We start from the raw sequence: 46,755 nt of genomic DNA, 5'->3' as shown, positions 1-46,755 counted from the left end.
GCCTGGTCACGCTGGCGGCGACGCCGCCAGCACCAAGCCCGGTTATCGCACTACCGTCGCCGCGGCCACCCACTCACCTGAGTGCAGTTGCAGTATTAAGCCGTCTGGTGTGTCAGTGTGCTGTTCTACAGTGCGTTCTCATGGGAGAAGTTGCCCCGACACCCAATGTGGTTGCACAACAGATCCGTTTCGCGTTGGCGGAGCTGAGGACTATGAACGGGCACCATCAGTTCGAGGATCTATGCAGGCATTGGGCGCGGGCGCGGGTTAGCCGCAACGTTCGCCCCGCGACTGGGCCGGTCTCGGCTGGCGGTGATCAGGGGCGGGACTTTGAGACGTTCCGGTCGTTCACGACGGTGGATGGCGATCTGGTGATTGCGTTCGCTTGTACGTTGCAGTACAAGCGAATTCCGGACAAGATCCGGTCTGATGTCGAGCGAATCGTGGCTGGAAGGCCCGTCGACAAGGTCTATGTTCTGTTGGGGGAGAACCTGAACCAGGCCAGTCAGGACGAGCTGCAACGGTGGGCTCTTGAACAGTGTGGCGTCGACTTGTTCATCCTCGATCGAAGCGCGCTAGCCGAGGATCTTGCTGAACAAGATGTGTACTGGATCGCGCAGCAGTTTCTGGATCTGCCCGAGCGGTCTGTGCTGCAACATCTTCAGGTATCTAGTCGACGTACGTCGTTTCCTCGGATCCGGCCGGAGCTGATCGGGCGCGACGACGAGCTGGCCGAGGGGGTGGAATGGCTTTGTAGTACGGGTTCCCAGCGTCCAGTCGTCACGGTAACTGGTCAAGCGGGTGTCGGAAAGACGGTATTCGCGATTGCTCTGGCATGTTCGGTTGAGCAACTCTTTCCAGATGGCTGCTACTTGATCGAAGCGAACGGAGAGGAGTCGGGTGGGGAACCGGATCTTGTCGGCATGCTATGCGACGTTCTCGACAACGGGGCCGAACGATCACTCGAAACTCGTGCACAACAGGTCGCTCGCCTCCGTGCGATGCTTAGCGGCACAAGGGTGCTCGTCGTCGTCGACGATGTGACGTCCGAGGCCGTTCTCGACGATCTTCTAGCCGTTAGCGATGCGATTGCTGTCGTCTGCACCAGCCGATCGCGACTTACCGGGCTGGGAGTCCGCAATGCACGAACGATCGAGCTTCAACCGCTGACGGATGTCGATGCTTCAGCACTAGCGATCCGTACGGCTCCACGGCTTACTGAAACCGATGCTCACGCAATGGCATCCACTTGTGGGGGTTTGCCACTGGCCGTGCTTATTGCTGCAGCCTATGTGCAGAGCCGACCGAAGTTGGACGTCCAGGAATATCTAGGCCGCATGGCCGACCCTGACTCAGGGTTGTCCACGCTTGCGGCTGGCAGCAAGTCGATGGCGGCGATCATCGAGACGAGCTATCGCTCTTTGGACGATGAACATGCTCGCCTGGTCCAGGCGCTTGGCATCCTGCCGAACACGACTGTAACCGTGGATGTCGTGGCGAGCGCGACCGCCGGAGACGTGCAGGTGGTCGGCAGAGAGCACTTTCAACACACACACCGGTTGTTGGACAACCTGTTCGAGCTGAATCTGGTCCAGCAGCCTGATACCGACGGCTACCGGGTTCACAACGTCTTGTATCTGTTTGCCCGAGCGAAGGCATCCGTTGCAGATGATCAGTGGCGGTCTCAGGCAATTCGGAACAGCTGTTTGATGTATGCATCTCGACTGCGCTATGCGGCAGAGCACATCGGTTTCATGGGCGCAGGCGATGCGACACCTGCCGAGACCAACAATCAGGGCTTGGCAATGTGGGAGAAGGACCGGCTCGGTGCTCGAGTGATGGTCGAAACGGCTTGCCGCGCCGAGGAATGGGAGTCGGGGCACACCGTTGCCAATATTCTGCTGGCCGTGCTGCGGCACCTGAGTCACTGGGAGGAACTGGACCGGGTGGCGCGGTGCATAGTTGTAGCGGGTGAAAGCACCGGCAATCATGAGTGGATAACGCATTCCATGTTGAGCCTCGGGCTCTCCGAAGAGCGCCGAGGCCAGACGGAGCAGGCATTCGAGATATACCGGCAGGTCGGTGAGATCGCAGCAGAAAACCAAGATTCCGTCACGGGCATGTATGCCCGCGCGCATCAAGGAGGGTTATTGCTGTCGCGGGGTTACCTCGATGACGGCATCGCGATGCTGCGCAGTACATTGCGGGCATGGCGGCTGCTGGGTGAGGACGGCATGCTCACCCAGATACTACTGGCAATCGCAGGCGGTTACGTCGCAGCGGGTCGATTCCACCGTGCGGAAAGATATGTCCGTAGTAGCATGGCGGTCTCTCATCGAGCCGGATTCGGCGCCCTTCTACCAAAGGCGGGGACGAAGCTCGCGTCGATTCTGCGGTCTTCCGGTAAAGATGCAGAGGCGAACCAGGAATGCTTGATTGCTTTGGAGCGGGCACGCTCGATCGGCAGCCGTGACTCGGAAGCTGATGCGCTGATGGAACTTGCGCTTGCGAATCCTCATCTGGACCGTGAGATCGACCGCGGCGAATGCATTGACGCCGCCCTAAAAATCTATCGAGAGATCGGGGACGTCACTGGGCAGATCACGGCTCTGAGATTTCGCGGTCAATATGCCAAGGAGCACGGGCACCTGGAGATAGCTGTACAGTCTCTGACCGAGTCAGCCGACCTGGCCGTCGACGCCGATGACAATGCGTCGGCGGCGCAGGCACTGAGTCTTCTCGGGAATGTGCATGGCGCTATCGGTCGCCATGACACGGCAGCAAAACTATTTGAAGATGCCAAACAGATTGCTGTTGCCACGAAAAATGACATGCTTGAGGCAGAGGTGAATATTCGCGAGTCATTTCAGATGCGCAGGCTGGGCAATATCGCGAAGTCGATTGCATTGCTTCGGCAGATCGTGAAAACTTTCGCCAAGCGAGGACCATCGAATGATCTCGCAAACGCCAAAACCCTGCTCGGTGAGGCTCTATTGCACAATAATCAATGGGAAGAAGCCGCAACTATTCTGCAGCCTATCTCCGGCGCACCATCAGAGCAAGTAAGCGCACTTGTCAGAGCATCGGCATCACGATACCTTTCGGTGCTCTACTCAAGACGTGAACTATGGAACGAAGCGGAAAATGTCGGACGCCGAGCGCTGGTATTGGCCGTCGAGAGTGGCGCTGAGAGTGAGATGATGGAGTGTCATGTCGCCCTGGGCAACGTTTATGCGCGGATGGATCGAACGGAGGAAGCGGCGGAACAATACAACCTCGCCAAGCCGATCGCAGAGAAGAGGCGCGATCTCAACACCCTTATGATTATCGCCAACAACAGCGCCAAATGCGCGATTGCCAAAGGTGACGCACAGAGCGAAGCCGATCGGCTGCGCAGCTTGATCGAAACTGCTGAGAAGCTCGGCAACCCGGAGATCCAAGCGACCTTGCATTTAAACCTCGGCTCCTTCCTTGCCAGAGCGGGCGATTTGGAGGCGGCGTCGGTGGAGATGGCTCTGGGGCGAGATATTGCCGAAAGAATAAAGAATAGAAACCTGGTTGGTACGGCAGAACTCCAAATCGCTAACATCCATGCTGATCGTGGCGACACGAATTCAGCTATCGATGCAGCGCAGAAGGCGCGGAGGGAATTCGAGTCTGATAGGCATTGGTCCGAAGCTGCCGCCGCTTTGAGGCGCGAGCTGATGCTCAGACTTGAGGGCCTCAACGAATCCGAAGTTATTAAAGAATGGCAATTGACATTGCGTGATGTCCCCGTCGCCGTTCAGGGAGCGCTATTCGCTTCTCTCCGAGATAGTGTCGCAGGAGCTGAGTCTTCCTCCGAGGAAGACGATCCTCCGCGACGCCAGATCAATATTGCTGACAGCGTAAGGGATTTCCTGATCCGGCAGTTTGGGGATATCGACATCAGTGCACTGTGCGCAGCAATGTCGACGGATTTGCGAAGGCAATGCCTCGTATGTCAGTTGCCAATCGCGGCCAATGGAAAAGCCGAGTTGATGGCGGTGGTGTCGCCATCGGGACCAGTTGTAGCGAACCTCGCGCACTCGACATGTACCCCCTCGGCCGTCGTGCGTACAGGGGAACGAGCGTTTAATCCAATGGTCAAGTTCGAGATCGAATGTGTGCAACTTGCATATGAAGATGAGGGATATCTGCCATCTATTGTTGTGGACTGCATAGGTGGGCGTGTTGTCGACTCGGACGGAAAGCCGATCGAGGTTGCGTTAGAGTTATTTAGGCGACGAGGGTTCGCAAACATAGTTGGAGATTCCGGGAAACTCGAAACTCCGACACCAAAGATGCTTGAGTCCGGGCGGACTAAACTTCAAGCCAGGCTAGTCGGCCGTCGACTCAGCCTTCATGATGGCGAAGAAAAGATCTTCGACGTCCGGCTGATGTTCAACGCTGAATGGTATCGAATTGCCCGAACACATAAAGTGCTGGTCGCCGTGTTTGGAACCAACCTCGAAGGTATGTTTGTCGAGAACGTAGAGAAGATCGTACGGGCGGCGGAAACAGGTAACCTCGTCGGCGCAGTTATGGACCTGACAGTCATCACTCCAGCGCGGAACAAACCATGTGTGTGCGAAAACCCCGGTCGAAGAAAATTTCAACACTGCTGTGGACGCCCGGAGTCGGTTTCCAACGTCAGTGCGCCAGGCGTCAGCCCTCGGTCAGTGAGGCAAGCTGGTTCAAAGCGGTCGAAATAGAGGTCGTGGGTGGCAGGATTCTTTCGCAGTATCTTCGGGTCGGGGACCGAAGACCCCATTGCGCCTGTATAGGGATACCCTGAAGCCTGTTGTGGCTCGAACCTCGTCGTGCAGTTAGGGAATGCACCGGGCTCTCCACGGGACCCGTTCAGGCAGATCGGTTTCCTCATCGGTAGCCTCGGGGCAAGGGACGGAATGTTCCACCGCCTGGCTCGCTGCTTACTGTGTGCTTCGCTATGCATGCAGCCTTCGGCGAGCCAGGAGAAGCCGGAGGAGCTGGAAACCCGGAGGAGCCGGAAGAGTTGAAGACGACGACCTGCAGAGCGCCGATCCCGCCCAAAGGGCCCGCACTCTTCCGCTGCGGCGGGTGCACAGCCCGCGGTGCTTTCTCATGTTCGATTTCGACCTCCGAAAGCGGGCCTTAGCGGCTAATCCTTGGCGAGTTCACAAAGTCCGGTCAGGCCGCGGTCGGCGAAAAGCAAGCAGCGCGTTGACTCACTCGGTCATCTCTCCGTCCCCCGGTGGGTGCCATTGTAACGAAAAACCTTGCGGTGGATTGGTTCTCGTAGATTGGAGCGGTTCTGTTATCTGTCGGTGGGTGGCACTGACGGGACCCTGAAGTTCGGTCCACCTGGACCGAAATCATGGGGTCAGGTCAACGCAGTTGTGCCGAAATACAGCGACCAAGCCAGTCTCGTGAGTCAGCGCGGGAGACTTCCCGTCACCCGGTGAGGGGTGGTGACGCCGTCACCACCCCGAAGATCACAGCGGCAAAAGGCGTGGTGACCATGTCACCAGACTGGTGGTACCTTGGTGATCCGTAACGTACTGAAAAGCTCTGAAAGGTCTGTTGAGGCCCAACATTTGGGTTGCCTCAGGCTATCGACCAGGCGAATCGTGAAGCGCTGAGACAAGGTTCGAATCCCGTCACCCACTCTTACTATAACGAGAACCCAGAATCGCACTTCGCCTACACTTTAGCTCGATCTGTTTGCGCCGTAAAGACTTTCTGTCGGACGTGATCGCTGCCTGGGCGCTCGTGGGTGGACGCGGCTTCAATCGTGACCGTGACTTGCTGGTGTCGCTGCATGCATCAACTGACTTCGGCCCGGTGAGAGATCTCACCGCGGCTATTCAGCGAATTCCATTGCCCGGCTTGGGTGCGTATGGCTCATGTAGTTGTTGTCGGCGGCGTTGTGACCGTATTCCAGTTGTGGGGTTTACGCGGGTCGGGGAATCCGAGGGTGAGGTAGCCGGGTGCGCGTTTGTGTAGTGATGATGCGAGCACGGGGGTGCGGACGTCGTGGTAGTCGTGGACGGTGGCGGTGGTCTTGTTGGGATGTGGTCGGGTGATGCGCCCGACGTATTGGACGAGGCGTCCTTTGAATGAGATAGGGGATGCGAGGAAGAGGGTGTCGAGGGCGGGGCAGTCGAAGCCTTCGCCGATGAATGAGCCGGTGCCGACGAGTAGCAGCGGTGATCCATCGGCTTGGCGGGTGCGGATCGTTTCCGTAATTGCTTGGCGGTCGCGGGCTTTCATGCCGCCGCGGAGCACGATGATGTCGTGGCAGCCTGCGTGGGTGAGGCGGTCGGTGATCGCTTCGAGGTGGTTGACCCAGGTGGTGAGTACCAGTATTTGTGCGCCGGCGTAGTGCGCGGTCTGGATGTCGGTGGTGATCTGCTGTAGGCGGGCTTCGTCGGCGACCAGCGCTCGATAGATTTCGGCCATTCCGCCTGGTTGGGACGGATCGGCGTCGCCGTTGTAGGCGAATTGCGTTGGATGAATCTCGAGCACGGGGTGGGGTGCAGGCGTTTCGCCGTTGGTCGGGAGTTGTCCTGCCGCGGGACTGTCGACGGTGTGGGTGCGTGAGCCGAGTTGGTGGTAGATCAGGTCGTCGAGTTGATCGCGCCGGTAGGGGGTGGCCGTGAGTCCGAGCCAGTATCGGGCGGGTATTTGGTTGAGGACTTCGGTGAAGGCGGATGCGGCGATGTGGTGGCATTCGTCGACGATGACGAATCCGTAGCTGTTGGTGAGTTCGGCTACGTTGGTGCGGCGTGCCAGGGTGGGGAGCAGGGCGATGTCGATGACGCCGGTGGTCTTGGATCGGCCGCCGCCGATTTGTCCACACTTGAATCCGAGATGGTCAGCGATCCGGACCCGCCACTGGTCCGCCAGGGCTTTGCGGTCGACGAGGATCAATGTGGTCGTGGCCCGGGAAGCGATTGCGGCGCAGGCGATGACGGTTTTGCCAGTACCGGGCGGTGCGACAATTACACACATGTCGTCGACCTCGATGTCGCCTACTGCGGCTCGCTGTTCGGGCCGCAATTCCGCCGAGCAGTGGAACGAGTGTGGGACGCCTTCGATTCGGTTGTCTTCGATGCGTAGTGTGCTGTCGGCGGATTCGACCAGTGTGGTGAGTAAGGGCAATAGTCCGCGGGGGAGCACGAGGTCGCCGTCGAGGGTTTCGTCGTAGCTGCGCAGGAATCGTGGTTTGTCCCAGGTGCTTCGGCGGGCGCGTTGGCGGGTGTAGAACTCGGGGTTCGGGATGGACGCGGCGTGCTTGACCGCCGAAATCATTGCGGGGCCCAAATCAGCAGCGGTCAATTGGAGCCTGGCTGCGAACGTTGCGCACACCACGGCTGCCGGGCGTGGCATGATCCGCGAAGAGTTCGGCAGCTGCAGGCGCCGAACATCGTGTCCGACTTTTGGTTCGGGCAGCGTGTCGGCAAGTGCGGCAACTTGTTTCGGTGACAGTCGCGGGATGCTCGACAGGTAGGCCCACTGGTCCTCGAAAGGTTCGAGAGTGGCCGGATCCAGGAACAACGTGGTGCCGTGCTGGCGTCGGGTTCCGTTCAGTGGTGCGGCGATGAGATTGCCCATGCCACGGCCGGTGTGCGTGTCCTGCGACGGGAACAGTCGGTCATAGCTGGACAGATTCATGCTGCCGCGCAGCTGGATCGCCTCGGCGAGCAGGCCGGTGGCGATCCGTCGAGCTAGGGCAGCGGCGGTGGCCTGTGCGAAAAAGATCCACACATGCGCACCTCGGCCGGATTGCGATACCTCGAGCGCTGCGGGAATGTCCTTGGTGCGGGCTGCTTTGAGGTATGCCAAGGCGTCGAGCATCGCGGTGTCCTTGTCGAAGTCCGCGGCGACCCACCAGCAGGTGTCGTCATCGCCCAGCGGATACAAGCCGATATGGTGCGCCCCGCGCAGATGGGCGGCGACGACCTCTGTGGTGAGCGGCAGGTACGACGCCTCCGACCGCGACATCCCAGAACGCCACCGGCCCCGGATCGCCGGCATCCAGCCGGATCGACCGTCCTGACGGTTCTCCCAGCGAATCGCGTAAATATCGGGGCGGCAACGGAACAAGTCGAGATAGAACCGCACCTTGGCTTCCGGAGCAGAGCGCATGTCGATCGGGGTCGAGACCGCGATCTGGTCCGGATCAGCTGCGCGGGCTTGGTTTTCGGTGAGATCGAGCAACCGCCGCAGGCGGGTGTTCTCCGCACGGAGGGACTCGAGCTCGCCAGGAAAGCGTTCCACGGCCATCCAGTGTGCCGTGCCATCGTTTCTACCGTGCAGCGATCACCGCGACGCACGCGTTGCTGATGTGTCGAAGGCGAAGGGCGGGTGAGATTCCCGCGAGATCGTGCCAGCGGCTCAGGTCCGCGGCCGTATTGCGGTGGAACAGCGGCGCGCTGGAGAACCTGGTCGGTCGGGCATACGGCGAGAACCGATGGCTCGATAAGCGAAAGTGATCGTAAGCGGGCCGAATCGGCGTTGTTCCCGGCGCCCGCTTCTCGCAGGCTGGGGCAGCACATAAGTCGGGGCCAATCTCGGACAATCGGGAGAACAATTGTCACGCACCAGGTTCGTCGTAAGCGCTCTCGCTTTTCTGGCGATGGCCGGCACCGCGCTGGCCGGAAATACCTTCACGAGTACCCAAGCATCCGCCGATGTGCTCACCGACCAGGGCGCCTCGGTCGCCGACCTCAACCCTGGCCCCGCGGTTCCCGCGGTCGCCGACCTCAACCGCGACGGCTACCCGGACGTCGTGTTCAGTGACTTCCTTCTCGGGAACGGCGTGTCGGTTTTCTTGGGTAAGCCCGGCGGGGGCTTCCAGCCCACGGTCCGCTACACCACCGGTGGTCAGGCGGACTACGTTGCCATTGCGGACTTCAACCATGACGGCAAGCTCGACATGGCCGTCACCAACTTCACCTCGCACGACGTCTCCATCCTGATGGGCAATGGCGACGGCACCTTCGCCAATGCCGTCAACTACCCGACCGACCTCGCACCTGGGGCGGTGGCCGTCGGCGACTTCAACCACGACGGCAACCCCGACCTTGCCACCTCCAACCAGGCCCCATCGATGTCGGTGCTCCTAGGCAACAGCGACGGCACCTTCGCCAAGGCCGTCAACTACTCCAGCAACCTGGGCGTCGGCTCTGGGTCCGCCGACGCCGCAGACTTCGATGGGGACGGCAACCTCGACCTGCTACGCGGCAACTACGTCAACAGCACCATCCAGATCTACCGCGGCCGCGGTGACGGCACCTTCGCCGCCCCGACCACGTCCAGCGAGGGCGCCCTGACCGCCTGGTACGGCATGGCGCGCGACATCAACGGCGATGGCAAGCCCGACATCCTCTTCTCCAACCTCGCTGCCGGCACCGTGTCCACGCTCTTCAACAAGGGGGACGCGACCTTCGGGCCGCCCAAGGCATACTCGACTGGCGGCCTGCTCCCGCAATGCTTCGACCTCGCCGACATCAACGGCGACGGAAAGCTCGACATGCTGGTCGCCAACGGTGGCACCTCCAGTATCAGCGTCCTGCTGGGGACCGGTGACGGCACTTTCGGCGTCCCCCACACATACCCCTCCGGCGGGCTCGTCCCCCTGTCCACCCCGATTCTCGCTGACTTCAACGGCGACGGAAAGATCGACACGGTCATCGGTAACACCGGCTCAGGGAACATCACCCTGCGCTATGGCAAGGGCGACGGTACCTTTGGGCCCCCCATCAACTACGCGGCCTGATCGACTTCGACAGGCCCCGCGGGCGCTGCGACTTCGAGCGCGATGAGCATTCGCGATGAAGTCGTGATGACGGTCAGTATGAGATCGCCAGCGCGGTAGCTGTAGTCCAGGTCCCAGGCTTCCGCCATTCGCGCCACGGAGCTCATCGTGGGAGCACGCGATCGTAACCACCGAACTCACGCGCAGAACTCGAGGCGCGTGTCCTCTAGTTGCTAGTTTTCGTCGGGCGTGTGCTCGGGGCCAGCGTCGAGGGGGTTCGCGGCCATCCTGGTGGTGAGGCCGGACTGCATTGCGCGTGCGGCGGAGCTACCGGTCTTCCGGTCGGCCTGAGCCTGGAAGCAGGCGAGGAACTCGTCGGCGAGCCCGAGCCGGGGGTACTGCTGGAGTACTTCGGCACGGAAGGCGGGGCTGAAGTCGTCGATGTTCTTGCCCGCGATATCCAACGCCGCCGCCCGCCACAGCAAGTGACCTTCAGGATCATCGGCCAAGTCCACGTCAGGCCACATATGCCTGACGATGACTTCACCGATGCGTTCGCGGCGCTCGCTCGGCCAACCGGCGCCGGCGGCGAACACCCGGGCGACATGGCCGCCGGCCTCCTCGAAGGAGAGGGTGTGGTTGTCGAACTCCGGCACCAGGCTGATGTCGTGGAACATCGCGGCCGCGAACAGCAGTTCAGCGTCGTACCGGATGCCCTGCTGCCTGCCGTAGGCAGCCGCCCAGACGTAGACGCGGCGCGAGTGGTTCAGCAAGGCGACGGAATGGTAAGCGGAGGCTACTTCCAAGGCAGCCGATGCGGCGGCCGTGTCAGGAATCACGAGCTCGTCCAAAACGACCATACTTCGACAGTACGGCGTGGAAGGGCCCGTACCAGTACAACGACTACCGGAAGGACCTTCATGCGAGCCGTCACAGTCCGGGACCGCGAAGCTGGCATCGGCGGATTGACCCTGACCGATCTGCCCCACCCCCACGCCGCTGAGAACGACGTCATCGTGCAAGTCCACGCCGCCGGCTTCACCCGCGGCGAGCTGGACTGGCCAGGGACGTGGACCGACCGCGCCGGCCGCGACCGCACCCCAAGCGTGCCCGGCCACGAACTATCAGGTGTCGTCGTCGAGCTCGGCTACGGCACCACTGGTGTCACGGTGGGGCAGCACGTCTTCGGACTGACCGACTGGGCCCGCAACGGTTCGCTCGCGGAGTACACCGCTGTGGAAGCTCGCAACCTGGCCTCGCTCCCCGCCGACGTCGACCACGTCGCCGCAGCCGCTCTACCGATCTCCGGTCTGACAGCTTGGCAGGCCCTGTTCGACCACGCTCACCTGAAAACTGGCCAAACCGTCCTCATTCACGGAGTCGGTGGTGCCGTCGGCTCTGTCGCCGCACAACTGGCCCACGAGGCAGGCGCCCACATCATCGGCACCGGCCGAGCCTCGGACCGGGACGCGGCCCGCGATCTCGGCGTCCACAAGTTCGTCGACCTGGACGGCGAACGCCTGGAGGACGTCGGCGAGGTCGACGTAGTACTCGACGTGATCGGCGGCGACATCCGCGACCGCTCCACCGCGCTACTACGCCCCGGCGGCACCCTCGTCACCATCGCCGATCCACCCACCATCCACCCCCACGACGGCCGAGCCATCTTCTTCGTCGTCGAACCCAACCGCGAGCAACTGGCCCAACTGGCCTCCCGCCTCCGCGATCGCCGGCTCATCCCCCTCGTCAACGCCGTGCGTCCGCTGGCCGACGCGCCCGCGGCCTTCAGCCCCGACGGACGCACCCGCGGCAGAACGATCATCAAGGTGACCACGGACTGACGCTCGGCGGTCCCGCTCGGGCATATGTCCTCCAGTCGGGAATGAGCGAGAGCGAATCACTGCGCCCAGCGCACCGGCATGACAACGGATTTGCGCGCCTCGAGCAAGTCGTACCGACGCCACCGAGATCGAAGGCTTCGAACTCGCGTGCCTCGAGGCTCCGCATGGCCTGTGTTCGAAAGGCTCTCGGGCAGGGCGCAGCAGGATTCGTCGGAGCATGCACTCTGCTGGCAGTGCTCGAGGTTTGACACTGATGCCGCGAGTACATGGCACAACCCGCTGGACCGGGCCGCCGAACCGGCGCTGGAGCTGTGCCGCGACCACGCCATCGCCTGGGTACCTCGGCTCGGCTGCTGGGGTGCCCATGAAAGCTGGGGCGCAACGATTTTCATTCAGGACGCGAAGTGTTCGGTAGTACAGAGGGGAAGGACACTCGATGAAAAGGATCATCGGCATCATCGTGGCGGCCGCGGCGGTGACGCTGGCAACGGCATGTCAGGACGGCGTGACGACGCAGCATTCCGGCGGGTCGTCGGTACCGAATTCCGCTACCGTTGCCGTGACGGGATCCGCTCAGCCTCCCGTCACTCAGCAGTCCCCGGGTGCCACGCAGCCTGCTGGTGACAATGCTCCTGCCACTGCCGGAAACGGCAGATGCGTCGATTTGAAGTCGGCGGTGGTCACAGCCGCGCTCGGCACACTCGGTCCTGGCGTCGGCGGCGACGGGTTCTACGCGGACAGTGGCACCGACGCCTCCGTCGGCGCTTGTCCCGCCATACTTTGGGTGCTCGCTGGGACTCCGCACGGCACCGCTAGCTCACCCTGGCACGTGATGCTGTTCAACCACGCAGGCTATCTGGGCACCGCGACCAAGAAGTCGACTTCTTATACACAGGTGGTCGGCTCGTCCGATCGCAGTGTCCGGGTCCAGTACCGTTGGCTGGCGGGTAATGACGCCAGCTGCTGTCCCTCGGGTGGGCCGGTCATTGTCACACTCACCTTGGGCGCCGACGATCGCACGGTGACTCCGGACCGTGACTTCCCTACGGAGGTGATCGATCCGAGTTCAGCGAGCTTGCCGCCGGTGTGCCCGGTTACCAAGGCCGTTTTGCTCGAAGCGTTGCGAGGCACCGATATCGAGTCGCGGTTGGCGACGCCGATCGAACTCGAGGATCGAATCGACTGTGCGGGTGAGTGGGCGATGGCCCATACGGGAACCCACAACAATACTGTCAACCGAGCCCAAGTCCTGTTCCACTACGTGGCGGCCGACGGAGGCTGGAAGCCTGAGGACCTCGGCAGTGCGCTGCACTGCACCGAGATCGGCGTTCCTGCCGATGTCGCGGACAAGATCTGCCACTGAGCGCCGTGCGATCAGTCGGCAATCTGGCGCGTCGCCCGTTCCGGGAGGATCCCAGCCTGGACGAGTTCCTCGTAGATCCGCTGCTGCTCATCGTCGAGATTCGAGTACAGCATGTCGTATGCCAGTTCTTCCTCGGCGAGCACCGCGACCGGATCCCAGTCGTCACCGAGCGCGGCTACGACGGCGCTGCGCCGTCGTGCCTCGTCCAGCGTGAGGTCGTAAGCAAAATTGTGGTCGGCCATGTGGCATCTCCAACCGGATTCTTTCCGAAAACGATTTGACGACGATGCCCAACCACGCCTTCTCGGGCAATGACCTGAATCACATTCCACGCTGGACTTCGTCACATTCGATGCCTGTGCGCGGACTGGACCGCGGAGTAAATGCGTCCACATAATGGCCAGGAAACCGCCGAAATCGGGCACGACGACGCTATCGCGCCACGCCACCAAGAGAGCGGAGCTCGCCAATGGCCGTTGCTGGGTGCTGCCGCCGGCCACTCCGATGCTATTTACCCCGACGCGAACACCCCGCACAGATCGAATCCGAACTGGGCCGTACGACATCAGCGGCCGATGACGCGCGCACGATATTCGGCAAAGTAGCGCATGTTGAGTTATGGATCGTCGGATGACCTTGCAGGCCAGGTGATCTCACTTCATCAGCCCAGGCAGATCTTCCGGAAGGGCCTGCCGTGACGCAGCCGGACAGCGCACGTCCCGAACGCGGTGCCGAGATCACTACAAACAGGCTGGTTTGTCTCGGTGCTGCGAATCCGTTGCGCAGCGCGATCGGTGCGGTGGCCGCGTACTCGGTTCAGCAGGACTGACTGTGGGTCGGTGAAGGAGTCGAGTCCGAGCAGCTCGAGCTGCTCGGACTCGACGAAAAGGGTTGTGGCCCTATGGGTCAGGGCAGCACCTGCGGGATGACGCCGGGGTTGACCGAGCCGATGATCCCGCCGATCAGGGCGCCGATCACGGTGGGCACGGGATCGATGAAGGAACCGGTGGCGGAGCCGATCGCAGCGCCCGCAGCCGCGCCGTTCAGCACCGGATCGGGGTACTGGGCGTCGGGGTTGGTGGTGACATCCTCCAGCGGGAGCCCGGCGATCGGCTGGGCAACAACCGGAGCAGCCGCAGCAGCAGCCTGACCCGCGTCGGCGGACGACGCGCCCGCGAATACGACGGCCGCAGCCAACGGCAGGGCACTCACCGCAAGGACGCGACTCGTCTTGATCAGGGCATTACGGAACATTGTTTTCCTAACCTTTCGGGCCCTCGGAACAACCGAGTTCCACTACTTCATCAGGGGGAGACTGCCTCTTGCTGCTCTGATGAATAGACAGCAATCGAGCGGCCACTATTGCGCATCGCGCCCGAAGATTCTGCGCTACATGCGAACTCGCACAGTACCGGCATAACAAAGTAATGACCAGAGACCTGACCGGACAGCGCGGTTCTGTCGGATCAGGGCAGTACCGGTACGCTCGCGCGAATAGCGCCGATGCATGAATGGGCATTCGCGCATCCGGCATTATCGGATGTTCGAGAGAGGTAGAAGCTCCGCCGAGCGCGAAACGCTGATCTGACCCTGTTGTCGTCCATTCGCGAATATCGTCGGTGCATGCACGTGGGACACGCCACGCGGATTCGCGAATAACTGCCGTAATCGCTCACGGACAGAGCCGCCTGGCCGACCAGCCTCCAAACCTTTTGTGGCCGGAATACGGTGCACGGCTGAGTTTTCCGGCTGGCCGCGTACGCCGTGTGTCAATGGGCGGGTGTTCCCCGGGTCTCTTGGCGGCCCGGCTCGTCGACAGCATTTGAGTGGCCGTCGCCCACGGGTAGAGGGAGAAGTGTGACGAGAGTGCGAGCCTGTATCCATGCTCCTTCCGGCCGACAGTCATATTCACAGCGAATGGTCTTGGGACACAGGCGGTCCCGCGTCGGACGCTGCGGGACGAATGGGAGCGAACCTGTGCACGCGCCGTCGCGATCGGTCTGCCCGCGGTGATCTTCACCGAACATCTCGACCTTGATGTCGCGTGGCGCACCGACGCCGAGGACCTCATGCCACACCAACGACACCTGCTCGAGGACGATGGCTATTTGCGCCCTCCGGCCCTGGACATTGCCGGCTATCTCGACTGCGTCGAGCGCTGCCGACACCTGTTCCCCGAATTGCACATTCTCACCGGTGTGGAGTTCGGACAACCTCATCTGTACGACGATCAAGCGACAAATTTCGACTTGACCGTGCTCGACCGCGTGAATGGTTCCCTGCACACGCTCCCGATCGGCGGGGACCGCAGCGAACCCAACACCCTGTTTCGGCTATTCCCCCCGGACGAGGTGATGCGCGCCTACCTCGACGAGATCTCCCGCATGGTCGCAGGATCCGATGCGTTCGCGGTGTTCAGCCACATCGACTACGCGGTGCGCGCTTGGCCGAGTGCGGAGGTCGGCCCGTTCGACCCACGCCGATTCGAGGATGGGTTTCGAGTGGCGATGCGGGCCATCGCCGACAGTGGGAGAGCCTTGGAGATGAACACCCGCAGACTTTGGCCCTGGATCCCGCAATGGTGGTGTGAAGAAGGCGGGCGCGCAGTCACATTCGGCAGCGACGCCCACCTCCCAGAAGCGCTCGCCGACAATTTCCCTGAGGCGATGGCTATGGTCGAGCACTTCGGATTCCGGCCAGGCCGCCGACCTGAACACTTCTGGACACGATAGAGATTCCGCTTCGGCCGCTTCGACCTCGAACCAACGTCTGGGACCAGTCCCGAAGGTCACGTTGTCCGCGCTCCCGGTCGCGGGGGTGACGATCGGCAGAGATACGGTCAGGGTGTGTCGGTGCAGAGCGCTGGCGGCTCGTTCGGGAATTACCACCTCGAACGCTTGGTGGGTCGTGGCGGTATGGGTGAGGTGTGGTTGGCGCGCGACCGCACCGGTCGCACCGTTGCGTTGAAGGTGTTGTCTGCGGCGTATTCCGCCGATCCGGGCTATCGGCGTCGTTTCGAGAGGGAGGCGCGGCTGGGCGCCCAGGTGCGCAATCCCCACATCGTGCCGATTCACACTTTCGGTGAGGTCGATGGTCATCTGTTTTTGGAGATGGACTACATCGCGGGCATCGATCTGGCCACGCGGCTGCGGTCGGGTGCGCTGGTGCCTGCTCGGGCGGTCGAGGTCATCGCCCAGGCGGCGGAGGGGCTGGATGCCGCTCATGCGGCGGGGCTTGTTCATCGGGATGTGAAGCCGGGCAATATCCTCGAGGGCACCAGCGGTTTCGTATACCTGATCGATTTCGGTATCGCCCGCGCCGCGGACGGCAGCGCCCTCACGGCCACCGGCCTGGTGGTGGGCACGTTGGGTTATATGGCGCCGGAGCGATTCACCGGCACGGCCGATGTCCGCTCGGATGTCTATTCGCTGGCCTGCGTGCTGTATGAAACCCTCACCGGGAGGCTGCCGTATGGCGACGGCGATCCGGCACAGCAGATGCATGCGCATTTGATGTCCGAACCACCGCGTGCGTCGCGGGCGGCCGGAGGTGTCCCGCCGCAGCTGGACGCTGTTATCGCCCGCGGGATGGCCAAGAAACCGGTGGAACGCTATGCCAGTGCGGGGGAGTTCGCCGCCGCCGCAAATGCGGCTTTGGGCGGGCCCGTGTCGGCGCAACCGGCCTCAGCGAGATCGGGCAGTCACCCGCCCACCCGTGTTATGACCGCCGTCGGCCCGCCCCCGACCTTGGCCGCGCCCCTGTCAGCGCCGCAATCGCCCGAGCCCCCGACATTCTCACCAGCGCCTCGAAAGCTGTTGGTGCGCAGATGGTTACCGATCGTCGCCGGTCTAGCGCTTGTCGCTGCAGCGGCACTGTGGCTGCTGCTGAGCAGTGACCTCGGGTCTGACTCCGCTCCAGGCACGACGACGCCCGCTGCTGCCTCGACCAGTTCGCTGCCGCCCTCAACCGGTGGACGATCCCCGGTTCCAGCAGGTGCGGTGCGTGACGGGAACTTTGCTTTCACCGTTACCGGGGTTGCGTCCAACGTGAGCCGCACCGGTTCGGCGACCCCGGGTGGTTCCTACACCATCGTGACGCTGTCGGTCACCAACGTCTCCCAACATGGCCAAGTCTTCCGCATCGCCGATCAGCGCCTGAGCACCGCCGCCGGCCGCTCCCTCGCCCCCGACGCGTCCGCGACAGCCGAGCTCAACGCGTCCGGCCCTGGCGTCGACCAGATCGATCCCGGCAGTACCCGCACGATCCGGCTGGCCTTCGACCTCCCCGGCAAGGACAAGAACGGCAAGAAAAACGACAAGAAGAACGACACACCGAGCCAGCTGGTCCTGCACGGCGCCCCGTCGTCCTCCGGCGTAACCGTGCCGGTCGGCTAGCCGCAAACCGACCGGAACCTCGGAGTCGGATCGCTTGCCGACGTCGTGTTTCGGATAACTCTCACGGCCTGAGCGCCCCGTGAAGGCCTGGATAATGATCCGCTGGCGCGTGTGCATTCGGCTATGCATTCCGTGGATACGGCAATATGCTGCCAATCGTGTCGAATCTGCGGATCAGTGAGGTTGCTGCGTTGATGGGTGTCAGCGATGACACCGTGCGGCGGTATATCGATCAGGGCCGACTCAACGCGATCCAGCTGGACAACGGGCGCAAGGGTGTGAGCGGCCGCGAGTTGGCGGAATTTCTGCGGGCCAACGCGGAGGCCCCGGAGCCGGGTGCCACGGTCGCGGTCTCGGCGCGGAATCGGATGCGCGGGATCGTGACACGCATCGTGAAGGACACGGTGATGGCTCAGGTCGAGATGCAGGCCGGGCCGTTCAGATTGGTGTCGCTGCTGAGTCGCGATTCGGTCGACGAACTCGGCCTGGAGGTCGGCAGCGTCGCGGTCGCATCGGTCAAGTCCACCCATGTTGTTGTAGAAATCCCGGAAAGTTGATGAGGATGATTCGTTCGCTGAGCGCGGTTGCTCTGACCGGAGCTGTCGCATTGACGTTGGTCGGTTGTGGATCGGACAAGTCGTCCGATCCGGCGCCCACCGACAAGATCTCCGGAACGGTCACGGTATTCGCGGCCGCATCGTTGACCGAGACGTTCACCGAGTTGGGCAAGCAGTTCGAGGCTGCCCACCCCGGGGTCAAGGTTGTCTACAGCTTCGGTGCGAGTTCGGCGCTTGCCGAGCAGATCAAGCAGGGCGCCCCGGTCGATGTGTTCGCTTCGGCGGCGCCGAAGAATATGCAGCAGGTGGTCGACGCGGGCGATATCAAGGCCACGCCGGTGACGTTCGTGCGCAACCGCCTGGAAATCGCGGTCCCCAAGGGCAATCCCGGACACATCACCGGTCTCGCCGACTTCGGTAAGACCGAGCCCAAGATCGCGCTGTGTGCTGAGCAGGTGCCCTGTGGTGCCGCCGCGAAGAGTGTGTTCGAGGTCGCCGGTGTCAACCCGCAGCCCGACACCCGTGAGGCCGACGTCAAAGCAGTACTGACGAAGGTCACCCTCGGTGAGGTGGATGCGGCGCTCGTCTACCGCACCGATATCAAGGCCGCCGGTGACAAAGTGGAGGGCATCGACTTCCCCGAGGCGGACAAGGCGATCAACGACTATCCGGTAGCGCCGCTGGCCAAGGCCCCCAACTCCGCGGCCGCCGCGGCGTTCGTCGATTTCGTCCGGTCCGACCAAGCGCGCACGGTGTTCACCAAGGCGGGATTCGACAACCCGTGATCCGAACGTCGGCGCGACGGCGGGCAGCGCGCGGGCGGCGACCGCTCGTTCTCGTGCTGCCCGCCGTCTGCGGTTTGGCGTTTCTGTTGTTGCCGCTGGCCGGGCTGCTGCTGCGCGCGCCGTGGCGCGGTCTGCCCGACCGGCTGTTCAGCGCCGAAGTCGGCCAGGCGCTGCGCCTTTCGCTGGTGTGCGCGAGCTCGGCGACTCTCGTCTGCCTTGTTTTCGGGATTCCCTTGGCGTGGCTGCTCGCTCGCGGTGAAATCCCCGGACTGGGGTTCGTACGGGCGCTGGTGACGGTCCCGCTCGTGCTGCCGCCGGTGGTCGGCGGTGTCGCATTGCTGCTGGTATTGGGCAGGCGTGGGGTCATCGGCCGTCATTTGTATGAATGGTTCGGTGTCTCACTGCCTTTCACCACCGCCGGGGTCGTCGTAGCCGAGGCGTTCGTGGCGATGCCGTTTCTGGTGATTTCCGTCGAGGGTGCTTTGCGGGGAGCCGACCCTCGCTACGAAGAGGCCGCCGCCACCCTGGGTGCGTCGCGCTGGCTGACTTTCCGGCGGGTCACCTTGCCCTCGGTGATGCCTGGTGTGATCGCGGGTGCGGTGCTGTGCTGGGCCCGTGCGCTCGGTGAGTTCGGCGCCACGATCACCTTCGCGGGCAACTTCCCTGGCAAGACGACGACCATGCCGCTGGCGGTCTACCTCGCATTGGAAACCGATCCCGAGGACGCGATCGTGCTCAGCTTGGTGCTGCTCACCGTGTCGGTGGTCGTACTGGCCGCGCTGCGGGACCGGTGGACGCGAGGAGCGCTGTGACACTCGATGCCGAAATACGTATCACCCGAGACAAATTCGAACTCGATATCGCCGTCAGTGTGGCACCGGGTGAAGTCGTCGCACTGCTGGGCCCCAACGGTGCGGGCAAAACCACCGCGCTGCGGGCGCTGGCCGGACTCACCCCACTCACCGGCGGAAGCATTCGTCTCGACGAAAACACATGGGACGCACCGCCGAAGCTGTTCACCCCGGCCGAGCGTCGCGCGATCGGCGTCGTATTCCAGGACTACCTGCTGTTCGCGCACATGTCCGCCCAGGACAACGTCGCCTTCGGACTGCGCGCCCGCGGGCACCACCGCCGGGCCGCTCGCGACCGCGCGAAATACTGGCTCGAGCGAGTCGGCCTAGCCGAGCACCTGCACGCCAAACCGCGTGCGCTGTCGGGCGGTCAAGCTCAACGTGTCGCGCTGGCCCGCGCGCTGGCCACCGATCCGCGACTGCTGCTGCTGGACGAACCGTTGGCGGCACTCGACGCCAGCACCCGTTTGCAGGTTCGCTCCGACCTCGCCCACCATCTCGCCGACTACACCGGACACACCGTGCTGGTCACCCATGACCCGCTCGATGCCATGGTGCTGGCCGACCGCCTCGTCATCGTCGAAAACGGCAGCATCATCCAGGAAGGCCCGCCCAGCGAGGTCGCCCGCAGACCACGCTCGGACTATGTCGCAAACCTGGTGGGCCTCAACCTTTATCGCGGCACAGCCCACGGCAATGCCATCGATCTCCACGACGGCGGCGCACTCACTGTCGCCGAGCCTGCCCAGGGCGCTGTACATGTCGCGTTCCCGCCGAGCGCGGTGAGCCTGCACCTCGAACAACCAACGGGCAGCCCGCGAAACACCTGGCCGGTCACCGTGGTCGGGCTCGAACAGCACGCCAACACCACCCGGATCCGCCTCGATGGCAGCCCATCCGTGCTCGCCGATGTCACCCCCGCGACCGTCGCCGATTTGCGTCTTCAGATCGGAGCGCCCCTGTGGGCCGCGGTCAAGGCCACCGAAATCCACACCTACCCGGCGTGATCCAGGTCAGTAGAGATCTTTGGACAGTACCGGCCAGGATTGCTTCAGGTCGTCCTGCCAATAGCCCCAGGTGTGGGTGCCGGTGGGGGGCAGGTCGAAGGTCGCCGGAATCCCCAACTGGCTCAACCGATTCTGGAGGTTGTGCGAGCAGGCGCTCATCGCCGCCTCGATGATGCCGCCGACGACGACGTGGTTGGCCACGCTGATCGGGTTGTACTTGTCGTCGCCCATAATGAACGGGTCGCCGGGAGCGTCGTGCGCGCCGGGCAGACCGCCGCCCGCCGCAACCCAGAGGTTCGTTCCGCGCAGCTTGTCCGCGTGCAGGACCGGATCGTTCGCTTGCCAGAGCGGATTGTCGGCGGGGCCCCACATATTGTCCGGGTTACCGCCGCCCCACGTTTCGACCGTGGTCTGCACGAACTTCTGGCCGACCGGATCGCTGGTCTGCGCACAGCCGCTGTAGGCGCCGACATTCTGGAACAGGCCAGGCTTGGTGATCGCCAGCATCAGCACCGATGTCCCCGCCATCGAGTAGCCCGCGATCGAGTTCTTGCCATTGGTGCCGAGCGCCGCATCGATGATCGGAGGCAGCTCCTCGGTGTAGAAGGTCTGCCATTTGTTCACGCCGAGCACCGGATCGGCCGCGCGCCAGTCCGCGAAGTAGCTCCACCGGCCGCCGATCAGCTCGACGACATTGATGTTCTTGTCGCCGAGGAATTGCTTGGCGTCGGTCTTCTGGTCCCATGAGGCGTTACCGTCGACGCCACCGCCGCCGCCGTTGACCAGATACAGCGTCGGGCGCGGGACCGAGTTGTCCGCGGGCAGATCCACCACGACCGGGAACGTTCGATCCATGGCCGTGGAGTGGACCTCGAGCTGCAGCTTGCGGTCGCCGAGGGTCTCTACTTTCTCGATGTAGGAACCGTCCGGTGCCTTGGCCGAGCTGTTGATCGGTGCGGCCGAGGCCGCAGGCGCCCCCAGGCTCACTCCCGTGCCGACGACCGTCACAGCGGCGGCCGCCGCAACGAGAACTCTGAATCGCATACCGCGTCTCTCCTGAAAATCGCATCCGCGCAACACTCGAGCCCGTTTAGGAAGTCCACCAAATGGGCAGTCGTTACTACCGTAGATCGAATCGGAAGCCGGATGCGGCCGGAAGCCCCCAGTCCTGGGGGTTGCTGAGCGGTGCGGCCGAGAGTTGCATCACCTGCGCCAGAAGAAGTGATGTACTACACCACTCGGGCTCGGGATCTGCTCCAGATGGAAACGGTCGATGAGTTCGTCGGGGTTGGTCCACAGCCTTTCGCCGCGACCGATTTCGACTGGTGCGACGACGATGTGCATGTTGTCGATCAGGTCGGCGTCGAGGAACTCGCGGACTGTGGCGACACCGCCGCCGATTCGCACATCCTTGCCCTCGGCGGCGTCGAATGCCCGCACCAGTGCGTCTTTCGGAGACGCGTCGAGGAAGTGGAATGTGGTTTCCCCCAGGGTGATCGAGGGGCGCACATGGTGAGTGAGGACGAAAACCGGTGTGTGGAACGGGGGTTCGTCACCCCACCAGCCTTGCCAGTCGTAGTTCTCCCATGGACCCCGTTGCGGACCGAATTTGTTGCGCCCCATGATCTCGGCGCCGATGTTGTTGGTGAAGTCGCGGGTGCAGTAGTCGTCGAGGCCGTAGGTGCCGCCGGGGTCGGTTCGGTTGGGCCAGTGGGCGGTGGCGCCTGCCCAGAACATGAGCGCACTCGGATCGGCGTGGCCGAATGGGTGCTCGCGGGTTTGTCCCTCGCCAGCGCCGTAGCCATCGCTGGAGACGGTGAAGTTCTGAACTCGAACCAGCTGTGTCATCGAAATCCCTTCTGGTTGCAATTTGCAATCGGTTGAGAATTTACCTGAACTGATCCCGTTGTGCAATCAGTTGAGGGCTGAGCGACGATTCAGAGGCAGAACCCAGTACCAACCGCCTGTTGGAGTGCTTGCCGAACTGACCGCCGTCCATCGCCCGAGCAACTGCCGGGCGCGATCTCCGCATTCCGGTCGGGTCGAACAGTTACCGCTGGTCACGCGCGGAGGTCATCGGCCGTGTCGGCCCACTGCGCAAGTGCTTTGTACAGCCAGTAGAGAGCAGCTCCGGCGGTGGTGGTTCCGGTGATCTCGGCGGTGAGTTTCCAGTAGCGATGGATGAGCGGGTCGTTGTCGGGTGCGTTGTCGAGGAGTTGGTGTCGCAGACGTGGACTGTCGCGGCCGCGTCGGGCAGTGGCGTGCGCGTCGATGAACCGGTCGAGTTCCGGGCCCGGGTGTGGTCGTGTGCCGAGCGAGTCCACGGCCGCGCATGCTTCGGCTACCCCGGTGACCAGCGCGAGTCTGTCGTGGATTCGGGTCGGGTTCGTCCGCCAGAGCTGTCGTGACATTGCGGCGGTGCATGCGGGATCGGTGATGTGGGTGGTGAGTTCGGCGAAGGCGACGATGTGCTGAGGGGTTGGATCGGCGGGTAGATGCGGGATGTTCATCGCGATGAATCCCTCGAACAGCGCCGGTGGGATCGGGGCGAGCAATGTCCGCCAGAACGTCACCAGATTGTCGTGTGCACGGTCCCGATCTTGCACGGACGCAAGCAGTTCCAACCGTCGGGCGCGTTCGGTGGGTGGCGCATCCTCGACGGCGCGTAGCGATGCGCGCCGCCAGGACAGCACGCCGAGTTCGGTGTCGAGTGCGGCGCGTTCCGCGGCGATCGCATCGGCGATCGACAGGGTGCCGGTGAGAACCTCGATGATTGCCGACAGGCTCAGGCCCAGCGTTCGGAGACGACGCACCAGTAACACCTGATCGACCGTGGTCGCCGGATCGAACAACCGGTGCCCGCCCACGCTGCGCCGCGACTCCAGCACTCCGTTGTCGCAGTAGAAGCGGAGCGTGCGGACCGGTACCCCGGTGACTCGCGACAACTCCCCGATACTCACGAGGCCGTCGCGGTGTGTGTTCTCAGTCACATTCGCTGGAACCTCCACCTCGGTGGAGTTCCTACCCTACTGGAACACCCACCGGGACAAGGAGATACGCGGATGGCCGAGGACACGAAGATGAGCACCGACCAGATCTGGCGGGCAGTCGCCACCGAGCGAACCAGTCTCGTCGAGCTATTGGAGCCGCTGTCGGAAGCCGACTGGGACCATCCTGCACTGTGCGATGGCTGGCGAGTCCGCGACGTCGTCGCGCACGTCGTGCTGTCGGCCCGCGCCTCCATCGGTTGGATCCTGATCAATGTGATCCGTGCCCGCGGCAGCCTGGACCGGGCGATCCGCGATACCGCCATTCGTCACGCGGACCACATCCCGACTCAGCAGCTGCTCGGCGAGTTGCGCGACAGCATCGACGCGCGGGTCACGGCGGTCGGCACCACACCGGCCGATCGCCTGATGGACCTACTGGTGCACGGCCAAGACATCGCGGTCCCACTCGGCATCACCCGCGATATGCCGGTCGCCGCCGCACGAGCGGCCATCCACCGAATCTGGACAATGGGCGCCCCATTCCACGCCCGCAAGAAATTCACCGGCTACCGCCTCGCCGCAACCGACACCGACTGGTCCGCAGGCGATGGATCCACCATCACCGGCCCGGTCGCCGCCCTGCTCCTGATCGTGACCGGTCGCGAGCACGCATGGGATCAGCTCGCCGGTGCCGGAGCAGCGCTATTTCCGCAACGTGACCGACGGTAGAACACGAAATTTCTTGCTGGGAATTGACTGGCAATGTCGCGAGAGGTTGCCGAGAGTATCGCGCAGCTGATTGTGGACGCCATTGGGCCGCAGTAATTTTCGATTGCTGATCGTTGCTCTACGAAAGGTCGAACCGATGATTCTGCTTTCCCTCTTGGGGATGACCGGAAGTGCCGCTGCCGCATGGGCCACCGGAAGTGCCGCGATGGGTCTGGGAAATAGCGGCATTCTGCAGTGAGCCATGGGATCGGGCGGGACGGCATGGACGCCGTCCCGCCCGATTCCTATTGAGCGGTGGAGCGGAAGCCGCGCAGGCGCAGACTGTTGCTGACCACGAAGACCGAGGAGAACGCCATCGCGGCGCCCGCGAGCATCGGGTTCAGCAGTCCGGCCATGGCCAGCGGAATCGCCGCGACGTTGTAGGCGAAGGCCCAGAACAGATTGCCCTTGATAGTGCCGAGGGTCCTGCGGGACAGTCGGATCGCATCGGCGGCCGCGCGCAGGTCACCACGGACCAGGGTCAGGTCGCTGGCCTCGATGGCGACATCGGTTCCGGTGCCCATCGCCAGGCCGAGGTCGGCCTGGGCCAGGGCCGCGGCATCGTTGACGCCGTCGCCGACCATCGCCACCACCTTGCCCTCGGCCTGCAGCCGCTTGACGGTGTCGACCTTGTCGGCGGGCAGCACCTCCGCGATCACCTCATCGATACCGACCTGTGCCGCAATGGCTTTCGCTGCGGCGGTGTTATCGCCGGTCAGCATGATCGGGGTGAGACCGAGTGCCTTCAGCTGCGAGATCGCTTCGGCAGAAGTGGGTTTCACCGCATCGGCGACAACGAGTAGGCCGCGTGCCTTACCGTCCCAACCCACGGCGACGGCGGTCCTGCCATCGGTTTCGGCAGTGTGCATGGCCTGCTCGAGGTCGGCGTCCAGGTGTTGCGACCAGTCCGCGAGCAGCCTTGCGCGCCCGACGATCACCGCATGGCCGTCCACCACACCTTGCACGCCGAGGCCCTCGATATTCGCGAAATCCTCGACCTGCCGCAGTGTACCGACCTTATCCCGGGCATCCTTGGCGATCGCCTGGGCGATCGGGTGCTCCGACGAATCCTCCAGCGCCCCGGCCAGCGCCAGCACTTCGGCGGTGTCCTCACCTGCGGCGGCAATGACATCCAGCAGGGCCATCTTGCCGGTGGTGACGGTGCCGGTCTTGTCGAGCACCACGGTATCCACCCGACGGGTCGACTCCAGCACCTCCGGACCCTTGATCAGAATGCCGAGCTGCGCACCGCGACCGGTGCCGACCAGCAGCGCCGTCGGCGTGGCCAGCCCGAGGGCGCAGGGGCAGGCGATGATCAGGACCGCGACCGCGGCAGTGAAGGCCGCGGCGACCGAACCGCCGGTGCCCAACCAGAATCCGAGCGTCGCGACCGACAGCGCGATCACGATCGGCACGAAGATCCCGGAGATCCGGTCCGCCAACCGCTGCGCCTGCGCTTTACCGGTTTGCGCGTCCTCGACCAGTTTCGCCATCTGAGCCAGCTGGGTGTCGGCGCCGATGCGATTGGCGCGCACCACGATCCGCCCGCCGACATTGACCGTAGCGCCGACCACCGCATCCTCGGGACCGACCTCCACCGGCACCGATTCACCGGTGAGCATCGAGGCGTCGACCGCCGAGGAACCCTCGACGACCACGCCGTCGGTGGCGATCTTCTCACCGGGCCGCACCACGAAGGTGTCGCCAACGCTCAACTGATCGACCGGAATTCGCTGTTCAACGCCGCCGCGCAGCACCGAAACTTCCTTCGCGCCCAGCTCCAGCAGCGCCCGCAGCGCCGCCCCGGCCCGCCGCTTGGAGCGCGCCTCGAAGTAGCGTCCGGCGAGGATGAAGGTGGTGACGCCCGCCGCGGCCTCGAGGTAGATACTGCCGGTGCCGTCCATCCGCGAAATGGTCAACTCGAACGGATGCTTCATGCCGGGCATCCCGGCCGTTCCCCAGAACAGCGCATACAGCGACCAGCCGAACGCCGCGAGCGTGCCCATCGACACCAGGGTGTCCATGGTGGCGGTGCCGTGCCGCAGGTTGGCCCAGGCGGCGCGGTGGAAGGGCAGTGCGCCCCACACCACGACCGGCGCGGCCAGCGTCAGCGAAAGCCACTGCCAGCTGTCGAACTGCAGCGTGGGCACCATCGCCAGTGCGATGACCGGAACCGTCAGCACCAGCGAAACCAGCAGCCGGGTCCGCAGCGCCGCCGTCGGATCCTCTTCCGCGGCCGTTTCCACGGGCTCCTCGATCGGCAGCGCGGCGGTATAACCGGCCTGTTCCACGGTGGCGATCAACTGCTCCGGTGAGATATCACCGCTGAAGTCGACCCGCGCCTTCTCCGTCGCATAGTTGACCGTCGCGGTGACGCCGTCGAGCCTGTTCAGCTTCTTTTCGATGCGATTGGCGCAGGACGCGCAGGTCATGCCACCGATCACCAATTCGACCTGTCCGGCGGATGGTTGTGTCGCGGTGGTCATCGTGTGCTCCGTTCTGTGCGACTCAGGGTAGTGATCAGTGGCCGTGTCCGGCAGGTTCGGCTGCCGGGATGGGCGCGGAACCGGCAACCGAGAGGGTGAATTCGGCGGTGCGAACCACGCCTTGGTGCTGGAAATCCAGGAAGAGTCGGTAGTCGCCCGTGCTCGGCGCATCGACGTAGAAGGTAATGCCTGGTCCGGCCGGGGTCACACCGTCGCCGGGGCTGCCCTCCGGATGGACGTGCAGGTAGGCGAGGTCGGCGGCGCGCAATGCCACGAGGTGACCATAGGCCCCCAGGTAGGGCTGCAGATCGGTGACCGGTTTGCCATTGCGGCTGACCGAGAGCACGACCTTCGAGGCCTGGCCCGGCGTGACCGTGCCGTTCAGCGCGACGGTGTACTCGCCGACCTGCGCGGTGGTCGATGGCGCGGGCAGTGCCTGCGTGTCGTAGTTGCCCGCGACCCGAAGATCGGCGCCGAGCGTCAGATTCTTACCGCCATCGGGTGTGAAGTCGGCGAAGACCCGGTAGTCACCGGCGCGGGTGAGATCCAGCGGGACGCTCCAGGCTCCGGCCTGGTCGAGTACCGGATGCACGTGCTGGAAGGCGGCCATATCGCGGCGGACCACGATGAGGTGCAGATCCTTGTCGTGGCTGCGCACATAGCTGGTGACGGGTGAGCCGTCGCGGTTCAGGATGCGAAACCGCAGCGGAAAATTCGCCGCCGCGGTGGTCTGCGGGGTGTCCAAGCGCAGGGTGTAGCCGTTTTCGCTGGCCATGAGTCCCGCGGGCAGCTCCTCGGACTCGCTCATGGCCTCGTGCCCCTTCGCGTCCTGCGCGGACTCGGTGGGTTCCGGCCCGAGCGTGGCACCGACGGCCAGTGCGATCCCGAAGACCGCCACGAGACCGAGGGTGAAGCCGGTGAACTTGCTTGCTGCGTTCATCAGGAGGCTCCGTTCGGATTATTCGGCGGACCGTCCCGCCGAACTCGGCTCTACCATACCCCCCTAGGGTACATTGTCAATGTGGTACGGGGTGAGGGTATGCAGCCGAGAGCCCGGCTCGGTACTGGACCGGGCCGGGCTCTCGGCTGCGATGCTCAGGCTTCGGGGCGGTAAGTGACCAGCGCCACGGCGGGCGCCGAAACCACCTGCACCTCGGCCGACTCCGCAATCTTGATGTGCAGGAATCCGCCCTCTATCGACACCTCGACGTCATCGATCGTCCGAACCGGCTGTCCATCCCGGTCGAGCAGTGAATATCCGTCGACCAAGGCGACTTTGGCGGCCTTACGCCATTTCGCGTTCATCGTGGTGTCTTTCGTGGGTTCGGCGGGAGGGAAGTCCAGCTCCGGCTGGGCGACGTGATTGAAGTAGTTCGACAGGACGTTCAGCGCGATATGACCGACCACCTCGCTCAACTCGGCATCGCTCACGCCACGCTCGCGGGCCGAGTCGATGACGCGATCGTCGACCCGGCCGCGCGATCGCAGCACCTCGCGCGCGACCTGCAGTACCGCATCCGCGTGCGGATCATCGGCGTGCGCCGCACGGGTGGCCGCGATGGCCTCCTCGGTGAAACCCATCCGCCCCGCTCGCATGCTGTGTGCGGCAACGCAGTAGTCGCAACCGTTTTCGCTCGCGACCAGCAGGGCCAGTTGTTCGCGGATGCGGGCCGAGAGCTTGCCGCGGGTGAGCGCGTCGCGCATGTTCAGGTATCCGCGCAGTGTCGCGGGGCTGTTCGCCATGGCGGCGTAGAGATTCGGAACCCGGCCCAGTTGGCGCTGCACCTCGGTGAGCAGGCCGGCCTGCTCGGCGTCGGCGATTTCGGTCGATACAAGCGGTAGCCGAGGCATCGTGACTCCAAACTCGAACGTGATGGTACTGATCGGTACCGGATCGAAACGGTACTGATCGGTGCCGAATGTGTCAAGTCAGATGGTACCGATCAGTGCCGTCCTGGTATGGTGATGCCATGGCAACACAGGCCAAGCAGCGACTACTCACCACGGCCGAGGAACTTTTCTATGCCGAGGGCATCAGGGCGGTCGGCGTCGATCGCCTGCTGCAGGAGTCCGGCGTCGGCCGCGCCTCTTTCTATCGCCACTTCGCTAGCAAGGACGACCTGGTCGTCGCGGTGCTCGAGGACCGGGATCGGCGCTGGCTGGCGTGGTTACGGGAATCCGTCGAAGCGGAGGCGAGCGACCCGGCGGACCGCCCGCTCGCGGTCTTCGACGCACTCTCGGAACGCTTCGCCCGCAACGACTTCCGCGGCTGCGCCTTCATCAACACCATGGTCGAAGTGGCCGATCCGAGCTCGGCCGCCCATCAGGCCGCCGATCGGCACAAGCGACGCGTCATCGACTACCTCGGCGAAATCCTCGCTGCCGCAGGCCGATCCGACGCCGAGGAGTTGGCCATCGAATTCGCGCTGCTCGTCGACGGTGCGATAGTCACGGCTGTGCGCGAGAACTCCCCGGCCGCCGCCGACCGTGCTCGCACCATCGCGCACCGTCTGCTCGCGGCAACCTGACCTCGCTACCTGCCGCTTGGGCGACCTCCCGGTGGTGTGAGGCAGACACCTCACCAGTCGCGATGGATTCGCAAGTCGACAGCGGTAAGTACTCCTACGAACGCGCCCTGAGCTGGTCAGGCGGAGTGGAGATGGCGAGCGGTTGGGGAGGTTTCGGTGGTTGCCGGGTCCGGATAGGTGCCGAGCAGACGGTCGGCGGTGCCGGAGGTCGTCACGGTGAACCAGTAGTGCTCGTTCTTGTAGTGGTGATGGCGATGGTTGCGCCAAACCGCCCGGTAGAGCGAGCCTTTCGGCTTGTAGTCAGTGTGGATCAGGTAGTGGGTCCACTCGTAGCCGAGGCCGAGGGCGGTGATCATCAGGAGGAAGGTCAGGCCGAGGCCGAGCCGGGGGAAGGCCAGCGTCGCGATCGCGATCAGGACGACAACCAGTACCGAAAGCGTCTTGGTCGGGATGAAGATCAGCGGGATATTGCGCGGATCCACATGGTGCTCACGGTGTTTGCGGGCCAGTTCGCTATCGATCGGGATCGAGCCGAGTTGCCGCGGCCGCCAATGCAACACCGTGACGTGCACGATCCATTCGAAGACCGGGAAGACCGCCAGCATGACCGCGGGCACCAGCGCATCAGTCGATTGCCAGTCGCCCACAATGATTCGGGCGACCAGCGCCGCCACCAGGGTGGTGCCGATCAGCCATGGCGACGGGTGCCGGATGAATTCGCGGAAGGCGGCGGCGAGGGTGAGGCCGCGGCGCAGGGGCCGCTCGTCCTGACGCACACGCGCCGTGGCCGAATCCTTGCTGGATGATTGTGGTTTCGTCATGGTCTTTCCTCGATGGAGCCAGTCGGTGCCGTCCATTCGGCGGCGACCGAGCGATATTCCGAACCGCCGCGGTGATCCGGGATTGCCGATGCCGGATCGCGTATTCGCCGTCAGCGTTCGATGTTTTCGGTGCCCTCCAATACTTCGATCAGGGCCGTGGTCGCCGGTTCGAGCAGCGCCCGAGCGGTGTTTGCGGCCTGTTCCGGCGCACCGGCCTCGATGGCGGTGGCCAGGTTTCGATAGGCCTCGACATTGCCCACCTCGGCGGACATGATCGGGGCCAGCGCCGCGAGCGCGGGTTCATATGCGGCGCGCAACATGTTGAACATCAGCCGGAAGACGATGGAGTCGGCGGCGTCGACGACGTGATCCCAGAACTCCATCGCATGCCGCTGCTGTGCGATCGGATCCTGTTCGGCGGCAAGCGCTTCGACCGTACGATCCAGGGCGGCGCGCACGGTGGCCGACTCGGTTTCGCCGAGCCGGATCGCCGCGAGTTCGGCCACCTTCGGTCCGTTGTGCAGCCGCGCTTCCAGAATGCTGCGCGCGACCTTCGGTTCCAGCTCACCGGCCTGAACCAGTAGTCGCGGCAGCACCTCCAGCCCGGCCCCGCGCCGGTAGTCCAGCACGGTGGTCGCATCTCCCTGCCGCACCGCCACCAGTCCCGCAGCCGCCAACCGCTGCAGCGCCTCCCGCACCGCGGGCCGCGAAACTCCCAACGCCTCCGCCAACTGCCGCTCGCTGGGCAGCGTCGCGCCGGGCGCCAACTCCCCACTGAGCACATCAGCCGCGATCTGCTCGAATACATCGCCCGATACCGACCGCTTGACCACAGGTTGCAACGCCATGCCCCTACTCTCCGCCAAATAGGTCAGGAGGTCAAGTGGTCAGACCAGTTTGCTGACGGGCCTCCTGTGTCTCGCGACGTGCGCGATACACGCTCATATTCGGGTTCGGCTCCGAGGCGGGCCCGCCTGTCGGCGGCCTTGGGAACGTCGTCCGCTGAGGTCAAAACCGCGCAGGCGGCGAGCCGGGTCGGGCTGACAATCGGTGTGGTTCCCGACGCGGGCTCTACCGTCGGCGATGGGAGCTCGGTTGGGGCGGAGCCGCGAGTGGCGCCGCGCTGGGTCGGGCCCCAAGCGGCGTAGGCCCCGGCGCGGGCCCGACTGTCGGCTGCCCTGGGAAGGTCAGCTGGGGTCGGAGCCGCGAATGGCGGCGAGCCAGATCGCGGTGGCGGCGGCTACCGAGGTGGCGGCGAGAAAGGCGATGAAGCCACCCGCGGCGACGTAGATCCACATGAGGGCTACGAAAGGCGCGGCGACGGTGGATTGGGCGTCGAGCAGGAGGCGGCGGCGGATCCGCGCGGAATCGGTGGCGAGAATTGCGGCGTCGGGATCGCGACGGGAGGGATTGTCGATCAGGCGGCCCGGAGGTTCGGAGGTCCGTGCCTTTCCGGATGGATAGAGGTGCTGCGTGGCGGTGTCGACGGAGGTGTCGGTCACGTCGGCCTCGGTCTCCGTCATATCGAGCAGCGCTGGCTCGAAAAACACTGGCAACCAGCGAGTTCGATAGTTCTCGGTGATCTCGAGCCAGCTTCGGCTGACGAGCCGATGCTGCTGTCGCACCCGTTTGATCTCGACGGTGCGCAGGCCGTGGCCGCCTTCGGTTTCCCGGCTGCGGCCGGTATCCGCACTCCCGTCCGTTCCGAACTGTGAGCCGCCATCGCTGCGAGCCGTACTCCTGCGATTCCCGCGCGGTGGGCCGATATCCGCCAAACCGTTCGTCAGGTAGCCCAATGCCCTGGCGAGCTGGAGACCGGTATAGCCCAGAATTCCGAGCGTAACCGTCGCCAATGCCGCCACCTGGTCCACATCGCCGAACGGCGCCCAGGCCAGGCAGACAACCAGGGCGCCGATCGTCACGGAGACCGGATAGGCCAGGGGGTGGCCTGGTCCGAATTTCACTTCAGGAAGCCGACTTTGGTGTAGTCGGGGGAGGCGAGGCCGAATGCGCCGTAGTTGGCTAGGTTGTCGCGCACCGCGTAGGTGCCCGAGGCCTGCTGCAATGGCACCGAATACCCCTCGGCGAAGATCATCTGATCACATTTGTTCGCCGACTCGATGGCCTTCGCCGGATCGAGTTCGGCAATGGTCTGCTCGATCAGCGCATTCAATTCCGGGGATCCGATGCGGGCCTTATTGCTGCCTTGACTGTTCGGGTTGTTCGGGTCATACGCGTAGACCTGTGGCAGCACCCCCAGCGGTAGCACGCTACCGCCCCAGCTGAATTGGGCGATGTCGAAGTTGCCCGGATCGATCACATCCTTGAACAACCCTTGGCCGGGTACGGTTTGGATGGTCATCTTCACCCCGACCTTCGCCAGGTTCTGCTGCACGATCTGCGCGGTCTGCACCCAGCCCTCCTGCTGGTACATCACGTCGCGCAGTTCCAGCTTCCGGCCGTCCTTTTCGCGGACATCGCCGTTGAGCTTCCACCCGAGCGCGTCGAGCATCCGCGCCGCCTCGGCGGGGTCGTATGCGATGGGAGCCGAATTGTCCTGGTAGCCCTTCTGGCCCTTCATGTAGATGTGGTTGTTCAGCGGCGTCGGATTTTCGACGACACCGTTCTGGGCGGCGGTCACCAGGGCCTGCCGATCGATTGCCTTCGAAATGGCAATGCGCAGTTGCGGATCCGCGAGCAGGGCGCCCTTGCCGCCATTGAAGGTCAGATGCGACCAACTGGGCTCCGGCGTGCGCCGCACCACCACATTCTTGGAGTTCCTCGCCCCGGTCACATTCTCGATGCCGGACATATAGGCATAGTCGATCTCGTTGTTCTGGATCCCGGGCAGCACCGCGGAATCGTCGAGCACGCTGAGCGTAATCGTGTCCAGCTTCGGGGTATCACCCCACCATTTCGGATTGCGGCCCAACGTGATCCGGTTCTGCGCGCGATCGATGCCGGTGAGCATGAACGGACCCGAGCTGACCGGGAGGGTGTCGTGGTCGGCGTTGCTGAACGCATCCGGGGTGGCAGTGACGGCCTTCGGATACAGCGGACTGAATTGACCCTGCCATTCGGCATACGGCTTATTGAAGGTGACGATCGCCTGCCGGTCATCCTCGCCTCGTTCGACCTTCTCGACCCGGTCGAAGCCACTGGGGGAGGAGATGAGGAAGCCGGGGTCCTTCGTGCTCAGCGCGGCTGCCTCTGATCGCAGGTCCTCCCAGGTGATCGGGGTGCCGTCGGACCATACGGCCTTCGGGTTGATCGTGTAGGTGACCTGCTGGGGGCTGGTATTCGTCAGCTTGATGTCGGTGAAGTAATTGTGATCGACGGTTAGTTCTCCCGCGGCATTGCTCACCCAGGGTGACGGCATGGTCGGATTGATCACCGAGGCCGTGGTGTCGGTGGTGCCATCGATATGCAGATAGTTGAAGTTCTCCGGGAAGTTGGTGATGGCCAGGCGCAGATTCCCCCCGTCGCGCAGCTCGCTGCGATCCTTCGGGTTGATGTCGTTGGTACTACCGATATCGACCGCGCCGGGCGTGATGCTGTTGTCGGAGCAACCGGTCATGATCAGGCCGAGCGCGACAACCGGAACTGCTACCGCGGTTGCGAATCTCATTTCTCGAACCCGACCTTGGTGTAATCCGCCGATGCGAGGCCGAAGGCGCCGTAGTTGGCCAGCCCCTCGCGCACCGCCACGGTGCCCGCGGACTGCACGATGGGCAGCGAGAAGCCCTCGTCGAAGATCATCTTGTCGCATTCGTTGGCCAGCTCGATGGCCTTTTCGGGATCGAGTTCGGCGATCGTCCGTTCGATCAGCGCATTCAGTTCGGGCGAGCCGATCTTGCCCTTATTGCTCAAGGTATTCGCCGGGTCGAAGGCGTAGATCTGCGGCAGCGCACCCAGCGGGAGGATGCCACCGCTCCAGGTGAACTGGACGACGTCGAAGTTGCCCGGGTCGACCACATCCGTGAAGAGCCCATTGCCCGGGTAGGTCTGGATGAGCAGCTTGACGCCGATCTTGGCCAGATTCTGCTGGGCGATCTGGGCCATCTGCACCCAGCTCTCCTGCTGGTACATCACATCGCGGATTTCCAGCTTGCGGCCGTCCTTTTCGCGGACGTCGCCGTTGAGCTTCCACCCGAGATCATCGAGTTCTTTGGCGGCCTGTTCGGGGTTGTAGGCCACCGATGCCGCATTGTCCTGATAGCCCTTCTGACCAACCATGAAGATGTGGTTGTTGAGCGGTTTGGGATCGACCACGACGCCCTGCTGGGCCGAGGTCGCGATGGCCTGCCGATCGATACCCTTCGAAATGGCAACGCGCAGTTTGGGATCCGCGAGGATCGAGCCGGGCGCGCCGTTGAAGGTGAAGTGCGAGAAGCGCGGCGCTGGGGCGCGGCGCACTTTGATGCCGGGCGCGTTCGAGGCCGTCTTGACCTCATCGATGCCCGATACCGATGCCGAATCCAGTTCATTGTTCTGCAGTGCGTTCAGCCGCGCCGAGTAGTCGAGCACGCTGTAGGTGACCGTATCCAGCTTCGGTGTATCACCCCACCACTTCGGATTGCGGCTCAATACGATTCGCTGCTGCGCCTTATCGATCGAGGTGATCATGAACGGACCCGCCGAAACCGGCAGACCGTTGCGGTCGACGTCGTCGAAGGCCTGCGGCGTCGCAGTCGACGCCTTGGGGTAGACCGTGCTGAAGATGCCCTGCCATTCCGCATAGTGCTGGGCCATGGTGACGATCGCCTGCCGGTCGTCGACACCGCGTTCGACCGTGCCGATCTGCGCGTAGCCCTGGGTTGCCGCCACCTGGAAGGCCGGGTTGCGCCCGCTGAGCGCCTCGGCCTGGGATTTCAGATCTTCCCAGGTGATGGGCGTGCCGTCGGTCCAGACCGCCTTGGGATTGATCGTGTAGACGATGGTCTGCGGATTCGTATTGGTGAGTTTGATCTCGGTGAAATAGTTGGTGTCGGTGGTGATATCGCCCGCCGCATCGGATTTGACCGAGCCCGGCAAGGCCCACCCGACCAGATCGGAGACCTCACCGTCGGAGTCGACGTGCGATGCATTGAAGGTCGCCGGGAAGTTCGTCAGCGCCAGCCGCAGATTCCCGCCGTCGCGCAGGTCGCCGGCGTCCTTCGGATTGATGTCGTTGGCCGTGCCGATCGAGCTGGAGCCCGCCGTCACGTCATCGCCCGACCCGCACCCGGACAGAATCAGCGCGATGGCGACGGCGGGTGCCGCGATCCGAATTCCCACCCGGCGCTGCCGGGCGATGCGTGCTGTTGTCATTTCACGAATCCGATCTTGGTGTAGTCGTAGGACGCGAGGCCGGGGGAACCGATATTGGCGAGATTCGCGCGGACGCCGAAGCTGCCGTCGCTCTGCATCAGTGGCAGCGAATGACCCTCCTCGAACACCTTGCGATCCACCTCATTGGCCAGCTCGAGCGCCTTCGCCGGATCCAGTTCCGAGAGGGTGCGATCGATCAGGGCATTGAGCTCCGGCGAGCCGACGCGGGCGTAATTGCCCTGCAAATCGTTAGGGTCGTAGTAGTACGCCTGTCGAATACTGCTGAACGCGAACGCATCACCCACCCAGATGAACTGGGCGGCGTCGAAATCGCCGGGCTGGATGACGTCGGTGAAGTAGCCCGCCCCCGGCCTGGTGTCGATGGTCAGCCCGACGCCGATCTCGGCGAGGTTCTGCTGGATGATCTGGGCGACCTGCACCCAGGTCGGATCGTTGTACATGACATCGCGGATGACGAGCTTGCGCCCGTCCTTCTCCCGCACGTCGCCGTTGCGCTTCCACCCCGCCTCGTCGAGTTCGCGCGCCGCGGCGGTCGGATCGAAGCCGAGGCTATTGTCCTGATAGCCCGCCTGTCCCTGCAGGAAGATGTGATTGTTCAGCGGCTTCGGATTCTCCACCAGCCCGTTCTGAATCGCGGTGACGATCGCCTGCCGATCGATGGCCTTCGAAATGGCAACGCGCACCTTGGCATCGGACAGGATGGACCCCGGCGCGCCGTTGAAGGTGATGTGGCGCCAGCGATTACCCGGCGCGCGACGAACCACCAGGCCGCCGGTATTGCGCACCGTCTGGACGTCGTCGACCGTGGTCAGCTGCACCAGGTCGAGTTCGTTGTTCTGCAGCGCCGTTGTCCAGGCCGAGTGATCGAGCACGCTGTAGGTGATGGTGTCGAGCTTGGGCTTGGGCCCCCACCATTTCGGGTTGCGGCCCAGCACGATTCGACCCTGCGACCGGTCGGTGGAGACGACCTGGAATGGTCCGGCACTGGGGCCCATCGCATCGGCGAGGCTGTTGTTGAACGAATCCGGGTCGGCGGTCACGGATTTCGGGAACAGTGAGGCATTGCCCGCGAACTGGCCGCGCCATTCGGCGTAGGGGTGGCTGAAGGTCAGGACGGCCTGGCGATCGTCGACGCCGCGTTCCACCTTGTCCACGAATTCGAAGCCGTTGGTGATGGCGATCAGGAATCGCTTGTCCTTACCGCTGAGCGCATTGGCCTCGGATTTGATGTCTTCCCAGGTGATCGGATTGCCGTCGGACCATACGGCCTTCGGGTTGATCGTGTAGGTGACCTGCTGCGGGTTGGTGCCGGTCAGCGCGACATCGGTGAAATAGTCCTTGTTGATGGACAATTCGCCCGCCGCGTTGGTGTCGAACGTGCGCGGCATCAGCGGCCGTTCGATATCGGCTATCTCGCTGTCGTTACCGTCATTGGACAGGGTGTTCCAGTTGGCCGGATACGACGTGGTCGCCAGGCGCAGATTCCCACCGTCGCGGACTTCGTCGACGCTGGTGGGGTTGATGTCGTTGGTGGTGCCGAGCGTATCCGACAGCCCCGCCGTCGAATCGCCGCCCGAACCACAGCCCGCCGCGATCAGACCCAGTGCGACAACCGGCGCCGCCCATTTGGTTCGGGTTCTCGATCGCATCGCGCTCTCCCTCTATCGGCTGACGACCGGCACCGGGACCGCATCGATCAACGCCCGGGTGTACTCGTTGCCGGGACGGTCGAAGATCTGTTCGGCGGGCCCGGCCTCGACGATCTTCCCGCGATACATGACCGCGATATCGTGGGCCAGATTGCGGACCACCGAAAGATCGTGCGAGACGAACAGATAGGACAGACCGTGTTCGGTCTGCAGGTTGCGCAGCAGATTCAGCACACCCGCCTGGATAGAAACATCCAGTGACGACACCGGTTCGTCCAGCACGAGAATCTCCGGATCCAGGGCCAGCGCACGGGCAATGCTGATGCGCTGCTTCTGGCCACCGGAGAAATCGGCGGGATAGCGGTCGGCGTGTTCGGGCCGCAGACCGACCTGTTCGAGTAATTGCGGTACCCGCTTGGCGATTTCGGTGCGCGGCCGGCCGTCGATGCGCATCGGTTCGGCGAGCACGTCGAAGATCGGCAGCCGCGGATCCAGTGCGGCCGTCGGATCTTGGAAGACGATCTGCATCTTCCGGCGGATCTCCCGCCTGCGCGCCTTGGTCAGGGTCGCGGTATCGCTGCCCATGATCTCGATGGTGCCCTCTTGCGGCTTCACCAGGTCGAGAATCTGGGTGAGTGTGGTGGATTTTCCGGATCCGGACTCGCCGACCAGCGCCAATGTGCGCCCGGCGCGCACCTCGAAGCTGATGCCGTCGACGGCGCGGACCTCGCCCTTACGGCGCTTGAACACCAAGCCCGAGGTGATCGGATAGGTCTTCACCAGATCCGAAACCCGCAGCACCACACGCTCGTCGGTATCGGCTTCGGCGGATGGCTCCGAAATCTCCTGGCGGTATGCCTCGAACAGATCGGCGGAGGTGACTTCCGCGGTGCGGATGCAGGCGGCCGAATGGCCGGGGCCGGTCTTCTCCAACGGCGGTTCGGCCGCACGGCAGTCATCGATAGCGATGGGGCAGCGGGGTGCGAACGAGCAACCCGGCGGCAGCGCGTGCATGGCCGGCGGTGCACCGACGATCGGGATCAGCGGGCTGCGGGCCGGACCGTCCATGCGCGGTATCGAGCCGAGCAGGCCGACCGTATACGGCATCCGCGGCGCGGCGAAAAGCTCTGCCGCCGGGGCGGTTTCGACGATTTTCCCGGCGTACATCACCGCGACGCGATCGGCGAGCGTGGCCGCGATACCCATATCGTGGGTGATCATGATGACACCGGCGCCGGTGATATCGCGCGCCTTGCGCAGCAGATTCAGGATCTGCTTCTGCACCGTCACATCGAGTGCGGTGGTCGGCTCATCGCAGATGATCAGCGCGGGGTCGTTGGCAATGGCCATGGCGATGACCACACGCTGTCGCATACCGCCGGAGAACTCGTGCGGAAATGCCTTGGCGCGCAAAGCCGGTTCCGGAATGCCGACCAGGTCCAGCAGCTCGACGGCCCGCACCGAGGCCTCTCGACCGGTCATATCCGTGTGTGCGAGCAGGGCTTCGGCGACCTGATCGCCGACCCGATACACCGGCGTCAGTGCCGAGAGTGGGTCCTGGAACACCATGCTGATGGAACGCCCACGCAGCTTGGACAATTGGCGATCGCCGAGCCCGAGCAGTTCGCGGCCGCGCAGTCGAATGGAACCGTTGATCCGCGCCTGCTCCGGCAGCAATCCGATCACCGCGAGCGAGGACACCGACTTACCGGATCCGGATTCGCCGACGATCGCGAGCACTTCACCATCGGAGACGGTGTAGTTCACCCCGCGCACGGCGTCGATGCGGCCCTCTTCGCTGGGGAAGGAGACCCGCAGGTCGGAGACCTCCAACAGCGGTGCGGTGGAGTTCTTTTCGGTGGAGACCTTGTCCGCTGGGCCCGTCATGCCGCTACCTTCTCTTCCGACCCAGCCTTCTTGCGCGAGCGAGCCCGTTTGGCACTGGGATCGAATGCGTCGCGCAATCCGTCGCCGACCAGATTCGCCGAGAGCACGATGACGATCAACAGTCCACCGGCGAACATGAACAGCCAGGGGAAGGTGAGCGCCGATGCGGTGCCCGAGGCGATGAGCGTGCCCAGTGAGACATCCGGCGACTGCACACCGAATCCGAGGAAGCTCAAACCGGTTTCGGCCATGATCGACGCGCCCACCGACAGCGTGGTGTCGATGATCAGGATCGAGGCGATATTCGGCAGGATATGACTCAGGATCACCGTCCTGGTCGGCGCGCCCATATATCGTGCGGCCTTGACGAATTCGCGTTCGCGCAGACTCATGGTCAGGCCGCGCACGATGCGCGCGCTGATCATCCAGCCGAAGACGCTCAGCAGCAGGATCAACAGCAGGATGGACCCGCTGCCCTTCGTCTTCGGCGCGAACAGCGCGACGATGATAAAGCTCGGCACCACGAGCAGCAGGTCGACCAGCCACATGATGGCCTTATCGGTGAAACCGCCGATGAGTCCGGCGATCGAACCGGTCAGCGCCGCGATGGTGGTGCTGATGATGGCGACGCAGAAGCCGATGATCAGCGATTTCTGCATACCGCGCAGGGTTTGGGCGAGTACGTCGTGGCCGATGGCGTCGGTGCCGAAGGGATGCTCGGGAGAGGGCGGCTTACGCAGCGCGGTGCCGTCGAGTTCCTGATAATCCCAGGTCCAGAAGTACGGCAGCACATAGGCGACCAACACCAGGATCAGCAGCACGATCACGCCCGCGACGGCGGCCTTATTGCGCAGGAACCGCCGCAGCACGAGCCTGCGCCGACCCGAGGCTGCCGCGACCTCCGGCGCGCCCTGGACAATGATTTCGGCTTCTGTCATCCCACACGCACCCTGGGGTCGAGAATCGCGTACACGACATCGGAGAGCAGACCCGACACCAGCACGACAAGACCGGCGAATGCCGTCACCGTGACGACAACGTAGAGGTCCTGGGCATTGATCGAATTGACCAGCCATTCCCCGACGCCGTGCCAGCCGAAGATCTTCTCGGTGAAGGTCGCACCGGTGATCAATCCGCCGAGGCTGTAGGCGAACAGCGTCGCCATCGGGATCAATGCGGTCCGCAGGCCGTGCTTGTAGAGCGCCTTGTTGCGGGTCAGACCTTTGGCTCGGGCGGTGCGGATGAAATCGCTCTGCAGCACGTCGAGCATGGCATTGCGCTGGTAGCGGCTATAACCGGCCATCGCGCCGAGGGCCAGACCGGCCGTCGGCAGCACCAGATGCTGGAGGCGGTCGAGCAATTGCGGGAAGAAGCCGTTGATCTTGTTCGCCGAGGTCTCGCCGGTGTACAGGAAGATCTGCGATCCGGTGAGCGTATTCACTTCCAGCGCACCGTATTTCAGCAAGGTGGCGAGCAGGAACACCGGCGTGCTCAGCACCAGCAGGGAGACGACCGTGGTGAAGTAATCACTGAATTTGTATTGCCGGATCGCCCCGGCCGCACCGATCAAAACCCCGAGCACCGTACCGACGATCGAACCGATGATCAGCAGCCGCAGACTCACCAGCACCCGGCGCGGCAGTTCCTCACTGACCGGCTGCCCGGCCAGCGTCTGGCCGAAGTCACCCTGCGGGATGCCCTTCAGCCAGCTGATATAGCGCTGTGGGATCGGCTCGTTGAGATGCAGCTGTTCGGCCTTGGCATCGATCACCGCCTGCGGCGGACGTGGATTGCGCTGTTCGAGACTATCCAGCGGCGTGAACGTCAGCGACGCCAGACTGAACGTCAGGAACGAGGCCAGCAGCAACAGCACGACATAATTGAACGCGCGTCGTAGCAGGAAGCCGGTCATCAGTCCTCTGGTCCTACGGCTGGTCGGGCCAGCATCGAGTATTAGTCCCTGATCATAAGGACGTGCGTGCGAGCGTGCGTGACACGCGTGAGATCGGCATGTCCTTTATTCTGTGGAGACCGGTATGTCCAGGCTTTTCCGGTGCTCAAAGGGGGACTTCATGAGTTATCCGCAATATGAGCCTTATCCATCGGTCCCGGCACCCGCACCCGGTGGCGGCACCGCGATCACGGCCGGGGTGCTGGCGAGTATCGGCAGTGTGGGCCAATTCCTCGGCGGCGGTTTCAATATCGTGCTCGGACTCACCGACCTGGCCCGTGATCTCTCGCAGTACGACTCGACCGGCCTGTTCGCGCAGAGCTGGATCAAGACCTACCTGCTGGTGGCCGGTTCGATCGCCGTGGTCACGGCGTTCCTGCTCGGTATCGGCGCGATCATGATGTTCACCAGGCGGCCGCTCGGTCGGGTGCTCGTCGTTGCCGGATGTGCGGTGGTGGTGATCGCCGGGATCACGGAGTACGCGGTAACCCTGCACTACACCACCTCGGGCGGAAGCGCGGCGGAGATCGGCGGCGGCATCGGTGGTCTGTTCGGGTTGATCTTCCCGATCGCGACCGCGGTGCTCGCCCTCGTGCCCCCGACGACGCGCTGGCTCAACCACAACCCGGTAGCCGCGCCGCCCGTGGCCATGTATCCGTACGGACCCGGTGCTCCAACCGCTGGGTATCCGTCCGGACCTGCCGTGCCACCAGCTGGGTATCCGTCCGGTTCGACGCCTTATCCGCCGTCGCCTTATCTGCAATACGGTCCGTCAGGTGATGTTCCCCCGCATCCGCAAGCAGGTGCCGATCAGGCGGGCGCGCAGCAGCAATGGGGAGCGAATCCGCAGGCAGCACCGGATTCTTCGCCACCAGATCTGGCGAAACGACAGTCCGACCCGACGATGAAGGCCGAGGACTCCCAGTGGCGGCGACCGGCATCGCAGTGATAGCCGCGACCTCGCCGAGATGGTCTTCCGGCAGGCGAGATGGTCTTCCGGCAGGATGGAATAGGTGACGCGCCTGCACCTGCCCAAGCCGAAGATGGTTGCCACCGACGTGGACGGCACCCTCATCGATCACGACGAGCGGGTCACCGCGCGAACCAAGGCGGCGGTGGCTGCCCTGATCACCGATGGGGTGCCGTTCGTACTCGCCACCGGACGGCCGCCGCGCTGGATCGATCCGGTGGTCGACGGGCTGGGGTATGCGCCGCTGTGCGTCTGCGGCAATGGTGCGGTGATCTACGACAGCGCCGCGGACCGTGTGCTCGTCAGCCGGACCCTGGACGTGGACACCCTGTCCTGGATCGCCGACCTGGCCGAACGCGCACTGCCCGGCTGCGGTCTGGCCGCCGAACGTGTCGGCGCCAGTGCGCACGACGCGGTGACGCCACAATTCGTGAGTTCGCCGGAATACGAACATGCCTGGCTGAATCCGGATGACACCGAGGTCTCGCGCGCCGAGGTCATCGATGCGCCCGCGATCAAAATGCTGGTCCGACTACGCGGCACCCCCAGTGCCGATATGCGCGCGGTCCTCGCACCGCTGATCGGCGACCGCGCCGATATCACCTACTCGACCGACCACGGCCTGATCGAACTCTCCGCACCCGGCGTCACCAAGGCGTCCGGCCTGACCACCGTCGCCCAACGCCTCGGTGTCGAACATTCGGCGATCATCGCATTCGGCGATATGCCCAACGATGTTCCGATGCTGTCCATGGTCGGCCACGGCGTCGCGATGGCGAATGCGCATCCGGAGGCGCTCGCCGCCGCGGACGAGATCACGGCGGCGAACTCCGAAGACGGTGTGGCGCAAGTGCTCGAGCGCTGGTGGGTGTGAACGTCCCGGTCAGCTGGCCGGTGCCGGGACCGGATCGGGGCCCGGCGCGACCACCTGGCCGACCGGGTTGCGGTTGACCTGCTGCTGGTAGGTGTCGTTGTAGGTCTTCCGGACGGTGGTGATGATGCCGGTCAGCTGGTTGAGAATCAGTGAACCGTACTGGAAGTCGGTTCGCAGCCCGTCCGGCACCGAGAAGCTGTTGCTCATCGGCAGCCCGAGAAGCCCGGCATCCCCGCCGAGGGCGAGGAAGCGATCCAGTATCGCGCCCATGACCTCGAACACCTGACCGTTCGGGCCGGTATAGACGTACCCGTTGACGAACTTCGCGTACTGCTGCCCCTGCGCGGCGGGCAGCGGCTCCGACACCGGCTTGCCGAGCGGACCGTCCGGACCGCCCTTAGCGGCCCAGTGCTTGGCGATCGCATTCTGATTCACCATGCCGAGCAGCTTGGCCGTGAGTGCGGCCAGCGTGGCGATATCGCTCTGCGGGGTGGTCTGCATCTGCGGTTGCTGGGTTGTCGGCGCCTGTGCCTGCTGTTGCGGCTTGGTGGAGGTGCCGGACGGTGCCGATATGCCCGCTGCGATATCCCGAATGCGGTCCATATCGGCGTAGGCGGAGTCACCGGGGCAGCTGGTGTTGCCGACATCGCGATGCGCGAACACCACCGGCAGCCGAACTGCCTCACCCTGCGCATACGAGGTGAATTCGGTGCCCTCGGAATACATCGTGGTGTAGCCCCTGGGATCCAGGCCCGCGATCTTGGACCGCCACCCGATGAACCGGCCGATCGCATTGATCGCCTCTTGCGAGGGTTCCGCGGATTCGTAATTGCCCATCAGAGCGACGCCCGAGGTGTTCTCGTTGAACCCACCCGCGTGCGCGCCCTGCACCGGACGATCCAGTCCGCCGAAGCGACCCTCGAAGATCTGGCCGTACTTGTCGACCAGCGCGTTGTAGCCGATATCGCACCAGCCCAACGTCTTTGCGTGATACGTGTAGATCGCGCGGACGATGCCCGCCGATTCGGCCGGGGTGTAGTCGTTGCGGCCCGCGGTGTGGTGCACGGTGAGGCCGCCGAGCTGGTCGTCGTAGGTGGGTTCCTCGCAGCGGATGGATTCGTCCGCGCCCCACTGGGATCGGGTGATGACATTGGGTCCGCCACCGGGAAGCGCCGCGGCGACATTATTGAGTGCGCCATCGATCGCGCCGCGGCCCGGATCGATCAGCACGGCCGTCAGTGCGGCGGCGGTCTGGGCCGGATCATCGGAACGTCCGGCGGCCGGGGTGGACAGCATCGGCACGGCGCCCTCCGCATCACCCGCGACGGGAGGACGCGGTACGGCCGCAACGGCAGGCTTGCGGGTCACCAGGATCTGCACGGACTTGGTATTGCCGACGTAGATCGGTTCGGTGCCGGTGGTGCCGCCCGTCGCCCGATCGTTGCGGCGGGTGTCGACGGCCTCGGCGTCGTACCAGGGACCCCAACCGCCATCGGACTGCCGGGCCCGGACCAATGCCTTGGTATTCACCAGATCGTGCGCGGTCAGTGCGACAACGCTGAACGGGGTATCGCGGCTGAGCTCCTTGACCTGCGCACCCACCTGGCTGAGGAGCTCCGGCGGGACGGCGCCGGGTGACAGTGCCGGTGTGTCGGGGGTGGCTTCGGGCTCGAGCTGGGCGGGATCGGCGATGAAGGCGGCGGCTGGGGAACGGCCTTGGGTCGGTTGACCGGGGGTTGTGCCCTGAGCTGGGGCGGGGGTCTGACCTGGGATGGTTTCGGCGGGAGTCGATTGACCCGGGATGGTCTGGCCGGGTGCCGATTGACCTTGCGCAGTTTGGCCGGGGAGCGATTGGGCGGGGGTGCTCTGGCCCGGAACCGTTTGGCCGGGCAGTGTTTGGCCGGGTAGCGATTGGCCCGGAACCGTTTGGCCTGGTGTGCTGTGTTCGGGGTCGAGCTTGGGTAGGGGAATTTCCGTCGGTAGCTCGATACCGGGCGGCAGCGGCAAACCCTGGGGAACCGGAATGGATTCTGGAATCGGCAGCATGCGTAGATCCGAAAGATGCAGATCAGGCAGGTCGAGACCGGTGAGTTCGCGCAGCGGAAGGGTGATATCGGGCGCCGTGGTGAGAACCACCTCGGCCAATTGCGCAGGGATTGCGGCGAGCTCGCTACCGGTTGTCGCGCGGTAATCGGTCGAATCGCTCAGCGTGAACGTCGCGAGCGGAGCCGCTACCGCAAGTGTGGTGACAACCGGGAGCACGTAGGAACGTTTCGGTTTGCGGTACGGCACGAGCATCTCCAATCAGGTCGAACCGGAGCGATCATCTGCATGAATGTCAGGGTTGCTTCCTGATGCATCAACGACCACACTAGTTCACAACTGTCACATGTCTAAACCTCTAGTTGAGGATTGTGTGATTGCTCGAATGTAGCTCTCGATTTGCCGCCGGATGGAACGACATGCCGACAGGTATCGAACCGATCAGGTCCTGGAAAACCGTGGGAGTGAACGGATGCGAAGTAAACGGCACCGGAATGACACGACGCGGGGGAGCGAAAAATGCGGGTGAAAACGAGTACGCCACGCGGACGAATTGGCGGGCGACGGATATCGGGAACTCCGATTTCCATCCGTCCGGTGCTGGTTACCGGTGGTGCGGCCGTGCTGGCCGGCGCGCTACTCGCGTTCTGGGTCTGGCCGACCGACGCCCTTGTCCGGCCGTTGGCGGGACCGGGCCATGGGCGCGGTATGAGTCAGGTCGGCGCGTTCGACAGTGCCCTGGAAGGCTGGACTGCCGAAGGCATCCTCGATCACTACTACCCGGGCGCGACGCTCAGCAAAATCTCGGCGACCACCGTCGGGGTGCGGCTGTTCGCCCAGGACGATTCGACGCTGGACGTCTATGCCGACGCCGGATTGCGAGTCGCGGGCCAAATGCTGCCGCGCGGCCAGGTCGCGCATCTCACCGCGCTGCCCGACGGCGGCGCGAATGTGGTTGTCACGATGGGCTGTGACGGTGCGGTGCTGTGGCAGCGGGCGACCGCCGACCCGTGGATCTATCCGCTCAACCCGCGGCCCAACCGTCCGGCCGCCGAACATCTGACGCTGTGCGGTGGTTCGGCATATCGCGGCTCACTCGGCGTTGCCATGGAAAACGGTGAGGCACGCACGGTGAACCGCGTCGACGTCGAGGACTATCTGCTCGGTGTCGTCCCGGCGGAGGTACAGGCCAACTGGGTCGACAAGGGAGCGACGGAAGCCCTTCGCGCACAAGCGATCGCGGCACGTTCGTATGCGCTGGCGGAGCACCGCCACCTATACGCGCAGACTTGCGATACCACCGACTGCCAGGAGTATCCCGGCACTGCCAAGGAGGATCCGCGCGCGGCCGCCGCCATCGCATCGACCGCGGGAACGGTGCTTTTGCGGGACGGCCGAATCCTGCGTTCGGAGTACTCCTCCGCACCCGACGGTGGGGAACCGGCCGATATCTACGCCTTCGATGTCGGACCGACTCCCGCCGAGCTCGGCACCCCGGTGGTCGGTGCGGGTAATCCTGTCGATCCCCGCAAGCAGACCCTCGTCGCCGAATCCCCGATCGATGCCGAATACCGCAGGATCGGCGGCGCGAACAGCGCGCTCGGCCGGCCGCTCGGCCCGGAAATGGCGCTACCCCAAAACGCCGGTACCTACCGGCTTTTCACCAACGGCGTCATCATCGCGACCCCGACGCTCGGCGCCCAGGTCGTCGACTTCACGACGCTGATGCAACTGGTGCCGGATACGCACGAGGGCAAGCCGGGCGGCACCGTGCCGCCCGGCGCGAACGGCACACCCGAGGGCGCGGTGCCCGGTGCTGCGAATGGCGTGCCCGAAAGCGCGCCGCCCCGAAGTGCGGTTTCGCCCGGCGTGTACAGCTCACCCGAGGGCGCGGTG

Annotated in this window: 36 protein-coding genes; 15 read left to right on the top strand and 21 right to left on the bottom strand. The window is 64.1% G+C overall.

Annotated features, from left to right (window positions below; translation table 11 throughout):
- Positions 1-140 precede the first annotated feature (140 nt).
- Positions 141-4,733 (top strand): NB-ARC domain-containing protein, encoded by a 4,593-nt coding sequence (locus ACZ60G_RS33890; RefSeq protein WP_465815327.1) that lies wholly within the window; start codon positions 141-143, stop codon positions 4,731-4,733.
- A gap of 1,171 nt (positions 4,734-5,904) precedes the next feature.
- Here the strand turns inward: ACZ60G_RS33890 and ACZ60G_RS33885 are convergent.
- On the bottom strand, positions 5,905-8,283 hold the full coding sequence (locus tag ACZ60G_RS33885; protein ID WP_465815326.1) for a TOTE conflict system archaeo-eukaryotic primase domain-containing protein: 2,379 nt from the start codon (positions 8,281-8,283) through the stop codon (positions 5,905-5,907).
- A 358-nt stretch (positions 8,284-8,641) separates the two neighbouring features.
- On the opposite strand from ACZ60G_RS33885, the gene ACZ60G_RS33880 reads away from it, so the two are divergent.
- Entirely contained in the window at positions 8,642-9,784 is a 1,143-nt protein-coding gene (locus ACZ60G_RS33880) for an FG-GAP repeat domain-containing protein (RefSeq protein ID WP_465815325.1), read from the top strand.
- On the opposite strand, the gene ACZ60G_RS33875 is transcribed toward ACZ60G_RS33880, so the two are convergent.
- Both ACZ60G_RS33875 and ACZ60G_RS33870 read right to left on the bottom strand, forming a co-directional pair.
- Entirely contained in the window at positions 9,772-9,921 is a 150-nt protein-coding gene (locus tag ACZ60G_RS33875) for a hypothetical protein (RefSeq protein WP_465815324.1), read from the bottom strand. The two genes, ACZ60G_RS33880 and ACZ60G_RS33875, sit on opposite strands and share 13 nt — an antisense overlap.
- Before the next feature lie 75 nt (positions 9,922-9,996).
- Positions 9,997-10,614: an HD domain-containing protein gene (locus tag ACZ60G_RS33870; protein ID WP_465815323.1), complete on the bottom strand. Its 618-nt coding sequence runs from the start codon at positions 10,612-10,614 to the stop codon at positions 9,997-9,999.
- Positions 10,615-10,683: 69 nt separating this feature from the next.
- Here ACZ60G_RS33870 and ACZ60G_RS33865 point away from each other — a divergent pair, with 69 nt between their 5' ends.
- Together ACZ60G_RS33865 and ACZ60G_RS33860 are read left to right on the top strand one after the other, a co-directional pair.
- Positions 10,684-11,604: an NADP-dependent oxidoreductase gene (locus tag ACZ60G_RS33865; protein ID WP_465815322.1), complete on the top strand. Its 921-nt coding sequence runs from the start codon at positions 10,684-10,686 to the stop codon at positions 11,602-11,604.
- Between the two features lie 436 nt (positions 11,605-12,040).
- Entirely contained in the window at positions 12,041-12,967 is a 927-nt protein-coding gene (locus ACZ60G_RS33860) for an LppP/LprE family lipoprotein (RefSeq protein WP_465815321.1), read from the top strand.
- An 11-nt stretch (positions 12,968-12,978) separates the two neighbouring features.
- On the opposite strand, the gene ACZ60G_RS33855 is transcribed toward ACZ60G_RS33860, so the two are convergent.
- Together ACZ60G_RS33855 and ACZ60G_RS33850 are read right to left on the bottom strand one after the other, a co-directional pair.
- Positions 12,979-13,209, bottom strand: a complete 231-nt coding sequence (locus tag ACZ60G_RS33855) for a DUF6400 family protein (RefSeq protein ID WP_465815320.1) — start codon at positions 13,207-13,209, stop codon at positions 12,979-12,981.
- A gap of 664 nt (positions 13,210-13,873) precedes the next feature.
- On the bottom strand, positions 13,874-14,221 hold the full coding sequence (locus ACZ60G_RS33850) for a hypothetical protein (RefSeq protein ID WP_465815319.1): 348 nt from the start codon (positions 14,219-14,221) through the stop codon (positions 13,874-13,876).
- Between the two features lie 755 nt (positions 14,222-14,976).
- Here ACZ60G_RS33850 and ACZ60G_RS33845 point away from each other — a divergent pair.
- From ACZ60G_RS33845 to ACZ60G_RS33820, 6 genes are all read left to right on the top strand, one after another.
- Positions 14,977-15,699 (top strand): PHP domain-containing protein, encoded by a 723-nt coding sequence (locus ACZ60G_RS33845; RefSeq protein WP_465815318.1) that lies wholly within the window; start codon positions 14,977-14,979, stop codon positions 15,697-15,699.
- Positions 15,700-15,813: 114 nt separating this feature from the next.
- Positions 15,814-17,361, top strand: a complete 1,548-nt coding sequence (locus ACZ60G_RS33840) for a serine/threonine-protein kinase (RefSeq protein WP_465815317.1) — start codon at positions 15,814-15,816, stop codon at positions 17,359-17,361.
- A gap of 158 nt (positions 17,362-17,519) precedes the next feature.
- The gene (locus tag ACZ60G_RS33835) at positions 17,520-17,918 is read left to right on the top strand and encodes a TOBE domain-containing protein (RefSeq protein ID WP_063039958.1); all 399 of its coding nucleotides are present in this window, start codon (positions 17,520-17,522) and stop codon (positions 17,916-17,918) included.
- On the top strand, positions 17,918-18,703 hold the full coding sequence (modA, locus tag ACZ60G_RS33830; RefSeq protein ID WP_465815316.1) for a molybdate ABC transporter substrate-binding protein: 786 nt from the start codon (positions 17,918-17,920) through the stop codon (positions 18,701-18,703). Before ACZ60G_RS33835 ends, modA begins: the two co-directional genes overlap by 1 nt.
- The gene (gene modB, locus ACZ60G_RS33825) at positions 18,703-19,515 is read left to right on the top strand and encodes a molybdate ABC transporter permease subunit (RefSeq protein WP_465815337.1); all 813 of its coding nucleotides are present in this window, start codon (positions 18,703-18,705) and stop codon (positions 19,513-19,515) included. Before modA ends, modB begins: the two co-directional genes overlap by 1 nt.
- Positions 19,512-20,561 (top strand): ABC transporter ATP-binding protein, encoded by a 1,050-nt coding sequence (locus tag ACZ60G_RS33820; protein ID WP_465815315.1) that lies wholly within the window; start codon positions 19,512-19,514, stop codon positions 20,559-20,561. Before modB ends, ACZ60G_RS33820 begins: the two co-directional genes overlap by 4 nt.
- Positions 20,562-20,567: 6 nt before the next feature.
- Here ACZ60G_RS33820 and ACZ60G_RS33815 read toward each other — a convergent pair whose 3' ends face one another.
- The 3 genes from ACZ60G_RS33815 to ACZ60G_RS33805 all read right to left on the bottom strand — a co-directional run bounded on the left by ACZ60G_RS33815 (position 20,568) and on the right by ACZ60G_RS33805 (position 23,551).
- On the bottom strand, positions 20,568-21,605 hold the full coding sequence (locus tag ACZ60G_RS33815) for an alpha/beta hydrolase (protein ID WP_465815314.1): 1,038 nt from the start codon (positions 21,603-21,605) through the stop codon (positions 20,568-20,570).
- Between the two features lie 159 nt (positions 21,606-21,764).
- Positions 21,765-22,409: a dihydrofolate reductase family protein gene (locus tag ACZ60G_RS33810; RefSeq protein WP_465815313.1), complete on the bottom strand. Its 645-nt coding sequence runs from the start codon at positions 22,407-22,409 to the stop codon at positions 21,765-21,767.
- Positions 22,410-22,621: 212 nt separating this feature from the next.
- On the bottom strand, positions 22,622-23,551 hold the full coding sequence (locus tag ACZ60G_RS33805) for a MerR family transcriptional regulator (RefSeq protein ID WP_465815312.1): 930 nt from the start codon (positions 23,549-23,551) through the stop codon (positions 22,622-22,624).
- A 72-nt stretch (positions 23,552-23,623) separates the two neighbouring features.
- On the opposite strand from ACZ60G_RS33805, the gene ACZ60G_RS33800 reads away from it, so the two are divergent.
- Positions 23,624-24,280, top strand: coding sequence for a maleylpyruvate isomerase family mycothiol-dependent enzyme (locus ACZ60G_RS33800; protein ID WP_465815311.1), 657 nt, complete (start codon positions 23,624-23,626; stop codon positions 24,278-24,280).
- A gap of 284 nt (positions 24,281-24,564) precedes the next feature.
- Here ACZ60G_RS33800 and ACZ60G_RS33795 read toward each other — a convergent pair whose 3' ends face one another.
- From ACZ60G_RS33795 to ACZ60G_RS33785, 3 genes are all read right to left on the bottom strand, one after another.
- Positions 24,565-26,805, bottom strand: coding sequence for a heavy metal translocating P-type ATPase (locus tag ACZ60G_RS33795; RefSeq protein WP_465815310.1), 2,241 nt, complete (start codon positions 26,803-26,805; stop codon positions 24,565-24,567).
- 34 nt (positions 26,806-26,839) lie between these two features.
- Positions 26,840-27,745 carry a hypothetical protein gene (locus ACZ60G_RS33790; protein WP_465815309.1) on the bottom strand — a complete coding sequence of 302 codons (906 nt, stop codon included), beginning with the start codon at positions 27,743-27,745 and terminating at the stop codon, positions 26,840-26,842.
- Positions 27,746-27,900: 155 nt separating this feature from the next.
- Complete coding sequence (locus ACZ60G_RS33785; RefSeq protein WP_465815308.1) at positions 27,901-28,656, bottom strand: carboxymuconolactone decarboxylase family protein; 756 nt, start codon at positions 28,654-28,656, stop codon at positions 27,901-27,903.
- A 119-nt stretch (positions 28,657-28,775) separates the two neighbouring features.
- Between ACZ60G_RS33785 and ACZ60G_RS33780 the strand changes: the two genes are divergently transcribed.
- On the top strand, positions 28,776-29,333 hold the full coding sequence (locus ACZ60G_RS33780; RefSeq protein ID WP_465815307.1) for a TetR/AcrR family transcriptional regulator: 558 nt from the start codon (positions 28,776-28,778) through the stop codon (positions 29,331-29,333).
- 116 nt (positions 29,334-29,449) lie between these two features.
- Here ACZ60G_RS33780 and ACZ60G_RS33775 read toward each other — a convergent pair whose 3' ends face one another.
- The 9 genes from ACZ60G_RS33775 to ACZ60G_RS33735 form a co-directional block, all read right to left on the bottom strand.
- Complete coding sequence (locus ACZ60G_RS33775) at positions 29,450-30,154, bottom strand: sterol desaturase family protein (protein ID WP_465815306.1); 705 nt, start codon at positions 30,152-30,154, stop codon at positions 29,450-29,452.
- A 110-nt stretch (positions 30,155-30,264) separates the two neighbouring features.
- Positions 30,265-31,002, bottom strand: coding sequence for a FadR/GntR family transcriptional regulator (locus ACZ60G_RS33770; protein WP_465815305.1), 738 nt, complete (start codon positions 31,000-31,002; stop codon positions 30,265-30,267).
- Between the two features lie 339 nt (positions 31,003-31,341).
- On the bottom strand, positions 31,342-32,118 hold the full coding sequence (locus ACZ60G_RS33765; RefSeq protein ID WP_465815304.1) for a hypothetical protein: 777 nt from the start codon (positions 32,116-32,118) through the stop codon (positions 31,342-31,344).
- Entirely contained in the window at positions 32,115-33,782 is a 1,668-nt protein-coding gene (locus ACZ60G_RS33760; RefSeq protein ID WP_465815303.1) for an ABC transporter family substrate-binding protein, read from the bottom strand. Before ACZ60G_RS33760 ends, ACZ60G_RS33765 begins: the two co-directional genes overlap by 4 nt.
- Positions 33,779-35,464: an ABC transporter family substrate-binding protein gene (locus ACZ60G_RS33755; RefSeq protein ID WP_465815302.1), complete on the bottom strand. Its 1,686-nt coding sequence runs from the start codon at positions 35,462-35,464 to the stop codon at positions 33,779-33,781. Before ACZ60G_RS33755 ends, ACZ60G_RS33760 begins: the two co-directional genes overlap by 4 nt.
- Positions 35,461-37,134: an ABC transporter family substrate-binding protein gene (locus tag ACZ60G_RS33750; RefSeq protein ID WP_465815301.1), complete on the bottom strand. Its 1,674-nt coding sequence runs from the start codon at positions 37,132-37,134 to the stop codon at positions 35,461-35,463. Before ACZ60G_RS33750 ends, ACZ60G_RS33755 begins: the two co-directional genes overlap by 4 nt.
- Before the next feature lie 12 nt (positions 37,135-37,146).
- Positions 37,147-39,021, bottom strand: coding sequence for an ABC transporter ATP-binding protein (locus tag ACZ60G_RS33745; protein ID WP_465815300.1), 1,875 nt, complete (start codon positions 39,019-39,021; stop codon positions 37,147-37,149).
- Positions 39,018-39,959: an ABC transporter permease gene (locus ACZ60G_RS33740; protein ID WP_387295881.1), complete on the bottom strand. Its 942-nt coding sequence runs from the start codon at positions 39,957-39,959 to the stop codon at positions 39,018-39,020. The genes ACZ60G_RS33745 and ACZ60G_RS33740 overlap by 4 nt, the downstream gene beginning before the upstream one ends.
- On the bottom strand, positions 39,956-40,933 hold the full coding sequence (locus tag ACZ60G_RS33735) for an ABC transporter permease (protein WP_063039893.1): 978 nt from the start codon (positions 40,931-40,933) through the stop codon (positions 39,956-39,958). Before ACZ60G_RS33735 ends, ACZ60G_RS33740 begins: the two co-directional genes overlap by 4 nt.
- Before the next feature lie 160 nt (positions 40,934-41,093).
- Between ACZ60G_RS33735 and ACZ60G_RS33730 the strand changes: the two genes are divergently transcribed.
- Positions 41,094-41,921, top strand: a complete 828-nt coding sequence (locus tag ACZ60G_RS33730) for a hypothetical protein (protein WP_465815299.1) — start codon at positions 41,094-41,096, stop codon at positions 41,919-41,921.
- Between the two features lie 94 nt (positions 41,922-42,015).
- Positions 42,016-42,816, top strand: coding sequence for an HAD family hydrolase (locus tag ACZ60G_RS33725; RefSeq protein ID WP_465815336.1), 801 nt, complete (start codon positions 42,016-42,018; stop codon positions 42,814-42,816).
- 9 nt (positions 42,817-42,825) lie between these two features.
- Here the strand turns inward: ACZ60G_RS33725 and ACZ60G_RS33720 are convergent, their stop codons facing one another.
- A complete protein-coding gene (locus ACZ60G_RS33720; protein WP_465815298.1) occupies positions 42,826-45,114 on the bottom strand; it encodes an N-acetylmuramoyl-L-alanine amidase in 2,289 nt (762 codons plus the stop codon).
- A gap of 342 nt (positions 45,115-45,456) precedes the next feature.
- On the opposite strand from ACZ60G_RS33720, the gene ACZ60G_RS33715 reads away from it, so the two are divergent.
- A partial coding sequence (locus ACZ60G_RS33715) for a SpoIID/LytB domain-containing protein (protein WP_465815297.1) occupies positions 45,457-46,755 on the top strand: 1,299 nt, incomplete at its 3' end.

The organism is Nocardia sp. NPDC102475, from assembly GCF_055584605.1.
The sequence above is the reverse complement of the archived record's forward strand: the minus strand, read 5'-3'. Positions and strand labels throughout refer to the sequence as shown.

Coding starts and splice junctions, on each gene's coding strand:
- ACZ60G_RS33815 (WP_465815314.1), bottom strand. CDS start 21,605: ATGCGATTCAGAGTTCTCGTTGCGGCGGCCGCCGCTGTGACGGTCGTC.
- ACZ60G_RS33750 (WP_465815301.1), bottom strand. CDS start 37,134: ATGCGATCGAGAACCCGAACCAAATGGGCGGCGCCGGTTGTCGCACTG.
- ACZ60G_RS33880 (WP_465815325.1), top strand. CDS start 8,642: ATGGCCGGCACCGCGCTGGCCGGAAATACCTTCACGAGTACCCAAGCA.
- ACZ60G_RS33785 (WP_465815308.1), bottom strand. CDS start 28,656: ATGCCTCGGCTACCGCTTGTATCGACCGAAATCGCCGACGCCGAGCAG.
- ACZ60G_RS33810 (WP_465815313.1), bottom strand. CDS start 22,409: ATGACACAGCTGGTTCGAGTTCAGAACTTCACCGTCTCCAGCGATGGC.
- ACZ60G_RS33725 (WP_465815336.1), top strand. CDS start 42,016: ATGGTTGCCACCGACGTGGACGGCACCCTCATCGATCACGACGAGCGG.
- ACZ60G_RS33755 (WP_465815302.1), bottom strand. CDS start 35,464: ATGACAACAGCACGCATCGCCCGGCAGCGCCGGGTGGGAATTCGGATC.
- ACZ60G_RS33775 (WP_465815306.1), bottom strand. CDS start 30,154: ATGACGAAACCACAATCATCCAGCAAGGATTCGGCCACGGCGCGTGTG.
- ACZ60G_RS33860 (WP_465815321.1), top strand. CDS start 12,041: ATGAAAAGGATCATCGGCATCATCGTGGCGGCCGCGGCGGTGACGCTG.
- ACZ60G_RS33780 (WP_465815307.1), top strand. CDS start 28,776: ATGGCAACACAGGCCAAGCAGCGACTACTCACCACGGCCGAGGAACTT.
- ACZ60G_RS33720 (WP_465815298.1), bottom strand. CDS start 45,114: ATGCTCGTGCCGTACCGCAAACCGAAACGTTCCTACGTGCTCCCGGTT.
- ACZ60G_RS33740 (WP_387295881.1), bottom strand. CDS start 39,959: ATGACAGAAGCCGAAATCATTGTCCAGGGCGCGCCGGAGGTCGCGGCA.
- ACZ60G_RS33790 (WP_465815309.1), bottom strand. CDS start 27,745: ATGAACGCAGCAAGCAAGTTCACCGGCTTCACCCTCGGTCTCGTGGCG.
- ACZ60G_RS33730 (WP_465815299.1), top strand. CDS start 41,094: ATGAGTTATCCGCAATATGAGCCTTATCCATCGGTCCCGGCACCCGCA.
- ACZ60G_RS33770 (WP_465815305.1), bottom strand. CDS start 31,002: ATGGCGTTGCAACCTGTGGTCAAGCGGTCGGTATCGGGCGATGTATTC.
- ACZ60G_RS33800 (WP_465815311.1), top strand. CDS start 23,624: ATGGCCGAGGACACGAAGATGAGCACCGACCAGATCTGGCGGGCAGTC.
- ACZ60G_RS33855 (WP_465815320.1), bottom strand. CDS start 13,209: ATGGCCGACCACAATTTTGCTTACGACCTCACGCTGGACGAGGCACGA.
- ACZ60G_RS33745 (WP_465815300.1), bottom strand. CDS start 39,021: ATGACGGGCCCAGCGGACAAGGTCTCCACCGAAAAGAACTCCACCGCA.
- ACZ60G_RS33890 (WP_465815327.1), top strand. CDS start 141: ATGGGAGAAGTTGCCCCGACACCCAATGTGGTTGCACAACAGATCCGT.
- ACZ60G_RS33865 (WP_465815322.1), top strand. CDS start 10,684: ATGCGAGCCGTCACAGTCCGGGACCGCGAAGCTGGCATCGGCGGATTG.
- ACZ60G_RS33795 (WP_465815310.1), bottom strand. CDS start 26,805: ATGACCACCGCGACACAACCATCCGCCGGACAGGTCGAATTGGTGATC.
- ACZ60G_RS33850 (WP_465815319.1), bottom strand. CDS start 14,221: ATGTTCCGTAATGCCCTGATCAAGACGAGTCGCGTCCTTGCGGTGAGT.
- ACZ60G_RS33735 (WP_063039893.1), bottom strand. CDS start 40,933: ATGACCGGCTTCCTGCTACGACGCGCGTTCAATTATGTCGTGCTGTTG.
- ACZ60G_RS33760 (WP_465815303.1), bottom strand. CDS start 33,782: ATGAGATTCGCAACCGCGGTAGCAGTTCCGGTTGTCGCGCTCGGCCTG.
- modA (WP_465815316.1), top strand. CDS start 17,918: ATGAGGATGATTCGTTCGCTGAGCGCGGTTGCTCTGACCGGAGCTGTC.